The 56,068-nt window shown below is 71.2% G+C and carries 58 protein-coding genes (1 of these 58 cut by a window edge); 32 read left to right on the top strand and 26 right to left on the bottom strand.

Translation table 11 applies throughout. The features are described from left to right. Positions 1-392: PucR family transcriptional regulator (locus IE317_RS32310; protein WP_191315157.1), on the top strand; the 392-nt coding region annotated here is incomplete at its 5' end. A gap of 164 nt (positions 393-556) precedes the next feature. Further along, a complete protein-coding gene (locus IE317_RS32315; protein ID WP_191315158.1) occupies positions 557-1,474 on the top strand; it encodes a zinc metalloprotease in 918 nt (305 codons plus the stop codon). A gap of 555 nt (positions 1,475-2,029) precedes the next feature. On the opposite strand, the gene IE317_RS32320 is transcribed toward IE317_RS32315, so the two are convergent. Next, positions 2,030-2,455, bottom strand: coding sequence for a pyridoxamine 5'-phosphate oxidase family protein (locus tag IE317_RS32320; protein WP_191315159.1), 426 nt, complete (start codon positions 2,453-2,455; stop codon positions 2,030-2,032). After that, positions 2,452-3,387, bottom strand: a complete 936-nt coding sequence (locus IE317_RS32325) for a zinc-binding dehydrogenase (protein ID WP_191315160.1) — start codon at positions 3,385-3,387, stop codon at positions 2,452-2,454. Before IE317_RS32325 ends, IE317_RS32320 begins: the two co-directional genes overlap by 4 nt. A gap of 172 nt (positions 3,388-3,559) precedes the next feature. Between IE317_RS32325 and ald the strand changes: the two genes are divergently transcribed. Continuing rightward, entirely contained in the window at positions 3,560-4,675 is a 1,116-nt protein-coding gene (gene ald / locus IE317_RS32330) for an alanine dehydrogenase (RefSeq protein WP_191315161.1), read from the top strand. Between the two features lies 1 nt (position 4,676). Here the strand turns inward: ald and IE317_RS32335 are convergent, their stop codons facing one another. From IE317_RS32335 to IE317_RS32345, 3 genes are read right to left on the bottom strand one after another with little or no spacing between them, the layout of a single operon-like run. Continuing rightward, positions 4,677-5,792 carry an acyltransferase family protein gene (locus tag IE317_RS32335; RefSeq protein WP_191315162.1) on the bottom strand — a complete coding sequence of 372 codons (1,116 nt, stop codon included), beginning with the start codon at positions 5,790-5,792 and terminating at the stop codon, positions 4,677-4,679. A 45-nt stretch (positions 5,793-5,837) separates the two neighbouring features. Then, the gene (locus IE317_RS32340) at positions 5,838-7,196 is read right to left on the bottom strand and encodes a sensor histidine kinase (RefSeq protein WP_191315163.1); all 1,359 of its coding nucleotides are present in this window, start codon (positions 7,194-7,196) and stop codon (positions 5,838-5,840) included. Next, positions 7,189-7,866 (bottom strand): response regulator transcription factor, encoded by a 678-nt coding sequence (locus tag IE317_RS32345; protein ID WP_191315164.1) that lies wholly within the window; start codon positions 7,864-7,866, stop codon positions 7,189-7,191. Before IE317_RS32345 ends, IE317_RS32340 begins: the two co-directional genes overlap by 8 nt. A 480-nt stretch (positions 7,867-8,346) precedes the next feature. On the opposite strand from IE317_RS32345, the gene IE317_RS32350 reads away from it, so the two are divergent. The 5 genes from IE317_RS32350 (at position 8,347) to IE317_RS32370 (ending at position 15,438) form a co-directional block, all read left to right on the top strand. Continuing rightward, complete coding sequence (locus tag IE317_RS32350; protein WP_191315165.1) at positions 8,347-9,396, top strand: ABC transporter ATP-binding protein; 1,050 nt, start codon at positions 8,347-8,349, stop codon at positions 9,394-9,396. Further along, positions 9,396-10,277 carry an ABC transporter permease subunit gene (locus tag IE317_RS32355; protein WP_191315166.1) on the top strand — a complete coding sequence of 294 codons (882 nt, stop codon included), beginning with the start codon at positions 9,396-9,398 and terminating at the stop codon, positions 10,275-10,277. Before IE317_RS32350 ends, IE317_RS32355 begins: the two co-directional genes overlap by 1 nt. Positions 10,278-10,373: 96 nt before the next feature. Next, positions 10,374-14,120, top strand: coding sequence for an ABC transporter ATP-binding protein (locus tag IE317_RS32360; RefSeq protein WP_191315167.1), 3,747 nt, complete (start codon positions 10,374-10,376; stop codon positions 14,118-14,120). 191 nt (positions 14,121-14,311) lie between these two features. Further along, complete coding sequence (locus tag IE317_RS32365; protein ID WP_191315168.1) at positions 14,312-14,917, top strand: DUF4291 domain-containing protein; 606 nt, start codon at positions 14,312-14,314, stop codon at positions 14,915-14,917. Positions 14,918-14,976: 59 nt separating this feature from the next. Further along, the gene (locus IE317_RS32370) at positions 14,977-15,438 is read left to right on the top strand and encodes a DUF4291 family protein (protein WP_191315169.1); all 462 of its coding nucleotides are present in this window, start codon (positions 14,977-14,979) and stop codon (positions 15,436-15,438) included. Here IE317_RS32370 and IE317_RS32375 read toward each other — a convergent pair. Continuing rightward, on the bottom strand, positions 15,435-15,767 hold the full coding sequence (locus IE317_RS32375; RefSeq protein ID WP_229903034.1) for a hypothetical protein: 333 nt from the start codon (positions 15,765-15,767) through the stop codon (positions 15,435-15,437). The two genes, IE317_RS32370 and IE317_RS32375, sit on opposite strands and share 4 nt — an antisense overlap. A 198-nt stretch (positions 15,768-15,965) precedes the next feature. Between IE317_RS32375 and IE317_RS32380 the strand changes: the two genes are divergently transcribed. The 6 genes from IE317_RS32380 to IE317_RS32405 all read left to right on the top strand — a co-directional run bounded on the left by IE317_RS32380 (position 15,966) and on the right by IE317_RS32405 (position 23,195). Next, positions 15,966-19,682: a multifunctional oxoglutarate decarboxylase/oxoglutarate dehydrogenase thiamine pyrophosphate-binding subunit/dihydrolipoyllysine-residue succinyltransferase subunit gene (locus IE317_RS32380; protein ID WP_191315170.1), complete on the top strand. Its 3,717-nt coding sequence runs from the start codon at positions 15,966-15,968 to the stop codon at positions 19,680-19,682. Between the two features lie 127 nt (positions 19,683-19,809). Continuing rightward, positions 19,810-20,022, top strand: a complete 213-nt coding sequence (locus IE317_RS44775; protein ID WP_229903035.1) for a hypothetical protein — start codon at positions 19,810-19,812, stop codon at positions 20,020-20,022. Between the two features lie 42 nt (positions 20,023-20,064). Beyond that, positions 20,065-21,057: an MFS transporter gene (locus IE317_RS32390; protein ID WP_229903036.1), complete on the top strand. Its 993-nt coding sequence runs from the start codon at positions 20,065-20,067 to the stop codon at positions 21,055-21,057. Continuing rightward, the gene (locus IE317_RS32395) at positions 21,051-21,569 is read left to right on the top strand and encodes a GNAT family N-acetyltransferase (protein WP_191315171.1); all 519 of its coding nucleotides are present in this window, start codon (positions 21,051-21,053) and stop codon (positions 21,567-21,569) included. The genes IE317_RS32390 and IE317_RS32395 overlap by 7 nt, the downstream gene beginning before the upstream one ends. 13 nt (positions 21,570-21,582) lie before the next feature. Continuing rightward, positions 21,583-22,542 (top strand): LLM class flavin-dependent oxidoreductase, encoded by a 960-nt coding sequence (locus IE317_RS32400; protein WP_191315172.1) that lies wholly within the window; start codon positions 21,583-21,585, stop codon positions 22,540-22,542. Positions 22,543-22,589: 47 nt separating this feature from the next. Beyond that, complete coding sequence (locus IE317_RS32405; RefSeq protein ID WP_191315173.1) at positions 22,590-23,195, top strand: LysE family translocator; 606 nt, start codon at positions 22,590-22,592, stop codon at positions 23,193-23,195. On the opposite strand, the gene IE317_RS32410 is transcribed toward IE317_RS32405, so the two are convergent. Beyond that, complete coding sequence (locus tag IE317_RS32410) at positions 23,192-23,737, bottom strand: TetR/AcrR family transcriptional regulator (protein ID WP_229903037.1); 546 nt, start codon at positions 23,735-23,737, stop codon at positions 23,192-23,194. The two genes, IE317_RS32405 and IE317_RS32410, sit on opposite strands and share 4 nt — an antisense overlap. A gap of 74 nt (positions 23,738-23,811) precedes the next feature. Between IE317_RS32410 and IE317_RS32415 the strand changes: the two genes are divergently transcribed. Beyond that, the gene (locus IE317_RS32415; RefSeq protein ID WP_191315175.1) at positions 23,812-24,552 is read left to right on the top strand and encodes an SDR family oxidoreductase; all 741 of its coding nucleotides are present in this window, start codon (positions 23,812-23,814) and stop codon (positions 24,550-24,552) included. 3 nt (positions 24,553-24,555) lie between these two features. Further along, entirely contained in the window at positions 24,556-24,756 is a 201-nt protein-coding gene (locus tag IE317_RS32420; RefSeq protein WP_191315176.1) for a hypothetical protein, read from the top strand. 3 nt (positions 24,757-24,759) lie between these two features. Here IE317_RS32420 and IE317_RS32425 read toward each other — a convergent pair whose 3' ends face one another. The 4 genes from IE317_RS32425 to IE317_RS32440 are packed head-to-tail and all read right to left on the bottom strand — an operon-like array spanning position 24,760 to position 28,062. Further along, positions 24,760-25,635, bottom strand: coding sequence for an ABC transporter substrate-binding protein (locus IE317_RS32425; RefSeq protein WP_191315177.1), 876 nt, complete (start codon positions 25,633-25,635; stop codon positions 24,760-24,762). After that, positions 25,632-26,315: an ABC transporter permease gene (locus IE317_RS32430; RefSeq protein ID WP_191315178.1), complete on the bottom strand. Its 684-nt coding sequence runs from the start codon at positions 26,313-26,315 to the stop codon at positions 25,632-25,634. Before IE317_RS32430 ends, IE317_RS32425 begins: the two co-directional genes overlap by 4 nt. Beyond that, complete coding sequence (locus tag IE317_RS32435) at positions 26,312-26,980, bottom strand: ABC transporter permease (RefSeq protein WP_191315179.1); 669 nt, start codon at positions 26,978-26,980, stop codon at positions 26,312-26,314. The genes IE317_RS32430 and IE317_RS32435 overlap by 4 nt, the downstream gene beginning before the upstream one ends. After that, positions 26,977-28,062: an ABC transporter ATP-binding protein gene (locus IE317_RS32440; RefSeq protein ID WP_191315180.1), complete on the bottom strand. Its 1,086-nt coding sequence runs from the start codon at positions 28,060-28,062 to the stop codon at positions 26,977-26,979. Before IE317_RS32440 ends, IE317_RS32435 begins: the two co-directional genes overlap by 4 nt. Positions 28,063-28,154: 92 nt before the next feature. On the opposite strand from IE317_RS32440, the gene IE317_RS32445 reads away from it, so the two are divergent. Continuing rightward, the gene (locus IE317_RS32445) at positions 28,155-29,567 is read left to right on the top strand and encodes a bis-aminopropyl spermidine synthase family protein (protein ID WP_191315181.1); all 1,413 of its coding nucleotides are present in this window, start codon (positions 28,155-28,157) and stop codon (positions 29,565-29,567) included. A gap of 76 nt (positions 29,568-29,643) precedes the next feature. Here the strand turns inward: IE317_RS32445 and IE317_RS32450 are convergent, their stop codons facing one another. After that, positions 29,644-30,825 carry an NAD(P)-dependent malic enzyme gene (locus tag IE317_RS32450; protein WP_191315182.1) on the bottom strand — a complete coding sequence of 394 codons (1,182 nt, stop codon included), beginning with the start codon at positions 30,823-30,825 and terminating at the stop codon, positions 29,644-29,646. A gap of 356 nt (positions 30,826-31,181) precedes the next feature. On the opposite strand from IE317_RS32450, the gene IE317_RS32455 reads away from it, so the two are divergent. The 4 genes from IE317_RS32455 to IE317_RS32470 all read left to right on the top strand — a co-directional run bounded on the left by IE317_RS32455 (position 31,182) and on the right by IE317_RS32470 (position 33,416). Next, positions 31,182-31,787 (top strand): dTDP-4-dehydrorhamnose 3,5-epimerase family protein, encoded by a 606-nt coding sequence (locus IE317_RS32455; RefSeq protein WP_191315183.1) that lies wholly within the window; start codon positions 31,182-31,184, stop codon positions 31,785-31,787. A 64-nt stretch (positions 31,788-31,851) separates the two neighbouring features. Continuing rightward, positions 31,852-32,265 carry an SRPBCC family protein gene (locus IE317_RS32460; protein ID WP_229903038.1) on the top strand — a complete coding sequence of 138 codons (414 nt, stop codon included), beginning with the start codon at positions 31,852-31,854 and terminating at the stop codon, positions 32,263-32,265. Further along, positions 32,262-32,696, top strand: a complete 435-nt coding sequence (locus tag IE317_RS32465) for a MarR family winged helix-turn-helix transcriptional regulator (protein ID WP_191315184.1) — start codon at positions 32,262-32,264, stop codon at positions 32,694-32,696. Before IE317_RS32460 ends, IE317_RS32465 begins: the two co-directional genes overlap by 4 nt. Before the next feature lie 69 nt (positions 32,697-32,765). Next, on the top strand, positions 32,766-33,416 hold the full coding sequence (locus tag IE317_RS32470; protein ID WP_191315185.1) for a hypothetical protein: 651 nt from the start codon (positions 32,766-32,768) through the stop codon (positions 33,414-33,416). Here the strand turns inward: IE317_RS32470 and IE317_RS32475 are convergent. Next, complete coding sequence (locus IE317_RS32475; RefSeq protein WP_191315186.1) at positions 33,413-33,886, bottom strand: hotdog fold domain-containing protein; 474 nt, start codon at positions 33,884-33,886, stop codon at positions 33,413-33,415. The genes IE317_RS32470 and IE317_RS32475 overlap by 4 nt on opposite strands. Positions 33,887-33,969: 83 nt before the next feature. Between IE317_RS32475 and IE317_RS32480 the strand changes: the two genes are divergently transcribed. Both IE317_RS32480 and IE317_RS32485 read left to right on the top strand, forming a co-directional pair. Beyond that, positions 33,970-34,557 (top strand): acid phosphatase, encoded by a 588-nt coding sequence (locus tag IE317_RS32480; RefSeq protein WP_191315187.1) that lies wholly within the window; start codon positions 33,970-33,972, stop codon positions 34,555-34,557. A 1-nt stretch (position 34,558) separates the two neighbouring features. Continuing rightward, positions 34,559-35,041, top strand: a complete 483-nt coding sequence (locus tag IE317_RS32485) for a GNAT family N-acetyltransferase (protein WP_191315188.1) — start codon at positions 34,559-34,561, stop codon at positions 35,039-35,041. Positions 35,042-35,113: 72 nt separating this feature from the next. Here the strand turns inward: IE317_RS32485 and IE317_RS32490 are convergent, their stop codons facing one another. Continuing rightward, on the bottom strand, positions 35,114-35,584 hold the full coding sequence (locus IE317_RS32490) for a hypothetical protein (protein WP_191315189.1): 471 nt from the start codon (positions 35,582-35,584) through the stop codon (positions 35,114-35,116). Positions 35,585-35,910: 326 nt separating this feature from the next. Here IE317_RS32490 and IE317_RS32495 point away from each other — a divergent pair, with 326 nt between their 5' ends. Together IE317_RS32495 and IE317_RS32500 are read left to right on the top strand one after the other, a co-directional pair. After that, the gene (locus IE317_RS32495) at positions 35,911-36,837 is read left to right on the top strand and encodes a diacylglycerol/lipid kinase family protein (RefSeq protein WP_191315190.1); all 927 of its coding nucleotides are present in this window, start codon (positions 35,911-35,913) and stop codon (positions 36,835-36,837) included. Between the two features lie 274 nt (positions 36,838-37,111). Beyond that, entirely contained in the window at positions 37,112-37,366 is a 255-nt protein-coding gene (locus tag IE317_RS32500) for a WhiB family transcriptional regulator (protein ID WP_043777259.1), read from the top strand. Between the two features lie 515 nt (positions 37,367-37,881). On the opposite strand, the gene IE317_RS32505 is transcribed toward IE317_RS32500, so the two are convergent. After that, the gene (locus IE317_RS32505; protein WP_191315191.1) at positions 37,882-39,402 is read right to left on the bottom strand and encodes a sensor histidine kinase; all 1,521 of its coding nucleotides are present in this window, start codon (positions 39,400-39,402) and stop codon (positions 37,882-37,884) included. 69 nt (positions 39,403-39,471) lie between these two features. On the opposite strand from IE317_RS32505, the gene IE317_RS45520 reads away from it, so the two are divergent. Then, the gene (locus tag IE317_RS45520; protein WP_098515123.1) at positions 39,472-39,546 is read left to right on the top strand and encodes a 50S ribosomal protein bL37; all 75 of its coding nucleotides are present in this window, start codon (positions 39,472-39,474) and stop codon (positions 39,544-39,546) included. 65 nt (positions 39,547-39,611) lie between these two features. Here IE317_RS45520 and rsrA read toward each other — a convergent pair whose 3' ends face one another. Then, positions 39,612-39,932: a mycothiol system anti-sigma-R factor gene (gene rsrA, locus IE317_RS32510; RefSeq protein ID WP_191315192.1), complete on the bottom strand. Its 321-nt coding sequence runs from the start codon at positions 39,930-39,932 to the stop codon at positions 39,612-39,614. Continuing rightward, positions 39,929-40,552 (bottom strand): sigma-70 family RNA polymerase sigma factor, encoded by a 624-nt coding sequence (locus tag IE317_RS32515; protein ID WP_003059778.1) that lies wholly within the window; start codon positions 40,550-40,552, stop codon positions 39,929-39,931. The genes rsrA and IE317_RS32515 overlap by 4 nt, the downstream gene beginning before the upstream one ends. Before the next feature lie 192 nt (positions 40,553-40,744). Here IE317_RS32515 and ybaK point away from each other — a divergent pair, with 192 nt between their 5' ends. Next, positions 40,745-41,221 carry a Cys-tRNA(Pro) deacylase gene (ybaK, locus tag IE317_RS32520; RefSeq protein ID WP_191315193.1) on the top strand — a complete coding sequence of 159 codons (477 nt, stop codon included), beginning with the start codon at positions 40,745-40,747 and terminating at the stop codon, positions 41,219-41,221. 1 nt (position 41,222) lies between these two features. Here the strand turns inward: ybaK and IE317_RS32525 are convergent, their stop codons facing one another. Both IE317_RS32525 and IE317_RS32530 read right to left on the bottom strand, forming a co-directional pair. Next, on the bottom strand, positions 41,223-41,831 hold the full coding sequence (locus IE317_RS32525) for an alpha/beta hydrolase family protein (RefSeq protein WP_191315194.1): 609 nt from the start codon (positions 41,829-41,831) through the stop codon (positions 41,223-41,225). Further along, positions 41,828-42,586 carry an SOS response-associated peptidase gene (locus tag IE317_RS32530; RefSeq protein ID WP_191315195.1) on the bottom strand — a complete coding sequence of 253 codons (759 nt, stop codon included), beginning with the start codon at positions 42,584-42,586 and terminating at the stop codon, positions 41,828-41,830. Before IE317_RS32530 ends, IE317_RS32525 begins: the two co-directional genes overlap by 4 nt. A 107-nt stretch (positions 42,587-42,693) precedes the next feature. On the opposite strand from IE317_RS32530, the gene rsgA reads away from it, so the two are divergent. From rsgA to IE317_RS32545, 3 genes are all read left to right on the top strand, one after another. Next, entirely contained in the window at positions 42,694-43,716 is a 1,023-nt protein-coding gene (gene rsgA / locus IE317_RS32535) for a ribosome small subunit-dependent GTPase A (RefSeq protein ID WP_191315196.1), read from the top strand. A 101-nt stretch (positions 43,717-43,817) separates the two neighbouring features. Next, positions 43,818-44,702, top strand: a complete 885-nt coding sequence (locus tag IE317_RS32540; RefSeq protein WP_191315197.1) for a hypothetical protein — start codon at positions 43,818-43,820, stop codon at positions 44,700-44,702. Between the two features lie 70 nt (positions 44,703-44,772). Further along, entirely contained in the window at positions 44,773-45,519 is a 747-nt protein-coding gene (locus IE317_RS32545; RefSeq protein ID WP_191315198.1) for a hypothetical protein, read from the top strand. Positions 45,520-45,678: 159 nt separating this feature from the next. Here IE317_RS32545 and IE317_RS32550 read toward each other — a convergent pair whose 3' ends face one another. Together IE317_RS32550 and IE317_RS32555 are read right to left on the bottom strand one after the other, a co-directional pair. Beyond that, positions 45,679-46,170, bottom strand: coding sequence for a DUF6912 family protein (locus IE317_RS32550; RefSeq protein ID WP_191315199.1), 492 nt, complete (start codon positions 46,168-46,170; stop codon positions 45,679-45,681). Beyond that, entirely contained in the window at positions 46,167-47,573 is a 1,407-nt protein-coding gene (locus tag IE317_RS32555; protein ID WP_191315200.1) for a WS/DGAT/MGAT family O-acyltransferase, read from the bottom strand. The genes IE317_RS32550 and IE317_RS32555 overlap by 4 nt, the downstream gene beginning before the upstream one ends. A 34-nt stretch (positions 47,574-47,607) precedes the next feature. Between IE317_RS32555 and IE317_RS32560 the strand changes: the two genes are divergently transcribed. Further along, the gene (locus tag IE317_RS32560) at positions 47,608-48,369 is read left to right on the top strand and encodes a TrmH family RNA methyltransferase (RefSeq protein ID WP_191315201.1); all 762 of its coding nucleotides are present in this window, start codon (positions 47,608-47,610) and stop codon (positions 48,367-48,369) included. A gap of 4 nt (positions 48,370-48,373) precedes the next feature. Here the strand turns inward: IE317_RS32560 and IE317_RS32565 are convergent, their stop codons facing one another. Next, the gene (locus tag IE317_RS32565; RefSeq protein WP_191315230.1) at positions 48,374-48,748 is read right to left on the bottom strand and encodes an HAD-IA family hydrolase; all 375 of its coding nucleotides are present in this window, start codon (positions 48,746-48,748) and stop codon (positions 48,374-48,376) included. Positions 48,749-48,933: 185 nt separating this feature from the next. On the opposite strand from IE317_RS32565, the gene IE317_RS32570 reads away from it, so the two are divergent. After that, positions 48,934-49,383 (top strand): Rv3235 family protein, encoded by a 450-nt coding sequence (locus IE317_RS32570; RefSeq protein WP_191315202.1) that lies wholly within the window; start codon positions 48,934-48,936, stop codon positions 49,381-49,383. Between the two features lie 151 nt (positions 49,384-49,534). Here the strand turns inward: IE317_RS32570 and IE317_RS32575 are convergent, their stop codons facing one another. From IE317_RS32575 to IE317_RS32590, 4 genes are all read right to left on the bottom strand, one after another. Continuing rightward, positions 49,535-50,737, bottom strand: coding sequence for a cytochrome P450 (locus tag IE317_RS32575; protein ID WP_191315203.1), 1,203 nt, complete (start codon positions 50,735-50,737; stop codon positions 49,535-49,537). A gap of 70 nt (positions 50,738-50,807) precedes the next feature. Further along, positions 50,808-53,702: a preprotein translocase subunit SecA gene (secA, locus tag IE317_RS32580; protein ID WP_191315204.1), complete on the bottom strand. Its 2,895-nt coding sequence runs from the start codon at positions 53,700-53,702 to the stop codon at positions 50,808-50,810. 297 nt (positions 53,703-53,999) lie between these two features. After that, positions 54,000-54,680: a ribosome hibernation-promoting factor, HPF/YfiA family gene (gene hpf / locus IE317_RS32585; RefSeq protein ID WP_191315205.1), complete on the bottom strand. Its 681-nt coding sequence runs from the start codon at positions 54,678-54,680 to the stop codon at positions 54,000-54,002. A gap of 721 nt (positions 54,681-55,401) precedes the next feature. Beyond that, positions 55,402-56,068, bottom strand: the 3' portion of a protein-coding gene (locus IE317_RS32590; RefSeq protein WP_191315206.1) for a ComF family protein. The gene runs 71 nt beyond the window's last position; 667 of the gene's 738 nt are visible here — the last part of the coding sequence; its start codon lies beyond the right edge, outside the window; its stop codon occupies positions 55,402-55,404.

Consider the following 56,068-nt stretch of genomic DNA (forward strand, 5'->3'; position numbering starts at 1 on the left):
TCTCGGCGTCGCGCGCCCAAGCCGACGAAGCCCTCGGCCTGCTGCGCGCCGAAATCCTCACCGAGCGCGTGATCGCGTTCGACGAGGCCTGGACGGCGCTGACGCTGCACCGCGGCGCGACGGCGGCGTCCGCGGCGCGCGTCGCCGAGCTCGGCCCGCTGCGCACGCTGCGCGCGCACGACGAAACGGGCAAGGCCGGTTACGTCGAAACGCTCTATGAATGGCTGCGGCACCCGGGTGACCCGCGAGCCGCGGCGCGGGAGCTGCGGATCCACCCGAACACCCTGCGGTACCGGATGCGGAAGCTCCTGGAGCTGGTGCCGCTGGACCTCGACGACCCCGACGTCCGGCTGGCGCTGCTGACCCAGCTCGTCGCCCTGCGCTGGAGCTGATGGGCCATTCGGCTCAACACCGGACCCATGCGTTAGGCCGCATGGATCGCGCCGATGGTACGGATTGTCTTTTCCAGCCGAAAGATGGTGGATAACGAAGATCGCGTGCCGCATTTTCTCCTCACCACCCCGGGTAGCCGGGTCGTTGCCAGAGGAGTTCCTCCATGAGCAGTTCGGAGCGGTTCGGTAAGGCCATCAAGCTGGGTGCGGTGTCCGCGCTCTCCCTGGTCGCCCTGGTCGTCCCGGCCGCAGGAGCCGGAAGCGCCGTCGCGGCGCCGAGCGGCGACTGCTTCACCCCCACCCACGCCGCGGACCGCAGCAAGGACGGCCACGCCGACACGGTGTCCCCGGCCGAGGCGGCCCGCATCGAGGCGGACATGCAGAGCAAGCTGGCCGGCAAGCGCACGGCGCTGTCCGCCCAGGCGGCCGCGGTGTCGATCCCGGTGTACTTCCACGTGATCACCAGCGGCTCGGCCGGCAACCTGCCGTCGACGACGATCAGCAAGCAGATCTCGGTCCTGAACAGCGCCTACGCGTCGAGCGGCTTCAGCTTCTCGCTGGTCAGCACCGACTACACGAACAACTCGACCTGGTACAACGGCATCACCGACGGCACCTCGGCCGAGCGCAACATGAAGAACGCGCTGCGCAAGGGCGGCGCGAACGCGCTGAACATCTACACGGCCAAACTCGGCGACGACCTGCTCGGCTGGGCGACGTTCCCGTCCAACTACAAGTCGCAGCCGAAGCTGGACGGCGTGGTCATCCTCGACGAGTCCCTCCCGGGCCGCTCGGCGACGAACTACAACGAGGGCGACACGGCAACGCACGAGGTCGGCCACTGGATGGGCCTGTACCACACGTTCCAGGGCGGCTGCTCGGGTTCGGGCGACTACGTGTCGGACACCCCGGCCGAAGCCACGGCGACGTCGGGCTGCCCGGCGAGCAAGGACACCTGCTCGTCGGCGGGCGTGGACCCGGTGCACAACTTCATGGACTACAGCTACGACAGCTGCATGTACGAGTTCACCGCGGGGCAGACCTCGCGGATGAAGAGCGCGTGGTCGGCGTACCGCGCCTGAGTTCTCCGTCTTCCCGCGGCGGAACCCGTGAAGGCCTTCTCTCTCTTGAGGAGGCCTTCACGGCTTTCCGCTGCCTGCGGATTCGCTGTCGTCTTGGGGTCCGCTTCCGCTCGGTGAACCTGCTGCTTTCGGATTCCCGACCACGGCAGGGCCGCCCCAGGACGGGCCTGCCGCCGCACTCGGACCCCGACCACGCCCAGCCCGCCCCACGACGGCGATCCCCATCCACATTCCCGAGCCGAGGCCCTTCCCCATCCGCTGCACCGACCACGGCCAGCCCGCCCCGCGACCGCGATCCTCGTCCGCATTCCCGAGCCGAGGCCCTTCCTCATCCGGCTGCGCCGACCCAGCCGTCCCGGCTGTCCCGGCTGTCCCGGCGGCCCCGGCTGTTCCGGCCGCCCCGGCCGCCCCGGCTGTCCCGGCTGTCTCGGCTGTCCACAAACTCCGCCGGCTGTGGACAACCGCGGCCCCAGCCCCTCGAATCGGCAGAACTGTCGGCACCGGGCGATAGACTGAGCGGGGCTCGTCCCCCAGGGATGGGTGGGGCGCGCGATGTCAGGCCCGGCCGCCCGGAAAAGCCGCCTCGTAGCTGAGGTCCTTCATCGCCAGCCGCGAAGGCCGCAGGTGGACCCATACCGCGCCGACGTCCCCGTGCAGGTACTCGCGGAACCGCGGATCCCATCGCCGCTCGTCGGCCCCCAGGTACCGCACCAGCTTCCGCCGCCCCCGCGCCACGTCGAAGGGCCGCAGCTCCGCCTCCCCGCGAGCCAGCACCTGCACGACCTCCCCGGTGTCGAGCTCGCACACATCCACCGTCAAGGCGATCCGCGGCCGCGAAGCGAGCAGCGCCGGCAAGCGGGACCACGGGCCGCTGAGGATCCAGAACGCGCCGTCCTCCCACTGGTACCAGGTGGGCCGGACCGTCGGCCCGTCCGTGGCCACCCGCGCCGTGAGGGGCCGGGCCAGGAAGTCGTCGATCATACGACCAGCAACGTCTTCCCCACCGTCGTGCGCGACTCGATCGCCGCGTGGGCGTCCGCCGCCTTCTCCAGCGGGAAACGCTGGCCGATCACCGGCACCAGACTCCCCGAAGCCGCCGCGGCCAGCGCCGACTCCGTGAACGACCGCATCTCCGCCGGCGACCCGATCGAGCGCACCAGCGAGACTCCGCGCGCGGCAGCGTCCTCTTCGGACACTTCGGCCCACGAGCCGCCCGCCAGCCCGTACACCGCCATCCGCCCGCCCGGGCGCAGCAGCCCGAACGCCGCCGTGCCGATCGGCCCGCCCACGCCGTCGAACACGACGTCCACCGGGTCCACCGAAGCCGTCCAGTCCGGCCGCAGGTAGTCGACCACCGCGTCCGCCCCCAGCACGCGTGCCACCTTCGCCGGCCCGCCCGCCGCGCCGATCACGGTGGCTCCCGCCGCCTTCGCCAGCTGGACCAGGAGGCCGCCGACGCCACCCGCCGCCGCCTCGACCAGGACTCGATCGCCCGGGCGCACGCTGGTCGCATGCACCAAGCCGGTCGCCGTCCGGCCGTCCGCGAGGAGCGCCACCGCCGCGTCGAGCGCCAGCGCGGACGGCACCTCGAACACCGCCGCCGCGTCCACCGCGACGCGCTCGGCGTACCCGCCCGAGCCGCCCGTCGACGTGACCACCCGCTGCCCGGCCAGCCCCGGGTCCACCCCGGTGCCGACCGCGCTGATCACGCCGCCGACGCCGTTGCCGGGGATCACCGGCAGCGCCGCCCGGAACGGCCCCGGCGCCCCCGCCCGGAACTGCGTCTCGACGAACGTGGTGTTCGCGAACGCCACTTCCACCAGCACTTGCCCCGGCCCGGGCACCGGATCCGGCGCCTCTCCCGGGACGAGGACTTCCGGACCACCGAACTCTCTCAACCACACCGCTCGCATTCCGCAACGCTGCAACTTCAAGTGAAGTCGAGGTCAAGGGCCTTGTCCGCCCAGCACCACGAATACCGCTCAGAACTGTCCGTACAGCACGATGACACCGCCGTCCGGGTGGTTCACCGTGAGTGGCAACACCGCACCGATTCCGGACGCAGACCGACCCAGGAGGCCGACCGTGCGTATCGCCGTTCCCCGTGAGATCAAGAAGCACGAATACCGGGTCGCGCTGACCCCGGCCGGGGTGCACGAGCTGGCCGGCCGCGGGCACGACGTCTTCGTCGAGACCGGCGCCGGGGTGGGTTCGTCCATCACCGACGAGGAGTACGTCGCCGCCGGCGCGAAGATCCTCGCCACCGCCGACGAGACCTGGGCCGAGGGCGAACTCGTCCTCAAGGTCAAGGAACCCATCGCCGAGGAGTACGGCCGGCTCCGGCGCGACCAGGTCCTCTTCACCTACCTGCACATCGCCGCCGACCGGCCGCTGACCGACGCGCTGCTCGCCGCGGGCACCACCGCGATCGCCTACGAGACGGTGCAGACCGCGAACGGCGCCCTCCCGCTGCTCGCCCCGATGTCCGAGGTCGCGGGCCGGCTGGCCCCGCAGGTCGGCGCGTTCTCGCTGATGAAGCCCAGCGGTGGCCGCGGGGTGCTGCCCGGAGGCATCCCCGGCGTGCACCCGGCCCGCGTGGTCGTCATCGGCGGCGGGGTCGCCGGCCTCAACGCCGCCCGCGTCGCGCTCGGCCTCGGCTCCGACGTCGAGATCCTGGACACGAACGTCGACCGCCTCCGCCAGATCGACAACGACTTCGGCGGCCGCATCCGCACGGTGACGTCGAACCGGCTCTCGGTCGAGGAGTCCGTGCTGCAGGCCGACCTGGTCATCGGCGCGGTGCTCGTGCCCGGCGCGAAGGCGCCGAAGCTGGTCTCGAACGACCTGGTCGCCCGCATGAAGCCGGGCAGCGTGCTCGTCGACATCGCGATCGACCAGGGCGGCTGCTTCGCCGACTCGCGCCCGACCACGCACGACGAGCCGACCTACACCGTGCACGAGTCGGTCTTCTACTGCGTGGCGAACATGCCGGGCGCGGTGCCCCGGACGTCGACCTACGGCCTCACGAACGTCACCCTGCCGTACGCGGTCCAGCTGGCCGAGCACGGCTGGAAGGCCGCGCTGCAGGCCGACGCCGCGCTGGCCAAGGGTCTCAACACGCACGACGGCGCCCTCACGAACGGCCCGGTCGCGGTGGCCCACGACCTGCCGCACACGCCGCTGGACACCGTCCTCGCCTGAGCTATTCCGCCCGAGCGGGCTCCTGCCGCACCGCGGCAGGGGCCCGCTCCCCTTTCTCCAGCAGCCGCCGCCCGAAGGCGATCGAAGGCAGCTCCACCCATCGCCGCAGCCCGCAGGCGAAGAGCAGCGCGACGGCGGAGGTCGCGACGGCCTTGCCCAGCCCGGTCGGCAGGACCAGGCCGGTCACACCCGCCGCCCCGGTCTGAGCCAGGTAGAGCGCGTACGACCGGTCACCGACGAACTTCAGCGGACGGCTCGAGAGCACCCGCCGGACCGGACCCCGCGCGAGCACGGCCACGAGCAGCAGCGCCGAACCCGCCGCGTAGACCGGGACGACGAACGGCCAGTGCCCGCCGAAGAACTGCCCGAGCGGCTTGACCGACAGCTGCAGCACGCCGAATCCGAGCGCCACCAGCACCGCCGCGGCCGGGCTGGTCAGCGGCCGGAACACGGCGAACCCGCGCGGGTGGTGCAGCGCCAGCCCGAGCAGGCAGCCGACGACCAGCGAGCAGTAGTGCACGCTGAGCTCGGCCCACCGCTGCGACGGCGCGAGCGGCAACGCTCCGAAGAGGACACCGGTCACCACACCCCCGGCGATCAGCAGGCGCAGCGCGGTCCTGCCGGTACGGGCGAACGACGTCAGCACGAGCAGGGCGGGCCAGACGAGGTAGAACTTCTCCTCCACGCCCAGCGACCACGACGTCGGGTACGGGGTGTTGTAGTCCACGAGCTCGTTGCCGAAGACCAGGTAGAACGGCATCGCGTCGGCGAGCCGGCTGCTCCGGTACGCCCCGGCGAGCGTGACGGCCAGCGCCGTCAGGCCCAGCAGCAGGAAGTACACCGGCATGATCCGGAAGACGCGGCGGACGTAGAAGCCGCGCAGCGAAACCCGGCCGGCGGAGGCCTCTTCGCGCAGCGCCAGCGTGGTGATCAGGAAGCCGGACAGCACGAAGAACAGCTGGACGGCGATCCAGCCCTGCAGCCGGTCGACGACCGGGCCGCCGTAGTGGAAGAACACGACGGCCAGCGCGGCGAGCGCCCGCACGCCGGTCAGGCCGGGAAACCACGACGAAGCCCGGTATTCGGCGTGGTCGAGAGGTCGCCAGGAGATCTTCATGCCCGCAGCGTCGATCTTGGTCGCTGAACCGGGCCTGAAGCCGGCTTAAGACGTCTTCAGCTCCGGCAGCCGGACGACGAACCGGCTGCGGCCCTCGACCGCCGCCGTGCCGCCGTGGGCGCGGGCGATGTCGGCGACGATCGCCAGGCCCAGTCCGGAGCCGCCCTCGTCGCGGTCGCGGGCGTCGTCCAGCCGGACGAAGCGGTCGAAGACCCGCTCGCGGTCGGCTTCCGGGATGCCCGGGCCGTCGTCGTCGACCGTCAGCACCGCCTGTCCGTCCACAGCGGACACCGTGACGGCGACGCGGGAGACGGCGTGCCGCTGCGCGTTGTCGACGAGGTTGCGGACCAGCCGTTCCAGCCGCGACCGGTGGCCGCGCACCGACGGCGTCCCGGTGACCTCGACGTCGACGCCGCTGCGGCCGGCCACCACCGCACCGACCACTTCGGACAGTGCGACCGGCTTCAGCCGATCGGGGCCCGCGTGGTCGAGCTTGCCGAGCAGCACCAGGTCGGCGACGAGGTCCTGCAGCCGGGTGACGTCGAGCAGCGCGTTCTCGCAGGACTGCCGCCAGTCGAGCCGGTCGGGGTGGGCCAGGAGCACCTCGAGCTGGGTCCGCAACGACGCGAGCGGGGTGCGCAGCTCGTGCGACGCGTCGGAGGTGAACCGGCTCTGCCGGGTGACGGCCTCCTCGAGCCGGGCGAGCATGGTGTTCATCGTCCCGGCCAGCCGCGCGATCTCGTCGCCAGTGCGCGGGTCTGGGACGCGGCGGCCGAGGTCGTGTGCGCCGATCTCGGCGACCTCGCCGCGGATGGCTTCCACCGGGCGCAGCGACCGGCGGACGGCGAACCACGCGATGACGCCGATGAGCAGCGCGACCGCGGGCACACCGAAGGTGAGCGCGGTGCGGACGGAATCGACCGCCGCCAGCCCCTCCGGATCGAGCTGCACACCGGCGAACACGTCGTACTTGCTGTCGCCGCTGACGTCGTGGACGACGTGCAGGGTCAGGTCGTCGTCGAGCCCGCGCAGCTCGGGCGCACAGCCGACGGTCGCCAGTGCGGACCGGTCGTATTGGTAGGGCCGCAGGGTGACTTCGGTGTCGTAGGCGGCCAGCGTCGCTTCGCGCAGCACCGGGCAGGACGCGACCGACGCACCCTGCTTGTCTTTGACCTCGTAGATCGAGTCGCGGACGAGGAGGGCGAGGTCGGCGGGCCGGGCGCCGGTGTTCAGGAGCTGGACGATGGCGTCGGCGTGGGCGTCGGCGAGCTGGATGGCGGTGTTCTCGAGGCGGCTGCGTGCTTGGAGGACGAACCACACGGACACCGCCCCGAGCGCCACGGCCGACGCGGCGAAGGCCGTGACCGCGACGCGGAACCGGGTGGAGCGCCGGAAGTCAGGCACCCGCGGTCACCACGTGGTAACCGGCACCGCGGACGGTCCGGATGGTCTCGGCCCCGAAGGGGACGTCGATCTTGCGCCGCAGCGCGCTGACGTGCACTTCCACCAGGTTGGCGGTCGCGGTAGCGGCGAAGTCCCAGAGGTTGTCGAGCAGTTCGGCCTTGGTGACGACCTGTCCGGGCCGTTGCATGAGGTAGGCGAGGAGGGCGAATTCCTTGCCGGTGAGGGTGATGTCGGCGGTGCCGCGCCGGCAGGTCCGGCTGGCCTGGTCGAGCTCGAGGTCCCCCAGTTTGAGGACGCCCGGACGGGTGGCGCCGCCCCGCCGGATGAGCGCGCGCAGCCGGGAAAGCAGGACGCCGTAGGAGAAGGGCTTGGGCAGGAAGTCGTCGGCCCCGGTGTCGAGGGCCTCGATCTCGTCGTCCTCGCCGTCTTTGGCGGTGAGCATGAGGATGGGGGTGGTGTTCCCCTGGTCCCGCAGCCGGCGGCAGACGCGGTAGCCGTTCAGCCCGGGCAGCATGATGTCCAGCACGATGGCGGCGTAGGGCTGGTCGGAGGCGTACCAGAGAGCATCCCGCCCGTTGTGGGCAACATCAACGGCGTACCCCTCGGCACTCAGCCCGGCCCGCAGCGCCTCGGCCAGCCGCCGTTCATCTTCCACGAGCAAGATCCGCACCGCGCCACGATGCCACACCCCACCAGCCATAACCGAAACCCGACCACAACCACAACCCGAACCCCTAGCCCCAGCCGGGGACACCAGGCCGCGGCAGAGCTGGAAGCCGAGCAAGAGGCACCGTGGGGGTCCGGGGGGCTCGGCCCCCCGGGAGATACGACGAAGTCGACATGAGCGGCGAAGCCGCGATGCAGAGACGAAGGGGCGACCCGCTCAACCAGCCTGGGGGTCACTGGGAGCGGGCCGCCGATACCTAGCTTAGAGGGCTTCCGCGGACTTTGCGCCACCGGGTCGGCAAGTCGCACGAATTCTTTACCAAGTTGATCTGGCGGGCCTCGCGAATCCTCTGGTCAGCGCCCCCGGAGCCGGTACCGGCCGGTAGCGGAAAGTGACGAAGGTCGCTCTCGGGCGTTCCGTGCGCGCGAGCGCCGCCGGTAGGGCAGGATGACGCCGCATCAGCGGGGAACGTTAGGGGACGGTATGCACGACGGCAGTGGCCGGATTGTGGTGCAGAACCTGAGCAAGCAGTTCGGCGCCGTGAACGCCGTGCAGAACCTCAGCTTCACGGTCGAGCCGGGTTCGGTGACGGGCTTCCTCGGCCCGAACGGCGCCGGCAAGACGACGACATTGCGCATGTTGCTCGGGTTGGTGACCCCCACATCGGGGATGGCGACGATCAACGGACGGCCGCACTCGCAGCTGGGGAACCCGGCGCGGGTGGTGGGTTCGGTCCTGGAGAACGAGGGGTTCCACCCGGGCCGCACGGCGCGCAACCACCTCCGCGTGTACGCGGCGGCCATCGGCGTGCCGGACCGGCGCGCGGACGAGGTGCTCGGCCTGGTGGGCCTGGGCAGCGCCGCGGACCGGAAGGCGGGCGGGTTCTCGCTCGGCATGCGGCAGCGGCTGGCGCTGGCGACGGCGCTGCTGGGCGATCCGCAGGTGCTGGTGCTCGACGAGCCGACGAACGGCCTCGACCCCGAAGGCATCCTGTGGCTGCGCAACTTCCTGCGCTCCTACGCGCGGGAGCAGCGGCGGACGGTGCTGGTGTCGAGCCACCTGCTCAACGAGGTCGAGCAGCTGATCGACCAGGTCGTGATCATCAGCCAGGGCGTCACGCGCTACTACGGCCCGCTGGAGCAGCTGCGCAAGAGCCAGCAGTCCCGGGTGCTGGTGCAGCCGGCGGACCCGTCGGCGCTGGTGAAGGCGTTGCAGGACAACGGCATCACCGGGGTTTCGCCGACGCCGGACGGCCGGGTCGCGGTCGCCGGGTCGAGCGTCCAGCAGATCGGTGACATCGCGGCGAAGGCCGGGATCGCGGTCTACGGGATGCAGGAGGAGCACGCCGATCTGGAGCGGATGTTCTTCCAGCTGACGCAGGGCCAGTACACCGGCGGTGCTCCCGGGTACCCGCCGCACCAGGCCCAGTACCAGGGCCCGCCGCCCGGTTATCCGCCGCAGCAGCACTACCAGCAGGGCCCGCCATCGGGTCCGCAGCAGCAACAGCAGTACTGGGGAGGACCGCAGCAGTGATGGGCAACCTGATCAAGGCGGAGTTCCGCAAGACGCTGTCGCTGAACACGTGGTGGGTGCTGCTGATCCCGCTGGCGCTGGTGGCGTTCTGGCTGACGTTCGCATGGGGCAAGATCACGAACAACTTCGTGGACTACATCGGCAGCTCCGACGCCCGCGAGATCGCCAGGGCGGTCGGCCTGGAGGCGGGCGAGCTGCCGGTCGGGCTGCTGGCGTTCGCGCACGGCGTGAACATCGCGCAGCTGATCCCCGGTCTGTTCGGCGTGTTCGCGCTGGCCGGCGAGTACCGCAGCAAGACGATCACGACGACGTTCCTGACCGCGCCGAACCGGGTGACGGCGCTGACCGCGAAGATGCTCACCTACGTGGGCTGGGGCGCCATCTACGGCGTGGTGAGCGCCGGCGTCTCGGCGATCGCGGTGATGGCCTCGGTCGATTCCAGCCGGTGGCCCAGCGCGGGCCAGTGGCTGGCCGCGGTCGGCGGGACGATCCTGGCTTCGGTGCTGGTGACGTTGTTCGGCATCGGGTTCGGCGCGGTGCTGCGCAGCGTGCCGCTGGCGGTCGTGCTGTTCCTGGTGTGGTTCCTGATCATCGAGAACGTGCTGGTCGTCTCGCTCTGGGGACCGGCCGACATCCTGGGCGGGATCCTGCCGAACGGCACCGCCAACGGGATCGTGGGCGGGATCGCGGCGGACGCCTTCAAGATCAATTCGCTGAGCCTGCCCGGCGGGGTCGACCACTGGTCGGCGCTGGGCCTGCAGCTGGCGGCGGGCGCGCCCGGCGTGCTCTCGTGGTGGGCCTCGGCGCTGATCTTCTTCGCGTGGACGATGCTCTTCTTCGGCCTCGGCTGGGCGGGCAACCAGAAGCGCGACATCACGTAGTCCCGAATCCCGCGGAAGGCCACTTCGAGCTGCTCGAGGTGGCCTTCTCCGCATTCCGGGAAATATTTTGTCGGTGGTGGCGCTTACTGTCACAACGTGACCATCGCTCCGCCCCGCTCCCGTCAAGAGCTCCCACAGGCCGAGACCGCCGGCTGGATCCGGCGGCTGTCCGCCGCGGCGTGGGAGCACCGCGTGCTCGTCGTGCTGTCGCTGCTCGCCGCCGCGTTCGGCGTCGGGGTGCAGGCCGCGAGCCCCTTGCTGGTGCGCACGGCGGTCGACGACGCGGTGGCGGGGCAGACCGGCGGGCTGCCCGGGATCGCCGGGTTCCTGGTGGCGCTGCAGCTGGTCGCCTTCGGCACCGCGTTCGCGCGCCGCTACCTCGGCGGGAAGCTCGCCCTCGACGTGCAGCACGATCTGCGCCAGCGCGTCTTCAACGCCGTTTCGCGGCTGGACGGCGGCAAGCAGGACGCGCTGCGCACCGGCCAGGTCGCCTCGCGCGCGATCTCCGACCTGCAGCTGGTGACCGGGATCCTGATGCAGGTCCCGCTCTCGTTCGGTTCGGTGGTCTTCGCGCTGCTGTCGTTCGTCGCGATGCTGTGGCTGTCCCCGGTGCTGACGCTGATCGCGCTGGTCGTCACGCCCGCGGTCGGCATCATCGTGACCCGCAGCCGCAAGCGCCTCTTCCCGGCGACGTGGTCGGCGCAGCAGCGCGCGGCCGATGTCGCGCAGCAGGTCGAAGAGACGGTCACCGGCGTCCGCGTGGTCAAGGGCTTCGGCCAGGAGACGCGGGAAGTCTCGAAGCTGGAAGCGACCGCGCGCAAGCTGTTCGGGGAGCGGCTCCGCGCGGCGAAGCTGTCGGCGGTCCCGACGGCGACCACCGCCGCGCTGCCCGCCGCCGGCCAGGTCGCCGTGCTCGGGATCGGCGGCGTCCTCGCGCTGAACGGGTCCATCACGCTCGGCACGTTCCTGGCCTTCGCCACCTACCTCGCGACGCTGATCGGGCCGGCCCGGATGCTGTCCGGCCTGGTCGTGCAGGCCCAGCTGACCCGGGCCGGCGCCGAGCGGGTGTACGAACTGATCGACGCGCAGCCGGAGGTCGTCGACGCGCCGGACGCGCGGCCGCTGCCGGAGGGGCCGCTGGGCGTGGAACTGGACGCCGTCCGCTTCGGCTACACGCGCAGCGAACCGGTGCTCGACGGGCTGTCGGTCACCGCGAACCCGGGCGAAACCCTCGCGCTGGTCGGCACCGCGGGCTCGGGGAAGTCGACGATCTCGTTGCTGCTGCCACGGTTCTACGACGTGCACGAGGGTGCGGTGCGGGTCGGCGGCCTCGACGTCCGCGACGTCCCGCTGCGGCAGCTGCGGCAGGCGATCGGGGTGGTCTTCGAAGAGGCGTTCCTGTTCTCCTCGTCGATCCGGGACAACATCGCGTACGGCCGTCCGGACGCCACCGACGAGGAGATCGTCGCGGCGGCCAAGGCCGCGGAGGCGGACGGCTTCATCCGCGCGCTGCCGGACGGCTACGACACGCTGGTCGGCGAGCGCGGGCTGACGCTCTCGGGCGGGCAGCGGCAGCGGCTGGGGCTGGCCAGGGCGCTGATCACCGACCCGCGGATCCTCGTCCTCGACGACGCGACCTCGGCCATCGACACCGTCACCGAAGCGGCGATCCACGACACCCTGCGGTCGGTCACCGCGACCCGGACCACCCTGCTCATCGCGCACCGGCGATCCACGCTGGCCTTGGCCGACCGGATCGCGGTGCTGGACGAAGGCCGCGTCGTCGACGTCGGCACCGAAGCCGAGCTGATGGCGCGCTGCCCGCTGTTCCGCGAGCTGGTGGGGGGCCCGGGCGACGACGTCGAGGAGAAGCACCGCTGCGAGGGCCTGGACTGCGGCCAGGACGGGGTCACGCCGTCCCTGTGGCCGCGGGACGAGGGCCACGACGAAGTCGACGCACTGGCCGAAGCCGCGCGGATGCGCAGCGGCGACCCGAACAGCAGCGGCTTCGTCGGCGGGGGCGGCGGCCTCGACGTGCCGCCGACACCGGAGCTGATCGAGGGCGTGCGCAAGCTGCCGGCCGCCGTCGACGAGCCCCGGCTGCCGGGGGTGGACGTCACCGCGCCCGACCCGAGGTTCCGGCTCGCCGGGCTGCTGCGCCCGGTCCGCGGGCCCCTCTCCGTGGTGATCGCGCTGGTGGCGGCGGACGCGCTGGCGTCGATCGCGCTGCCGGGGCTGTACCAGTTCGGCGTCGACCACGGTGTCCGCGCGGGTGTCGAGTGGATGATCTGGCTGGCCGCCGGCATCGGTGCCGCGGTGATCGCGGCCGACTGGCTGGTGGTGTTCGCGCAGACGCGGCTGACGTCGCGGGTGGGCGAGACGGTGCTGTACGCGCTGCGCGTCCGCAGCTACGCGCACCTGCAGCGGCTCGGGCTCGACTACTACGAGCGGGAACTGTCCGGGAAGATCATGACCCGGATGACGACGGACGTCGACGCGCTCTCGACGTTCCTGCAGACCGGCCTCGCCACCGCGGTGGTGAGCGCGCTGACGCTGGCGGGGATCACGACCGCGCTGCTGGTCACCGACGCCGGGCTGGCGCTGTACGCGCTGGCGATGGTGCCGGTGCTGGCGGTGGCCACGGTGATCTTCCGGCGGTCGGCGTCGAAGGCGTACAACGAGGCCCGCGAGCGGGTCAGCGTCGTGAACGCGGACATGCAGGAGAACGTCAGCGGGCTGCGCGTCGCCCAGGCGTACACGCGCGAAGACCGCTCCGCGGAGGCGTTCGCTTCGCGCAGCGACGACTACCGGCGCTCGCGGCTGCGGGCCCAGCGGTACGTGGCGACGTACTTCCCGCTGGTCGCGCTGCTGTCGGACCTGGCGACGACGACGGTGCTGGTGGTGGGCGCGAACCGCGTTTCGGCGGGCACGCTGTCGGCCGGGGTGCTGCTCGCGTTCCTGCTGTACCTGCAGCAGTTCTTCTCGCCGATCCAGCAGCTGTCGGCGGTGTTCGACGGCTACCAGCAGGCGAGCGTCGGCCTGAACCGCATCGGCGACCTGCTGCGGACGCCGACGTCGGTGCCGGCGGCGGAGAACGCGGTCGCCGTCCCGTCCCGGCTGCGCGGCGAAGTGTCGTTCAAGGAGGTCGACTTCGCCTACTCCGGCGCGGAGGGCAAGGCGCTGGAGCAGTTCTCGCTGGACGTCGCGGCCGGCGAGACGATCGCGCTGGTCGGCGCGACCGGCGCGGGCAAGTCGACGGCGGTGAAGCTGGTGGCGCGCTACTACGACGTCACCGGCGGCGAGGTCCGGATCGACGGCACGGACGTCCGCGAGTACGAGCTGGCGGGGCTCCGCCGCCGGATGGGCGTGGTGCCGCAGGAGGCCCACCTGTTCTCGGGCACGGTGGCCGACAACGTCCGCTACGGCCGCCCGTCGGCCTCGGACGCCGAGGTCGAGGCGGCGGTCCGCGCGGTGGGCGCGCTGGACGGCGTCGCGGCCCTGCCGTCGGGCTTCCTGCAGCCGGTGGGCGAGCGCGGCCGCTCGCTGTCGGCGGGCCAGCGCCAGCTGGTCGCCCTGGCCCGCGCGGAGCTGGTGGATCCGGACGTCCTGCTCCTCGACGAGGCCACGGCGGCCCTGGACCCGTCGACGGAGGCCGCGGTCCTGCGCGCCACGGAGACGGTCGCCCGCCGCCGCACGACGTTCGTGGTCGCCCACCGCCTGGCCACGGCCGCCCGCGCGGACCGCATCGTGGTCCTCGACCACGGCCGAATCGTCGAAACCGGAACCCACGCCGAGCTCCTGGCCGCCAACGGCCCCTACGCCCGCCTCTGGTCCCTCGGCTGACGTGCGGAAAGGGGCATCACCCGTGATCCGGAAGGCATCACACGTGATTGAGGAGGCATCACGCCGATGCCCCTCCAATCACGCGTGATGCCCCTCCAATCACGCGTGATGCCCCTCTGGTCACGCGTGATGCCTCCTTGCGCACGAAAAGTCCGTGGCCGGGCGGGGCCGACGCTGGAAGCATGACGGGCATGTTCGAAGAGAGGCGGGTTCCCGACCGGCAGATCCGGGCCGCGCAGACCGAGACGACCGTCCGGGTCTACCAGGCCTACTCGCCCGAGATCGCCGACGCCGCGCTCGAGAAGCAAACCTTCGTCGCGCCGTTCAAGCGGGAGCGGATGACGTGGATCAAGCCCTCGTTCCGCTGGATGGCCTACCGCTGCGGCTACGGGCGCAAGCCGGGTCAGGAACGCGTCCTCGCCATCGACATCACGCGCGACGGTTTCGAGTGGGCCCTCGCCAACGCCGCGCTCAGCAAACCACGCCGCGGTCAGGACGCGGCCGCCTGGAAGCAGCAGCTCAAGACCAGCCCGGTCCGGATCCAGTGGGATCCCGAGCGAGACCTCGGCCACACCGCGCTGAACTTCCGCGCCATCCAGGTCGGCCTGAGCGGCGAGGCCGTCGATCACTACGTCGGCGAGTGGATCACCGCCATCACCGATGTCACCCCCGTCATGCGCGACATCGCCGGGCTCCTGGCCACCGACCGGCTGCACCTGGCCGTCGAGCTCGTCCCCCACGAGCCCCCGTACCGACTGAGCCCGGGCCTCGCCGAAGCCATCGACGCGACCGGCTGAGGAAGGCAGCAACGAAAGTCCGTGGCCGGGCGGCCCGGGTCGCTGGGAGCATGGCGGGCATGTTCGAAGAGAAGCGGGTTCCCGACCGGCAGGTCCGGGCGGCGCAGACCGAGACGACCGTCCGGGTCTACCGGTCCTGCCCGCCCGCCGTCGCCGATGCCGCGCTCGAGGAGCAGCGAGGCGGGGCGGGGCCGGTCACGCCGTCGTTCCGGCTCGCGGCCTACGACAGCGAGAACGGCCGCAAGCCCGGCCACGAGCGCATCCTCGCCATCGACCTCACCCGTGACGGCTTCGAACAGGCCCTCCAGGGGCACGTCGAATGGGTCCCCGAGCGAGATCTCGACCACACGCCGCTGAACTTCCAGGCGATCCGGCTCGATCACGAACTCGCCGACGAGTGGATCACCGCCATCACCGACGTCACCCCCGTGATGCGCGACATCGCCGGGCTCCTGGCCACCGACCAGCTGCACCTGGCCGTCAAGCTCGTCCCCCACGAGCCGCCGTACCCGACGTCCTAAGGCAGCGCCCGCCAGGCCAGCGACCCCAGCCCGGCCGCCTCGACGTCGGGCCGTGACGCCCACCGGACCGTCCCCGGCCGGACGTGCACCCCCGCCCCGACCAGCCAGTCCGGCTCCTCCGGCTCGACCCACGCCATCTCCTCGAAGTCGGCCAGCGTGGGCCAGACGGCGGCGCACGAGTCGCACCGGAGCACGACCGCGCCGGACTCGGTGACCAGCGGCCGCACCAGGCCCTGGTCCCAGAACGACGGACATTCGACCAGCCACATCCGCCCAGCAGAACCCGCGCCGGTGAACGTCGCCGGGACGGCGAGCGAACCCCGAACCAAGAGGCCGGGAACCCTGTACCCGGTCCAGCGCTTAAGGTTCCCTTAGCACATCTTGATCGAGTCAGTGACCGATACCCTAGTGCGCCACGCCTCACACAGGCCGGTTCCATCACATCGCGGTCACCGAGGGGGTTAGCCTGGTAGGCGCATCAGCGGATTCAAGATCGAGATCGAGACGGATAGAGGCGAGCCCCAGCCGTGTCCAGCAGCAGCCCTGCGTCACAGTTCGGCCCCAACGAGTGGCTGGTCGAAGAGATGTACGACCAGTTCCTCGCCGACCCTTCCTCAGTCGATGCCGCCTGGCACGACTTCTTCGCGGACTTCAAGCCGACGCAGAGCGCGCAGGCCAAGGCGGACACCGCCCGGCAGCAGGCCGACGCCAAGCCCGCCACCAACGGCCAGGCCGCCCAGCCGTCGGCCAAGGCCGTGCAGAACGCGGAGTCGGCGGCCAAGCAGGCCAAGCAGGCAGCGCCCGCGAAGACCGAGCAGAAGGCGGCGCCCAAGCCGGAGCCGAAGGCGGCCCCGAAGCCCGCGGCCAAGGCCGCCGAGCCCAAGGCCGAGGCGAAGAAGGAAGAGCCGGAGTCGAAGCAGCTGCGCGGCGCCGCGGCGGCCATCGCCAAGAACATGGACGCCTCGCTGAGCGTCCCCACCGCGACCAGCGTGCGCGCGGTCCCGGCGAAGCTGATGGCGGACAACCGCATCGTCATCAACAACCACCTCAAGCGCACCCGCGGCGGCAAGATCTCCTTCACGCACCTCATCGGCTACGCCATGGTGCGGGCGCTGAAGGACTACCCGAACATGAACCGGCACTACCAGCAGATCGACGGCAAGCCGTTCGCGATCACGCCGGAGCACGTCAACTTCGGGCTCGCCATCGACATGAAGGGCAAGGACGGGTCGCGCAACCTCGTCGTGGCCTCGGTCAAGAACGTCGAGGACATGACGTTCCTGCAGTTCTGGCAGGCGTACGAGGACATCGTCAAGAAGGCCCGCAACAACAAGCTGACGGCCGACGACTTCTCCGGCACCACGATCTCGCTGACCAACCCGGGCGGCATCGGCACCAACCACTCGGTCCCGCGCCTGCAGGCCGGCCAGGGCGCCATCATCGGCGTCGGCGCCATGCAGTACCCGGCCGCGTTCGAGGGCACCAGCGAGAAGACGCTGGTCGACCTCGGCATCAGCAAGATCATGACGCTGACCTCGACGTATGACCACCGCATCATCCAGGGCGCGGAGTCCGGCGAGTTCCTCAAGCGCATCCACCAGCTGCTGCTCGGCGAAGACGGCTTCTACGACGACGTCTTCACCAGCCTGCGCCTGCCGTACGAGCCGATCCGCTGGGTCGCCGACATCCCGGACGGCCCGGTCGACAAGACCGCCCGCGTGATCGAGCTGATCGACGCGTTCCGGATGCGCGGCCACCTGATGGCCGACACCGACCCGCTGAACTACCGCCAGCGCAGCCACGCCGACCTGGACGTCCTGTCCCACGGCCTGACGCTCTGGGACCTCGACCGCGAGTTCCCGGTCGGCGGCTTCGCCGGCCAGGAGCGGATGAAGCTGCGCGACATCCTGGGCGTGCTGCGCAACTCCTACTGCCGCACGGTCGGCATCGAGTACACCCACATCCTCGACCCCGAGGAGCGGCGCTGGATCCAGGAGCGCGTCGAGATCCCGCACGAGAAGCCGGACCCCGCGGTCCAGAAGTACGTGCTCTCGAAGCTGAACGCCGCCGAAGCGTTCGAGACGTTCCTGCAGACCAAGTACGTCGGCCAGAAGCGCTTCTCGCTGGAGGGCGGCGAGACGGCGATCCCGCTGCTCGACACGCTGCTGGACAAGGCCGCCGAGCACGAGCTCGACGAGGTCGTCATCGGCATGCCGCACCGCGGCCGGCTGAACGTGCTGGCCAACATCGTCGGCAAGCCGATCAGCCAGATCTTCCAGGAGTTCGAGGGCAACCTCGACCCGGGCCAGGCCCACGGTTCCGGTGACGTGAAGTACCACCTCGGCGCCGAGGGCAAGTACTTCCGGATGTTCGGCGACGGCGAGACGAAGGTGTCGCTGACGGCGAACCCGTCGCACCTGGAGACCGTGGACCCGGTGCTCGAGGGCATCGTCCGCGCGAAGCAGGACCTCCTGGACAAGGGCGGCGAGGGCTACACCGTGCTGCCGGTCCTGATGCACGGCGACGCGGCCTTCGCGGGCCAGGGCGTCGTCGCCGAGACGCTGAACCTGGCGCTGCTGCGCGGCTACCGCACCGGCGGCACCGTGCACGTCATCGTCAACAACCAGGTCGGCTTCACGACCGCGCCGGAGCACTCGCGCTCGAGCCAGTACGCCACCGACGTCGCGAAGATGATCGGCTCGCCGATCTTCCACGTCAACGGCGACGACCCGGAGGCCGCGCACTGGGTGGCCAAGCTGGCCGTCGAGTACCGGCAGGCGTTCCACAAGGACGTCGTCATCGACCTGATCTGCTACCGCCGCCGCGGGCACAACGAGGGCGACGACCCGTCGATGACCCAGCCGGCGATGTACGACATCATCGACACGAAGCGCTCGGTGCGGAAGACCTACACCGAGTCGCTGATCGGCCGCGGCGACATCTCCGTCGAGGAGGCCGAGGCCGCGCTGCGCGACTTCTCGAGCCAGCTGGAGCACGTCTTCAACGAGGTCCGCGAGCTGGAGAAGCACCCGGCGAAGGCCAGCCCGTCGGTCGAGGAGGAGCAGCAGGTCCCGGCCAAGGTCAAGACGTCGGTGAGCAACGAGGTCATCGAGCGCATCGGCGACGCGTTCGTCCAGGTGCCCGAAGGCTTCACGCCGCACCCGCGCGTCAAGCCGGTGATGGAGCGCCGCCACAAGATGTCCCGCGAAGGCGACATCGACTGGGCGTTCGGCGAGCTGCTGGCGTTCGGGTCGCTGGCGATGGAGGGCCGGCTGGTCCGGCTGTCCGGCCAGGACTCCCGCCGCGGCACGTTCACCCAGCGGCACTCGGTCTTCATCGACCGCAAGACCGGCCAGGAGTACGCGCCGCTGCAGAACCTGGCCGACGGCCAGGGCCGCGTGATGATCTACGACTCGGCGCTGTCGGAGTACGCGGCCGTCGGCTTCGAGTACGGCTACTCGGTGGCGAACTCCGAGGCGCTGGTGATGTGGGAAGCGCAGTTCGGCGACTTCGTCAACGGCGCCCAGACGGTCATCGACGAGTACATCTCCTCGGGCGAAGCCAAGTGGGGCCAGCGCTCCGACGTCGTGCTGCTGCTGCCGCACGGCCACGAGGGCCAGGGCCCGGACCACACCTCCGGCCGCATCGAGCGCTTCCTCTCGCTGTGCGCGGAGGGCTCGATGACGGTGGCCGTGCCGTCCACCCCGGCGAACTACTTCCACCTGCTGCGCCGCCACGCCCTCGACGGCATCCAGCGCCCGCTGGTCGTCTTCACGCCGAAGTCGATGCTGCGCAACAAGGCCGCGACGTCGGCGGTCGAGGACTTCACCGGTGAGAGCCGGTTCATGTCCGTCATCGACGACACCACGCCGGACCCGTCGAAGATCCGCAAGGTGCTGCTGACCTCCGGGAAGCTGTACTGGGAGCTGGTGGCGGAGCGGGCGAAGCGCGAGGCCGACGACGTCGCGATCGTGCGGATCGAGCAGTACTACCCGCTGCCGAAGAAGAAGCTGCTGGCGGCGCTGGAGCGGTACACGAACGCGTCGCAGGTCGCGTGGGTCCAGGAGGAGCCGGAAAACCAGGGTGCGTGGCCGTTCTTCGGCCTGAACCTGCCCCGGAAGTTCCCGGAGGTGCTCTCGGGCCTGCAGGTCGTCTCGCGCCGCCCGATGGCGGCCCCGTCGGCGGGTTCGTCGAAGGTGCACGAGGTCGAGCAGAAGGCGCTGATCGCGAAGGCGTTCGACTGATCATTCGCTGAAGTGGCGTGAAGGCCACCTTGCGGGCAGCACCCGCGAGGTGGCCTTCGTCGCGTCCGGACCCTCTCGGGCAATCCAAGAGACGACCCTCCCCCCGCTGCGTTTGCCAAGCTTTTCCGTGGCTCGGAAGCACTTTTTCCCCAGGACCGGGACCCAGCGACCGGAGATCGCCGACAAGGTGCGGGTGATCCCGCAGGGCGTGCGGACCGACCCGTCGCGGTACTCGCTGCGCCGCGCGCTCGGCGTCGGCCAGGACGCCAAACTGCTGCTCCTGCCCTCCGGGCTGCGGCCGGTCAAGGACCCGCTGTTCGCGATCGACTGCGCCAAGTAGCTGCACGCCGAGGACGACCGCGTCCTGCTGGTCATCGCCGGCGTGTCCTACGAAGAAGGCTTCGAGGCCATCGTGCGACGGCGGAGCGGGTCCGGCGCCGCGGTGCGTTACGTCGGCACGCTCGCCCAGGGCGTCGAGCTCGAGCGGCTGGGACGGCGTCCGCTCCTCAACCGGCTGCACGCGCTGTGGGGCGTCGGCGCGCTGACCGGGTCGCTCGGTTCGGTGGCCGCGGTCCGCGCCGGGGTGCCGCTCGCCGTGCACTTCGCCGCCATCGCGGCCGCGCTGTGCGTGCTCACGCTGGTCGCGGGGCGGCACGCGCTGCCCGACCGGTGGACCGCGTCCCGCCGCGCACCCGGCGCGCGGGCCGGCCTGTTCTCCGGGTGGACCCGCGCGGTGCTGGTGCTCGGCGGGCTCGGTGCGGCGGGTGCGTTGTGCGAGGGCACGGTGTCGAGCTGGTGCGGGGTGTTCCTGCACGAGCAGCGCGGTGCGGTGCCGGCCATCGCCTCACTGGGCTATTTCGTGTTCGTCCTGGCGCAGACCGGCACCCGGATGTTCGACGACCGGGCGCACCGCCTGCTCGGGCCGGTGGCGTTGCTGCGGTGGAGCATGGCGGCCACCGTGGCCGGGGTGCTGCTGGTGGTGCTGTCCCCGGATCCCTGGACCGGGCTGGCGGGGTTCGCCCTGCAGGGCTGCGGGCTCGCGGTGGTGATCCCGATCACCGCGGGCGCGGTCGGCCACGGGGTGGGCGGGAACACGAGCCTCGCCATCGCCCGGTACTCCACCCTGCACCAGGGCGGCGTGCTCGCCGGGCCCGCATTGTTCGGCTGGCTGGCCCAGACGCTGGGCGTCGGCACGGCGCTGGCCCTGCTCGTGCTGCCGCTGGGCCTGATCGCGGCGCTGTCGTCGGCCGTCGCCACCGCGCATCCCGGTGCCGCCGCCGAGGAGGAATCGGCGGAGCAGCCGCGCGGCGTGACGGCACGCCGCAAAACGATTTCGCCTCCGCGGCGTTCCCCGGCATGCTGGCGCCCATGCTGATCCGCCGCGAGACGCCGGCCGACCGGGCCGCGATCCACGCACTCCACAGCGCAGCCTTCCGGCGCGAAGCGGGCGTCACCCCGGTCGAGGCGCCCCTCGTGGACGAACTGCGCGCCGACGGCGACCTGCTGGCTCCCCTCTCGCTGGTGGCCGTCCGCGACGGCGTCGTCGTCGGGCACGTCTGCTGCAGCCGGGCCCGGCTCGGCGGCGATCCGGCGGCCGCGGTCGGGCTGGGCCCGCTCGGCGTGCTGCCCGCGCACCAGGCGAGCGGCGTCGGCTCCGCGTTGATGCACGCCGTGCTCGGCGCGGCGGACGCCCTCGGCCACGGCCTGGTCGTCCTGCTCGGCAACCCGGCCTACTACGCGCGGTTCGGGTTCGGCACGGCGTCGGACGTCGCGATCACCGCCCCGGACCCGCAGTGGGGGCCGCACTTCCAGGCGCGGACGCTCGCCGCGTACGAACCCACCCAGGCGGGCGCCTTCGAGTACGCGCCCGCGTTCTCCCGGATCTGAACAGGAGCCGCGCGTGTACACACCGACCTCGTCCGTGGGAGTCCGGATCAACCGCGAGCAGCCGCCGGCCAAGCTGCGCGACCTCGCGCGCCAGGCCGAAGACGCGGGCCTCGACGAGCTCTGGCTGGTCGAGGACTGCTTCTGGGCGGCCGGCATCGCCACGGTCGCGACGGCGCTGGCGGTGACGTCGACGATCAAGGTGGGCATCGGCGTGCTGCCGGCCGTGGCGCGCAACCCGGCGATCGCGGCGATGGAGATCGCGGCGCTGGCCGAGTTGCACCCGGACCGGCTCATCGCCGGGTTCGGCCACGGCGTCGCGTCGTGGATGCGGCAGATCGGCGCGTACCCGGCGTCCCCGCTGGCGGCGCTGGAGGAGACGCTCGTGGCGGTCCGGCGGCTGCTGGCGGGCGAGCGCGTGTCGATGGACGGCCGGCACGTCCACCTCGACGAGGTTGAGCTGGTGTTCCCGCCGGCGTCGCCGCCTCCGCTGCTGGCGGGCGTCCGCCGCCCGAAGTCGCTGGCGGTCGCGGGCGCGGCGGCGGACGGCACGATCCTGGCCGAGCCGGCCGCACCCGAGTACGTCCGGACGGCGCTGGAGGGCATCGCCGCGACGGGCCCGCACGCCCTGGTGACGTACAACTGGCTCGCCCTCGGCGACCGCGAGCGGGCGCGGATGACGGTGGCGGAGTCCCTGACACCCGGATCGCGGGTCCAGGTGGAAGGTCTGCCGTTCGCTTCGGAGCTGCTGGCCCTGATGGATTCGGCGTCCACAGTGGACGAGCTGGCCGCGGGCCTGCGTCCGGAGTGGATCGACCGCCTGGCGATCTGCGGCGACTTGGCCACCTGCGCGGCGGCGGTCCGCGCCCTGCACGAAGCGGGCAGCGGGTCGGTCGTGCTGCTGCCGTTGCCGGAGGAGTCCCCGGAGAAGGCCATCGAGGACGCGGCCCGCGTGGCGGCGGCCGTGCGCGGCTGACCGGAAATGGAGTTCGCGGACCCCGGCCGGCGTGCCACGATGACGCCATGCCGGTCGACCCGCACCTCCTGCTGGCCTTCCTCGCCACCACCGCCGTCGCGATGGTGATGCCGGGGCCGGACATGCTCTTCATCCTCGGCTGCGGCATGCGCGGCGGCCCGAAGGCCGGTCTGCTCGCCACCGCCGGGGTCGCCACCAGCGAAGCCATCCACGTCGCCGTGGCCGCGGCCGGGCTGGCCGCGCTCTTCGCCGCCGTGCCCGTCGCCTTCACCGTGGTTCGCGTCGCCGGGGCCGCCTACCTCATCTACCTGGGTGTGCAGGCCATCCGGAACCGCAAGCCGCTCGTCGCGCGGAAGCCGGACCGCGCCTTCCTGTCCGGCCTGCTCACCAACCTGCTCAACCCCAAGATGGTCACCTTCACCATCGCCTTCCTCCCGCAGTTCGTCGATCCCGGCCGAGGGCACGTCTGGCTGCAGTTCGCCGTCCTCGGGGCGATCATGATCGTGTTCGAGTTCCTCGTCGACGGCACCGTCGGCGTCCTCGCCGGCCGCGTCGGCGGGTGGGTCCGGCAGAAGAAGAACCAACGGCGGATCGAGGTCGCCACCGGCGGCATCTTCATCGGCCTCGGCCTCAAGCTGGCCGCCGACCGCTAGGCGCGCAGGCCGTCGACGATCACCGCCACGATCCGGGGCGCGCGCTGGTCCCAGTCGGCTTCGGGGATCCGCGACAGCGCCCCGAGGAGCAGGATGACGTCGGCGGCGTCGACGCGGTCGCGGATTTCCCCGGCGGCCTTTCCCCGGTCCAGCAGCGTTTCGAGCGCGTCGTCGAGCCGGTGGTGCTGGCCGGCGTACAGGTCCTGCCACGCCGGCACCGCGATCCCCGCCATGACACCGCGTTTGACGCGCGCGTACTCGATCAGCCGGTCCAGCCAGCGCGACAGCGCCTCCAGCGGGGAGTGTTCGGCCAGCAGGGGCGCCACGGTGGCGACGAGCTGGGTCAGCTCGGCCCGGTACACCTCCGCCAGCAGGTGCTCGCGGGTCGGGAAGTGCCGGTAGAGCGTGCCCTGCCCGACGCCCGCGGCTTTGGCGACCCGGTGCAGCTTCAGTTCCTCGGGCGCGCCGTTGGACTCGCTCAGCTCCGCCCGTGCGGCCTCGACGATCCGGTCGCGGTTGGCGACGGCGTCCGAACGCGGCACGACCACCTCCTCGCATAAATGGACAAGTGTCCGCTACGCTTAAGCGGACAGTTGTCAGTTTAGCGGGAGGTGCCATGACGAACGGACTGGACAAGGTGGTCGCGATCACCGGCGCGAGCAGCGGGATCGGCGAGGCGACGGCGGTGGAGCTGGCGAGCCGGGGCGCGGCCGTCGTGCTGGGCGCCCGGCGCACCGACCGGCTGGAAGCGCTGGCCCGGAAGATCCGCGACGACGGCGGCCGCGCGGACCTGCTGGACGTCGACGTCACCCGCCGGGCCGATCTCGAGCGGCTCGTCGCCCTCGCCGTCGATCGCTTCGGCCGCCTCGACGTCCTGGTGGCCAACGCCGGCGTCGCCCGGATCGCGCCGGTGAGCGCGCTCGACGTCGACGACTGGGACGCGATGATCGACGTCAACCTCCGCGGCGTGCTGCACGGCATCGCCGCCGCGCTGCCGGTGTTCCGCGCGCAGGGCCGCGGGCACTTCGTCACGACCGTCTCGACGTCGGGGCTGAAGATCGTCCCGACACAGGCGGTCTACGCGGGGACCAAGAACGCCGTGCGCACGCTGCTGGAGGCGCTCCGGCAGGAGTCGACCGACGGCGTCCTGCGCACGACGTCGATCTCGCCGGGGTACGTGCGCACCGAGCTGGTCGACTACGTCCAGGACCCCGCGCAGCGCGCGCAGGCCCAGGAGGCGATGGCGGCGCTCGGCATCGGTCCCGAGGCCGTGGCGCGGGCGATCGCGTTCGCCATCGAGCAGCCCGACGACGTCGAGATCGGCGACCTCACCATCCGGCCCACCCGGCAGGGCTGAGTGGTGAGCACCGGCGAGCGTGATTGGCGGGTGCTACTGGACGACCTCGTTCTCGCCGTGCAGCGGATGACCACCCCCGCGCAGCAACCGCTGGTGCACTACTGGGACACCCATCCGGACGCCAGTAGCCTGCTCGCCGCGCGACCGTGGGCCACCACGCTGAGCAGGCTGTGTGCCCTGCTGGACGAGCCGGCGCGGGAGTGAGCGCTAAGCCCGCGTGAGGAAGTCCTCGGCGATGTCGAGCGGGTTCCGCTTCTCCTCGGTGAACTCGACGTTGAGCCGCGTCAGCTGTTCGGTCGTCAGCGCCGCCGAGACGCGGTTCAACGCGGCCACCTCGGCGGGCGACAGCGTCCCCTTCGCCACCAGCGGCACGATGTTCTGCGCCGGGAACATGTTTTTGTCGTCGACCAGCGGCACGAACCCGTTCGCCGCGATCGTCGACGACGTGCTGAACAGGTCCGCCACCTGGACGTCACCGGACTTCAGGGCCGCCACCGTCACCGGGCCGCCGGTGTCCGTCGTGCGGATCTCCTTGAACTCGCAGCCGTACAACGCCTTGATCTTGTCCTTCCAGCGGCTGCTCCACTGGCCCGGGCCGCCGAACACCAGCTCGCCGCAGCGCTTCCCGAGGTCGGAGAACGTCTTGATACCCGAAGAAGCCAGTTGTGGTCCGACGACGAGCAGGTCCTTGTCCTCCGCCGGCGCCTGGTCCAGCACCTCGAACCCGGGCGGGAGCTTCTGCCGCAACTGCGCGTAGACGTCCTGGGACGTCGTCGCGGCGGCGTCCTTGTCGAAGTAGCGCAACAGGTTCCCGCTGTAGTCCGGCACAACCGTGAGCGACTTGTCCTGCAGGGCCTTGACGACGACCTCGCGGCTGCCGACCGGCGGCCGCACGGTCACGTTCTCCGCCCCCGCCTCGCGCAGCGCTCCGGCGTAGATCTGGGCCAGCAGCAGGCTTTCGCCGACGTCCGACGCCCCGATGATGATGTCGCCCGAAGTGCCCCCTTCACCGCCACCCGCCAGCGGGTTCCCGCAGCCCGCGGCCAAGAACAGGACCGCGACGAAAGAGAGCAGCCGCTTCACGCCGTCACCTTCTTCACCGCCGCCGCGAGCCGGACACCCCGGGGCACCAGGGCCCGGTTCAGCAGCGCGAAGAGGAGATCCAGGACGATGGCCAGCAATGTCGTCAGCAGCGCGCCCGCGATCACCTCGGAATAGTCCAAAATGGCCAGTCCGTCGAGCAGGAACCGGCCCAGGCCACCGAGTCCGACGTAGGCGGCCACCGCGGCGGTCGCCACCAGCTGGAGCACGGCGTTGCGGATGCCGCCGAGCACGAGCGGCAGGGAGATCGGCACCTCCACCTTCCACAGCCGCTGCCAGCCGGTCATCCCGACGCCCTCGGCGGCGTCGACCACGCCGTGGTCGGTGGCCTGCAGCCCGGCGTACGTACCGGCCAGGATCGGCGGCACGGCCAGCACCACGAGCCCGATGATCGTCGAGGTGACGCTCTCGGTGAAGAGCAGGAACAGGAACGTGACCAGACCCAGCGTCGGCAGCGCGCGGATGGCGTTGCCGACGCTCACCAGCGCGACGCCGCCGCGGCCGGTGTGGCCGACGAACAGGCCCAGCGGCACCGCGATAACCAGCGCGATCACCAGCGACAACGCCGTGTAGCCCAGGTGTTCCAGCAGCCGCTGCGGGACGCCGTCGGGCCCCGACCAGTGCGCCGGGTCGCCGAACCAGTGGAGGAGGTCGGTGATCACGGCGCTCCCACCCGGGTCCACGGCGTCAGCACGTTTCGCGCGCCCACCAGCACCAGGTCGACGACCAGGGCCAGCAGCAGCGTCAGCGCGATGCCGACCACGATCGGCGAGAAGTACTCGCGCTGGAAGCCGTCGGTGAACAGCACGCCGAGGCCGCCGGTGCCGATCAGCGCGCCGACGCTGACCAGGCTGATGTTGCTGACCGACGCGACCCGCACGCCGGCCGCCAGCACCGGGACCGACAGCGGGAGTTCGACGGCGAAGAACCGCCGCACCGGCTTGTACCCGACGGCGGTCGCGGCGGCGACCACCGGCGGCGGCACCGCGTCGAGGGCGTCGAGCACCGGGCGGACGAGCAGCGCCGCGGTGTAGATCGTCAGCGCGACGACGACGTTGACGCTGTCCAGGATCTTCGTCCCGATCAGGCCGGGGATGACGACGAACAGCGCCAGCGACGGGATCGTGTAGAGCAGGTTCGCGACCACCATCAGCACCTGCCGCGCGGGTGCCCAGCGATGGCCGAGCCAGCCCGCCGCGACCGCCAGCACGATGCCGAGCACCAGCGGGAGCAGCGCGAGGTACACGTGATCACCCAGGTCACCGAGGATCTGCACGCGGTTGTTCGCGCTGCCCAGGTAGCGCCCGAGCTCGTCGAAGAAGCTCATGACGCCTGGGGCGTGCCCTCGATGACGTCCAGGACCTGCCGCGCGACCACGGCGCCGAGGACCCGGTGCTCTTCGTCGACGACCACGCCGAGGCTGGCCGGTGACGACAGCGCCGCGTCGAGCGCGCCGCGAATGGGCGTCCCCCGCACCCACAGCGATCCGCCGGCCACGAGGTCGTCCTCGGTCAGTTGCCCGTCCACAGTGGAGTTCGGCGGCAGCCAGCCGCGGGGCTGCTTCTCGGTGTCGACCGCGAGCCGCCAGCCGTCGCTCGCCGGCACGCTGGACCCGATTTCGACCAGCTCCAGCTCCTTGACCTCGACGCCTTCGGCGGAGAGGAACGACAGGCCGCGGTAGCCGCGATCCCGGCCGACGAAGGACGCGACGAAGTCGTCCACCGGGTGCCGGAGGACGTCGGCGGGCGTGCCGTACTGGGCCAGCTTGCCGCCGACGCGCATCACCGCCACCTTGTCGCCGAGCCGGACGGCCTCGTCGATGTCGTGCGTGACGAACACGATCGTCTTGCCCAGCTGCGACTGCAGCCGCAGCAGCTCGTTCTGCAGGTCCTCGCGCACGATCGGGTCGACCGCGGAGAACGGCTCGTCCATCAGCAGCACCGGCGAGTCCGCGGCGAGCGCGCGGGCGACGCCGACGCGCTGCTGCTGGCCGCCCGAGAGCTGGGCCGGGTACCGCTTGCCGAGCTCGACCGGCAGGCCGATGATCTCCAGCAGCTCGGCGGCCCGCTTGCGCGCTTTCGCCTTGTCCCAGCCCGAAAGCAGCGGCACGGTGGCGATGTTGTCCAGCACCGTCCGATGTGGAAAGAGGCCGGCGTGCTGGATGACGTAGCCGATGCCGCGGCGCAACAGCGCCGGGTCGCCCTCGGCGACGTCCTTGCCGTCCAGCAGCACCTGGCCGGCGGTCGGCTCGACCATCCGGTTGATCATCCGCAGTGACGTGGTCTTGCCGCAGCCGGACGGGCCGACGAACACGGTGATCGTGCCGTCTTCGACCGTCAGGTTCAGCTTGTCGACGGCGACCGTCCCATCCGGATACTGCTTGGTCACGTCGCGGAATTCGATGGTCACTGCCACTCCCCATGTCCCGGTGCGTTCGACCGTAGCCGAGTACGCGGTGGTTGGCACGCTGTTCCGAGGGCTGGTGACTAGGCTCAGAGTCCGTGAACGCCCTCGACGACGTCCTCGCCGCGCACGGCGTCGGCGTCCGCCCGCTGTACCGCGTCCTCGACCTGCTGCGCACCGGCGACCACGACCTCGGCGAGCTGGTCCGGCTGTCGACCGCCCCGCGGCGCAGCGTGGAAGCCGTCCTCACCGCCCTCGGCGACGACCTGGACCGCAGCGGCGACCGCCTGCGCATCGCCCCCGGCGTCGCGGCGTCGTACCTGCAGTACCGCGCGCCCCGCTACGCCGACCCGCTCGACGAAGCCGTCGCGACGCACGAGCTGCTGCCGAAGGTCGCCGAGTGGGTGGCCGAGGTGCCCTCGCCGCTGGCCGCGCTCGACCACGTGCAGGCCACGCCGGAGACCGTGCTGCGCCGCGCACTCTGGCTGGACGCCCAGTACGACCTCGCGTCGGCCCGCCTGCTGTTCCTCGGCGACCACGACCTGACGTCGCCGGCGGTGCGGGCGGTCTGCCCGTCGGCGACCCTGACGGTCGTCGACCTGGACGAGCGGGTGCTCGCCTACCTGGACGACCGCGGCGGCCGGGAGATCCGGACCGTGCATGCGGACCTGCGGGTCGGCCTGCCCCCGTCGCTTTCCGGCGGATTCGACCTCGTGTTCAGCGATCCGCCGTACACGCCCGAAGGAATGGGTTTGTTCGCGGCACGCGGGGTGCAGGCGTTGCGCGAGCCGAGCGAGGGACGGCTGCTGCTGGCGTACGGCTACAGCCCGCGTCACCCGGCGCTGGGCGCGCAGGTGCAGCGGTCGCTGGCCACGCTCGGGCTGACGTTCGAGGCGATCCTGCCGGGCTTCAACCGGTACTTCGGGGCGCAGGCGATCGGCAGCGCGGCGGACCTGTACGTCTGCCAGCCGACGGCGAAGGCCAAGAAGATGCGCAGCGGCAAGGCGATCTACACGCACGGGCCGCAGTCGGTCGAAGCGGCCGGGACGAAACCGGCGCTGCTGGAGAAGCTGAAGGAAATCGCGGGCGCGGGCGGGCTCGCGCTGGAGTCGCGGCCGGTGGACTGGTCGATCTCCGGTCCCGAGGGCGACGCCGTCGCGATGGACCTCTCGGCCGACCCGGGACCGTGGCTGCTGCGGACACTGCTGGGCACGAACGCCCGGCGCCTGGCGCTGCTGGTCCCCAACGCCCACCCCGACCTGGGCGATCAGGCGGCCCAGGAGGCGCTCGCGTCACTCGTCCGGGGCAAGTACGCGCTGCGATACCTGCGGAGCACGCCGGACAACCGGCACGCGGTCGTGGTCGCCGAGGCAGTGGAGCACCAGGACGAGGTCCTCACGCGCGCCCACGCCCGCCTGGCGAACGTCGCCCTCGACGTCCCCGAAGACCTGGTGGACCTGCGCCTGGTCGACGTCCCCCGCCACCGCCTCCCCGACCTCCTCGGTTCCTGAGTCTGCCGCGGCCCTCGTGAGTGAGAAACAGGGTTAGAACACTGTTTCTCACTCACGATGAGCCGCGGCAGAGCACTCAGTCCGTGACGCCGTCGGCTTCCGCGGCCTTCGCGACCGCGGCCGCGACCTCGGGGGCCACGCGCGGGTCGAGCGGTGACGGAACGATCCGGTCCGGGCCCAGGTCGTCCATCGCCACCGACACGATCGCTTCGGCGGCCGCCAGCTTCATGTTCTCCGTGATCGCCCGCGCGCCCGAGTCGAGCGCGCCGCGGAAGACGCCCGGGAACGCCAGCACGTTGTTGATCTGGTTCGGGAAGTCGCTCCGGCCGGTGGCCACGATCGACGCGTACCGCGCGGCCGCCACCGGGTGCACTTCCGGGTCCGGATTGGACAGCGCGAACACGATGCCGCCCCCCGCCATGCGGCCCAGCAGCGACTCGTCGATCGTCGCGCCCGACAGGCCGAGGAAGACGTCCGCGCCTTCGAGGGCTTCCGCCAGCCCGCCGCGCAGGCCCGCCTTGTTCGTCGTCGCGGCCAGGCGTTCCTTGACCGGGTTCAGGCCGTCGCGGCCGGCGTGGATGATGCCGCGGGAGTCGAGCACCGTGACGTCGCCGATGCCGGCTTCCTGGAGGATCTTCGCGCAGGCCACACCCGCCGCGCCGGCGCCGGAGACGACGACGCGCTGGTCGGCGATCGCCCGGTCGAGGACCAGGTTGGCGCCCCGCAGCGCGGCCAGCGTCACGATCGCCGTGCCGTGCTGGTCGTCGTGCATGACCGGGCAGTCCAGGGCTTCCTTGAGCTTGTCCTCCAGCTCGAAGCACCGCGGCGCGGAAACGTCCTCCAGGTTGACGGCCCCGAACGACGGCCGCAGCCGGACCAGCGTCTCGACGATCTCGTCGACGTCGGTCGTGTCCAGCACCAGCGGGATCGAGTCGAGGCCGCCGAAAGTCTTGAAGAGCACCGACTTGCCCTCCATCACCGGCAGCGACGCGCTCGCGCCGATGTCGCCGAGGCCGAGCACCGCCGTCCCGTCGCTCACCACGACGACCAGCCGGTCCGCCCACGTGTAGTGCTTGGCCTTGGCGGCGTCCTCGGCGATCGCGCGGCTCACCTTCGCCACCCCCGGGGTGTACGCGATCGAAAGGTCACGCGGGCTGGAAATCGGGCGGGTGGCCGCCACCGAGAGCTTGCCGCCCTCGTGCCCGGTGAAGATCTCTTCGTCGGTGACCGGCGCGACGGCGCCGGTGGGGTCGGTCATGGGGTTTCCTGTCGTCGTTTCCGTCATTCCCCCAGTGGGAATGACGGAACTCGCGGTTCGGACTCGGGTCACTGGAATTTCTCCTGGGCATGCGGGCTGGGACCACGGTCGGCAGGGGAAACCGTGGGGGATCCCGGCACGGCAGCCCAGCGCGGTAGCGCCGGCCTGTCGGCGAGGCGTCACGTCGGCCATCGGTGCCGTGGGTCTGGCGATGGCCGCGGACGCGGCGGTTCGTTCATTGTGACAGGTCCTCCGCCGCCGGTGACCCCTCGGTGCGGTTGATGTCACATCGGACGCCATTCCGGCAATTGCCAAGACGTCCGTTCGGTTTTTTAGCCGCCCGATAAGGTGATGCCATGGAATTCCGCCGGCTGAGCGTCCCGGACGCCTTCGAGTTCTCCCCCCGGGCGTTCCCCGACACGCGGGGCCTGTTCGTCGCCCCCTTCCAGGAGGAGGTCCTGCGCGAGGCGACCGGCCACCCGCTGCGGCTCGCGCAGGCGAACCACAGCGTGTCCCGGCGGGGCGCGATCCGCGGCATCCACTTCGCCGACACGCCTCCCGGGCAGGCGAAATACGTCTACTGCGCGCGCGGCTCGCTGCTCGACGTCGTCGTCGACATCCGCGTCGGCTCGCCGACCTTCGGCCACTGGGACGCCGTCCGGCTCGACTCGGCCCGGTACAACGCCGCCTACCTCGCCGAGGGCCTCGGGCACGGCTTCATCGCGCTCGAGGACGACACGGTGATGGCCTACCTGTGCTCCGAGCCGTACAACCCCAAGGGCGAGCACGGCATCACCCCGCTCGACCCCGCGCTCGGCCTGCCCTGGCCCGCGGACATCGAGCCGATCCTGTCGGAGAAGGACCGCGCCGCCCCCACCCTGGCCGAGGCGCTCGAGCAGGGCCTGCTGCCGTCCTACCAGGACTGCGTCGCCTACTACGACAAGCTGCGCTCGGCGAACTGACCAGCACCGCCCGGCTCGGCGAAGCCGCTTGCGCTTTTAGTAAGCGCGCATATAGTCTGCTCGCATGGCACTTTACGAGTACGAGCACAGCGAGACGTCCACCGCCCCCGCCGCCGCGATCTGGCCGCTCTGGGCCGACACGGACCGCTGGCCGGAGTGGGACGCCGGCGTCCGGTCGGTGGTCCTCGGCGGCCCGTTCGCCGCCGGGACGAGCGGCACGATGACGATGGACGGCATGCCGCCGATCCCGTTCACCCTCACCGAGGTCACCGAGGGCCGGAGCTTCACCGACGAGACGCGGCTGCCGGACGCGCACCTGCGGTTCGAGCACGTGCTGACCGACGTCGACGGCGGCACGCGGATCACCTACCGCGTCACCATCGACGGCCCCGAGGGGTTCGGCGAGCAGGTCACTTCGGACACTCCCGACGCGATGCGCGCGCTGGCCCGGCTCGCCGAGGCAAGCTTGCGCGTATGAGCCTCCCCGAGTCCCGCCTGCCCGGCCCCGAGCGCAGCCCCGGCTTCCTGCTGTGGCGCGTGACGCTGGCCTGGCAGCGGGCGATGCGTGCCGCGCTGGCCCCGCACGACCTCACGCACGTCCAGTTCGTGCTGCTGACGACGACGTGGTGGCTCACCCGGGCGGGCGAGCCACCGACCCAGCGGCAACTCGCCGACCAGGCGGGCACCGACACGATGATGACCAGCCAGGTCGTCCGCAAGCTCGCCGACCGCGGTCTGCTGGCCCGCGCCGACGACCCGGCCGACGCCCGCGCGAAGCGCCTGGAAGTCACCCCGGCCGGCCTCGAACTGGTCGCGAAGGCGCTGAAGGACGTCGAGGCCGCGGACGCCGAGTTCTTCGCGACCGCCGACGACGGCTTCGTCGACGCATTGGCCCGGCTCGGCCCCTGACGAATCCCGGGGCTTCCCTGGGGACGATCCCGGATGTCCCGGCGTCACCACGCGGGCAGGCTCAGCGCCATGAAACTTCTCGCACTGGGGGCGGCCGTGGCCGCACTGGCCTTGCTGCCGGGCACCGCGTCCGCGGACGAACTCCCGACGTTCGACTTCACCGGCTGCCCGGCGCCGCCCGCGGACGCCGACCCGGGCACGTGGCGCTGTGAAGCCTTTGTCTCGCAAGGAAAGCTGTCGATCGGCACCCAGGAGATCCCGCTGGGCGAAATGCGGCTGACGTTCAGCGAAGGCAAGGTGAACGGCCAGTACGCGCAGGTGTTCGGCGCGCTGCGGCACGAGCCGGTGCGCGTGCCCGGCCTGGCCGGCACGACACTCCAGTTGCGCTACGGCGGATATTCGGACTTCCAGGGCAACGACACCCGCCGCGGCGAGCTCGACGTCTACGCGATGCTGCGGCACCCGTTGCTGCGCAAGGAATGCAGCATCGGCACGGCGGCCGCGCCGCTGCACACGGTCGTCCACGACGACCCGGCGATGCCGCCGACGGTGCTGTCCAAGAACCCGCCGACGTTCCACTTCGGCGTCGTCGACCCGGCCCTGGCGCTCCCGGCGACGCAGGGCTGCGGCCCGCTCGGCAAGCTCGTCGACCGGAAGCTGGGGCTGCCGTCGTCGTCGGAGTTCCACCAGACGACGTACGTGCAGTACAAGCAGCTCTAACGCTTCTTCGGCGTCACCCAGATGGTGATCGTCCCGGTGACCACCGGCCGGCCCTTCGCGTCCGAAATGGTCACCGGGACCTCGAGGTCGAAGCCTTCGTCGCCGAACTCCGGCAGCCCGGGCAGCGCCGCGACCGCGCGCAGGCCGGTTTCGGCCTTCGCGACGTACTGGACGTTCATGCCCTTCGGCAGCCACCGGTGCGTGGTGGGGACGGTCGCCTCGGCGAGCATGCCCATCGCGATCTCGGCCAGGTTGCAGGCGGCGATCGCGTGGAACGTGCCGATGTGGTTGTGCACACCCCACCACTTCGGCGCGGTCACCTCGCAGTGGCCGGGACGCAGCTCGCGCACCGAGGGCAGCACCGTGCGGAAGTACGGCACGCGCAGGCACATCGCGGCGCTGAACAGCTGTTTCCCGCCCGGCTTCCCGGCCAGCTTGTGCCACATCGCGAACGTCGGCGTCAGGGCCATGGGCGTCTCCTCGTACTAAGCTACCGTTCAGTAGCTAAGCAGACGGCCTGCTGCCGCGCAAACGGCCGGGTATGTTCGGCCGGGTGACCAACCGTCTCTTCCTCCTCCGGCACGGGCAGACCGAATGGTCGCTGAACGGGCGGCACACCGGCCGCACGGACATCCCGCTGACCCCGGCGGGCGAAGGCCAGGCACGCGCCGCGGGCGGCACCCTCCGGAGCCTGGTGGGCGGCCCGTCGCTGGTGCTGTCGAGCCCGCGTGCCCGGGCGCTGCGCACCGCCGCGCTGGCCGGGCTGCGCGTCGACGAAGTCACCGAGGACCTCGCCGAGTGGGACTACGGCGACTACGAAGGCGTCACCACGCCGCAGATCCGGGAGACCGTGCCGGGCTGGACGGTCTGGACCCACCCGAGCCCCGGCGGCGAAAGCGCTTCGGACGTCTCCGCCCGCGCGGACCGCGTGCTGGAGCGCGCACGGCAAGCCTGCGAAGCCGGCGACGTGATCCTGGTGGGCCACGGGCACTTCAGCCGCGTGCTGGTGGCCCGCTGGCTCGGCCTGCCCGCCACCGCCGGCGTCCACTTCGGACTCGACGCGGCCGGCATCGCGGTGCTCGGCGACGAGCGCGGCGAACCCCAGATCGAACACCTCAACCTGCTGCCCGCGGAGGACTGACGTGCCCGACGACCGCATCCGCCGGATCCGCCCTTCGGACGTCGAAGCGGCGGTCGGCCTCGCCCACGAGCTGGCGGACTACGAGCGCGCGCCCGACGAGTGCCACCTCACGCCGGCGCAGCTGCACGAGGCGCTGTTCGGCGAATCGCCGAAGCTGTTCGGGCACGTGGCCGAAGTGGACGGCGAGGTCGTCGGCTTCGCCGTCTGGTTCCTGAACTACTCGACCTGGCGCGGCGTGCACGGGATCTACCTGGAGGACCTGTACGTCCGGGAGTCCCAGCGCGGTTCGGGCCTGGGCAAGGCCCTGCTGGCGGCACTGGCGGCCGAGTGCGTCGCGAACGGCTACGCGCGGCTCGAGTGGTCGGTGCTGGACTGGAACCCGGCGACGGAGTTCTACAAGGCGTTGGGCGCGGTCGCGATGGACGACTGGACGGTCAACCGCCTCACCGACGAGCCGCTGAAGGCGCTGGCCGCCCAGGCTTGAACGTCTTGAATGACTCATTCCTGACCTCCGACGCCAGGAATGAGTCATTCATGACGTCCGGGCGGCTGCGGGTCAGTCCTCTTCGTGGCCCTCGCGCTCGGCGCGGCGGCCCGCCAGCCCGCCGCGTTCGGCGGCCTCCGTTTCCGTCTCGCCTTCGCGCAGCCCCAGCGCCCAGGCCCGCGACGGCCGCCGGAACAGCAGGGCCAGGGCCACGATGCCGAGCAGGGCGATCGGCACGCCCCACAGCGGCTCGCCGGACGGGCCGAGCAGGTACCAGCCGAGCCCGATCACGATCAGCGCGATCACCACGCCCGGCGAGCGCGCCCACGTCTGGCCGAGGACCAGCCCGGCCGACGCGGCCAGGAACGCCAGCGCCACCACGATGAACGTGCCCGACTCGACGAAGACGTTGTTGCCCGGCTGCGCGGGCGAGCCCAGTCCGTTCACCAGCACGACCACCCCGAACACCAGCAGGGCGAGCGACGGCACCGCGGTGACCACGCCGGCCAGCCGGACCTCACGGGGAGCGGGCGAGAGCTTCACTGCGGCGGCCTTCCGGTCTTCGGCGAACACAGGTTTTCGCGAGAAGCACAGTGGACCCGGCCAGGGCGAGTCACCGTGCGTGAGCTCTTTCGATCGTATGCCACCCGGTCGGCCGTTTTCGCGAGACCGCCCCGGCGTCGAAAATCAAGATGTCGTCGATGAGCGGGCGGTCGGCCCGGGTGCACTTGTCACGACGAGCGGACACTCGCACGTGAAGGAGGACCGCCCGGCACAGGGTCTCGAAGGTGCTGTCTCCCGGGGTTGCGCCCGTCACCATGCGGCGCCGGAAGGTTCTCGGGCCGCCGGAAGTCACTTACTCTGCGGTAATGCGCGCAATCCTCGTGGTGAACCCCCAGGCCACCTCGACCACCGCGGGTGGCCGGGACGTCCTGGCGCACGCGCTCGCCAGCCAGGTCAAGCTGGACGTGGTCGAGACGGACTACCGCGGCCACGCGATGGCCGTCGCGCGCTCGGCGGCGCGGGACGGCATCGACCTGGTCGTGGCGCACGGCGGCGACGGCACGGTCAACGAGGTCGTCAACGGCCTGCTGGCGGATGTTGACGGCGACCCCGCCGCAATAGGCCACGTCCCCGCTCTGGGTGTCGTGCCCGGCGGCTCGGCCAACGTCTTCGCGCGCGCCCTCGGCATCTCCGCCGACTCCTTCGAGGCCACCCACCAGCTGCTCAACGCGCTGGAGAACGACCGCTCGCGCCGGGTCGGGCTCGGGCTGGCCGACGGACACTGGTTCACCTTCAACTCCGGCCTCGGCTGGGACGCCGACGTCGTCGGCCGGGTCGCCAAGCGCCGCGGCAAGCAGACGACCGCCGGCCTGTACCTGCGGGCCGCCGTCCGCTCCTACTTCCGCCCGCCGCTGGGCCGGCCGGCCCTGACCATCCGCGTTCCCGGCGAGGACCCGGTCGAGGCGTTGACCGCTTTCGTGTCGAACACCGATCCGTGGAGCTACCTGGGTGAGCGTGCCGTCCACCTCAACCCGGGTTGCTCGTTCGAGACGGGATTGGGCCTGTTCGCGCTGAGCGGTCTGGGGTTGCCCACCGTGTTCAAGCATGTACGCCAAGCTTTGGTTACGAAGAGCAACCAGCGGGGACGGCGTCTCGTGCGTCACGATGACCTGCCGATGGTCCGCATCGACGCAGCTGAACCGGTAAACTTCCAGGTGGACGGCGACCTCGTCGGCCAGCGGACTCGCGTGGAATTCTTCAGTGTCCCGAATGCACTCACGGTAATCGTGTGACGACGGGACCGCTGATCGCCTGCGGATAAGTACCAGGTGCCGTTCGTCGACGGAGAAGCTCCACTCAGCGCATCAGCCTTCCCTTCGGACGGCTGTCTCAGAGAGAAACCGCAGGTCAGAGGGGTCGCTTGACCGGGTGACCTGACTCACCGATCTTCCCGAAACCCTTGTCGAAAGCGGTGCTTCGTGAAAGCATTCACAAGCACCCAAGAACACGACCGCCATTGACGACTGTGGCGCGGCCCTCCCGCGCCATATGAAGGAGCTCACGAACATGGACTGGCGCCACGACGCGGCCTGCCGAGACGAGGACCCCGAGCTGTTCTTCCCGGTGGGAACCAGCGGTCCTGCTCTGTCGCAGGTTGCTCAGGCGAAGGCCGTGTGCCACCGCTGCCCCTCCGCTTCCGACTGCTTGGCCTGGGCTCTGGCCAGCGGCCAGGACGCCGGCGTGTGGGGCGGCATGAGCGAGGACGAGCGACGCGCGCTCAAGCGCCGCCGTACGCACATCGGCACGCGTACCAACGCCTGAGTTTCTCGAGATCCACCCAGGCCAGGCAGGAATTTCACCCGGCGGGCATTTGTCGTGCCCACGCCGTCTGGGGTGATACCTACCCGGCTTGAGCTTAACAACCGAGGCGAAACCACCTGGCAACGGGTGCGCTGAAACCTCACCGGGACTTCAAGTCCTCCGCAAGCGCTGAACGGCCCGGCACCACGCACCTGGTGCCGGGCCTTCACGCGTTGATGCCCCTCCAATCACACGCGATACCCCTCCAATCACGAGTGATGCCTCCCCAATCACGCGAGATTCGCCCCCAATCACGCGAGTCCCGCGCCGGATCACGCGAGATCCGCCTTCGCCGGACGAACCGACCCTCCAGGTACGCAGGCCGACCCTCTGGGTACGCAAGCCGACCCTCGGAGTACGCAGGCCGACCCTCGGAGTACGCAAGCCGACCCTCGGAGTACGCAGGCCGACCCCCAGGGTACGCAAGCCGTCCGTCCAGGTACGCGAGTCCTCCGGCTGGGGACAGCCGGAGATCGTCAGAGGCGGCGGGACAGCGGGATGCGCAGCGCGGCTTCCGTCCCCGTCACCCGGGTCGACGACGCCTCCGTCCGCACCTTCCGCAGCGACAGCGAGCCTCGCAGCTCCGACTCCACCAGTGTCCGCACGATCTGCAGCCCCAGCCCGTCCGACCGCTCCAGTGAGAACCCCGACGGCAGGCCACGCCCGTTGTCGCGGATCACGACGTCCAGCCAGCGGGCCGAACGCTCCACGATCAGCTCGACCTTGCCCGACCGGCCGGCCGGGAACGCGTGCTCGATGGCGTTCTGCACCAGCTCGGCCAGCACCATCACCAGCGGCGTCGCGATCTCCGCGACCACCACCCCGAACGAGCCCTTCCGCGACAGCCCGACCTGCGACTCCGCCGTGGCGACCTCGCCGACCATCGGCAGCACGTTGTCCAGCAGCTTGTCGAGGTCGACGCGCTCGTCCACGGAAATCGACAGCGCCTCGTGCACCAGCGCGATCGATGTCACCCGGCGGACCGACTCCGCCAGGGCGAGCCGCGCCTCTTCCGACGTCGTCCGCCGGGACTGCAGCCGCAGCAGCGCGGCCACCGTCTGGAGGTTGTTCTTCACCCGATGGTGGATCTCACGGATCGTCGCATCCTTCGACAGCAGCGCCCGATCCCGCCGCTTCACCTCGGTGACGTCGCGGACCAGCACCAGCGCGCCCGCGGCCTGGCCGGCCGGCCGCAGCGGCAGCGCGCGGAACAGCACCACCGCGCCGCGTCGCGAGTCCGCCTCCGTGCGGCTCGACGGCTTCCCGTCGAGGGCCTCGATGATCCGGTGGGACACCTCGGTCGCGTCGAAGGGATCGCGGATCAGCGACCGCGTCAACGGCGCCAGCCGCGTCCCCACCAGGTCGGACTCGTGCCCCATCCGGTGGTACGCGGACAACCCGTTCGGGCTCGCGAACACGACCGTGCCGCTCGAGTCCAGGCGGATCAGCCCGTCCCCGACGCGCGGCGACGTGTGCGTGTCCGTCGCATTCGTGCCGTTCGGCGGGAACGTGCCGTCGACGATCATCTGGCACAGGTCGCCGGCGCTGCCCAGGTACGCGATCTCCAACGGCGACGGCACCCGCGGCGCGGCCAGGTTCGTCTCGCGGCTCATCACGGCGATGACCTCGTCGTGGAACCGCACCGGGATGGCCTCGCGCCGCATCGGCAGGTCGCGGTACCAGTGCGGGTCCTCCTCGCGGCAGATCCGCACCTCGCGCATGGCCTTCGCCAGCTGCGGGTGCTCCTGCACGGTGAACCGCGTGCCGACGACGTCCTCGGGGTGCGCGGTCGGCGCCGTCGTCGGCCGGGCGTGCGCGACGCAGACGAAGTCGCCGCCGTCCGGCTGCAGTTCCTCGGTCACCGGGACCCAGAGCAGGAAGTCCGCGAAGGACAGGTCGGCCAGCAGCTGCCACTCGGCGACCACGGTCTGCAGGTGGTCCGCGGCCTCCCCGGGGAGGCCGGTGTTGTCGGCGAGCAGTTCGGCGAGCGTGGACACGCACCCCATCCAACCAGAGCAGGCCGCCATGACACACTTGACCAGCAACCTTGACGACGAGGAGTGAACATGTCGAAGCGCGCCCGCAAGCGTCGCGACCGGAAGAAGAACGGCGCGAACCACGGCAAGAAGCCCAACGCCTGATTCCCGGCGTCGGCATGACGAAGGCCCCCACGCACCGGCGTGGGGGCCTTCGTCGTGCTCGGGCGCTACTCGGAGCGCTGCTCGAGGGTGATCTCGGTGCGTTCCACGGTGACACCGCCGCGGGTGGCGACGGTCTGGCGGATCGACGCGCGCAGCCGGCTCTTCAGCTCGGCCGGGGCCAGGTCGCCGCCGCACTTGCGGGCCAGCAGCTGCTTGATGTGCTCGTCGATGCCGTACTCCTCGAGGCACGGCGGGCAGTCCTCGATGTGCGCGCGCAAGGCGGCGTCACGCTCGAGGCTGCACTCGCGGTCGAGCAGCAGGTAGATGTCGGCGAGCGCCTCTTCGCAGCGGACCTTGTCGGACGCGCCCTCGCACATGTCGTTCATCGCCCCGCCACCTCCTCCTTGGCACCCCGGATGAAGCCGCGCTCGCGCGCCACGTCGGCGAGCAGGTCGCGCAGCTGGGCGCGGCCGCGGTGCAGACGGGACATCACGGTGCCGATGGGCGTGTCCATGATCTCGGCGATCTCCTTGTACGCGAAGCCCTCGACATCGGCCAGGTAGACGGCCAGCCGGAACTCCTCGGGCAGCTTCTGCAGGGCGGCCTTGACGTCGGTGTCGGGCAGGTTGTCCATCGCCTCGACCTCGGCCGAGCGCAGCCCGCTGGAGGTGTGGCTCTCCGCCTTGGCGATCTGCCAGTCGGTGATCTCCTCGGTGGGCGCCTGCACCGGCTGCCGCTGGCGCTTGCGGTAGCCGTTGATGTAGGTGTTGGTCAGGATGCGGTACATCCAGGCCTTGAGGTTCGTGCCGGCCTTGAAGGACGCGAAGGCGGCGTACGCCTTCAGGTAGGTCTCCTGGACCAGGTCCTCGGCATCGGCGGGGTTGCGCGTCATCCGCATCGCGGCCGAGTACAGCTGGTCGAGCAGCGGCATCGCGTCCCGCTCGAAGCGCTCGGCGCGCTCGGCCTCGGTCGCTTCTTCCGGCGCTGAGTTCTGCGTGCTCGGCAAACCGTTCCCTTCCCGCTCGGCGTCGATGCGCGTGCGCGCATACGGCGGACCCGAGTTTACGCGGGGACCGGGCACGCCGCGGTTCGCCGGTGCCTCGGGACGGCGACGGCTGCGTGAGCGTGTGGTGGCGAGCGTTGTGGTCACGTCCCGTACAACCGATCGGGGTGAGCGGGCATTCCCTAGACTTCCGCCATGGCTGGCAAGGGCACCCCGGCGACGGCGTTGCTGTCGAAGCAAAAAGTGGCGCACACGCTGCACGCCTACGACCACGACCCGCGGGCGGAGTCGTACGGGCTGGAGGCGGTGGAAGCGCTGGGCCTGGACCGGGCGCGCGTGTTCAAGACGCTGGTGGCGGAGGTGGACGGCCGGCTCGTGGTGGGTGTGGTGCCGGTCACCGGCCAGCTGGACCTGAAGGCCTTGGCGGCCGCGGCGGGCGGCAAGAAGGCGAAGATGGCGGACCCGGCGGCGGCCCAGCGGGCGACGGGGTACGTGCTGGGCGGGATCTCGCCGCTGGGCCACCGGAGCCGGCTGCCGGTGGTGATCGACGCAACGGCTCCGACATTCGAGACGGTGTTCTGCTCGGCCGGGCGACGGGGGCTGGAAGTGGAACTGGCCCCGGACGAGCTGATCCGGCTGACCGGCGCGGTGGTGGCGCCGATCGGGGCCTGAGTCAGGCCAGCGGCCGCAGCACCCGCGACAGCCACTCGGCCGCCGCCCGGGAGATCGTCTCCAGGTCCTTGCCCAGGGTGTGGTCGCCGTCGACCAGGACCAGCTCCTGGTGCGGTCCCGGCTTCGGCCGCCCGAAGGGATCCCGCTCGCCTTGGATCACCAGCGTCGGGACCTCGACCGCGTCGAACTCCGGCTGGCGCGTCTTCTCCGGCTTGCCCGGCGGGTGCTCCGGGAACGCCAGGCACAGCACCGCCACCGCCTGCCCGGCCGACGCCGTCCGGCAGGCCACCCGCGCCCCGGACGAGCGCCCGCCGAACACGAACGGCAGGCCGTCGAAGCGTGCCGACAGGTCGTCCGCCACCGTCAGCCACGCCGTGTCCAGCTGGTTCGCCGGAGCCGGCGCGCGGCGGCCCGCCACCCGGTACGGCTGCTCCACCAGGGCCACGTGCACCCCCGCCGCCTGCGCCGCGCGCGTCACCGCCACCAGGTCCTTCGCCCCGAGGCCGCCGCCCGCGCCGTGGCCGAGCATGAGCACCGCTTCGCCCTCCTCGGCGCAGTGCAGGTACACCCGCGCCGGGCCGTAGGCGGTCTCGATCGGGATGGCCGTCATGACTTCGGCGCGTCGAACAGGGCGCCCTCCTGCGCCGGATCGACCCGCTCCAGCAGCTCGGGCCCGTTGTTGCGGACGTTGTTCACCTTGCTCGAGATCGGCCGCAGCTCCAGCGAAGCCACGATGTCCTCGGGCGTCGGCACCAGCAGGTCGGTGACGTCTTCGCGGTCCGGGTCCAGCCAGCCGTCCCAGTGCGACTTCGGCACGATCAGCGGCATCCGGTGGTGGACGTCGGTGAGCTGGCCCGCCGCGTCGGTCGTGATGATCGAGAACGTGATCAGCGGCGAGGCCTTGTCGTCGTCCTTCGGCCGCCAGCTCTCCCAGATCCCGCCGAACGCGATCGAGGAATCGTCGGGCGCCGTCATGTAGAACGGCTCCTTCTCCTTGCCCGTGCGGCGCCACTCGTACCAGCCGTCGGCGGGCACCAGGCAGCGGCGCGACACCAGCGCGCGGCGGAACGCGGGCTTCTCGGCGGCCGTTTCGGCGCGCGTGTTGATCATCCGCGAGCCGACCGACGGGTCCTTGGCCCAGAACGGCACCAGGCCCCACTTCATCATCCGCAGCGAACGTTCGGCGGGCTCGTCCTCGAGCACCTGGCCGTCTTCGTCACGCGGGTGCCGCTGCACGACCGTGACCACGTTCTTCGTCGGCGCCACGTTGTGGTCGGCGCGCGCGTGGCCCTCGGTGAGGTCGATCGCGTCGAACTCCTCGATCAGCTTCGCCGGGTCCTTCGTGGCGGCGTAGCGCCCGCACATGACCAACCTCCTCCTCCGGAAAGAGTCATCGTTACACGCAGGCCAGGGCCCTGGCGAGCGGCGTGGGATCATTCGGGTGGGCACCGGCACACGAGAGGACGACGGGTTTGGCGCGCAACGACTGGAGCAGGCTGGACGAATCCGACGTCCGCGTGCGTCCGGGCAAGGGCAGCCGGCCCCGCAGCAAGCGCCGTCCGGAGCACGCCGACGCCGTCACGGCCATGGTCATCGGCAAGGACCGCGGGCGCTGGACCTGCGCGATCGACGCCGATCCGGCCCGCGTGGTCACCGCGATGCGGGCCCGCGAGCTGGGCCGGACCCCGGTGGTCGTCGGTGACCGGGTCGGCATCGTCGGGGACGTCTCCGGCAAGCCGGACACGCTCGCGCGGATCGTCCGGGTCGACGACCGCACCAGCTCCCTGCTGCGCACGGCCGACGACACCGACCCGTACGAGCGGCTGGTCGTGGCGAACGCCGAGCGCCTGCTGATCGTCACCGCCCTGGCCGACCCGCCACCGCGCACCGGCTTCATCGACCGCTGCCTCGTGGCCTGCTACGCGGGCGGCGTCGAACCGGTCCTGTGCCTCACGAAGGCCGATCTGGCCAGCCCGGACGAGCTCCTGTCGGGCTACGCAGGCCTCGACGTCCCGGCGATCGTGACCCGCTTCGACGAGGAGCCCGAAGGCCTCGCCGACATGCTGAAGGACCGCGTGACGGCCCTGGTCGGCCACTCCGGTGTCGGCAAGTCGACATTGGTCAACCGGCTGGTCCCGGACGCCGAACTGGCCACCGGCGTGGTGAGCGCGGTCGGCAAGGGGCGGCACACGTCCGTCGCGGCCGTGGCACTGCCGCTGCCGGACGGCGGCTGGGTGATCGACACGCCCGGCGTGCGGTCGTTCGGGCTGGCCCACGTCACCGCGGACGACATCGTGGACGCCTTCGAGGAGTTCGCCGAGGCCGCCGAAGAGTGCCCCTCCGGCTGCGGGCACCTGGGCGCGCCCGAGGACCCGGACTGCGCGCTCGACGACGTCGTCACCGAAGGGAAGGCGAGCCCCGAGCGGCTGGCGTCGCTGCGGCGCCTGCTGGCGTCGCGAGGCGGCCACGATGTGACTCGCCCCACCGAGTCCTGAGGCAACCGGGAACCAATCGCCGATCGTCACCGTCACATCGGTAACCATTCGCCCGTTCGGGCGATATGCCGAGCGGAAGATCCGATCCTGAGGGGAACTCGATGCGCAAGACCACCCTGATCGCCGCGGGCGCCGCGCTGGTGCTCACGCTGACCGCGTGCAGCGGCAACTCCGCCACCGGCACCGCCGAACCGGCCGCCGCGGGCGGCCAGAGCCAGACCGACGGCCTCGCTTCGCCTTTCACCGACGCGATCAAGCTGGCGTCGGAGGCCAAGCAGGGCACCGAGAAGTCCAAGTCGGCGAAGTTCACCATGGAGGGCTCCGCCGCCGGCCAGACCATGACCGCTTCCGGCGCCATGGCCTTCGACGGCGCGGACACGAAGTTCTCGATGACGAGCACCGCGGCCGGCCAGACCACCGAGATGCGCATGGTCGACAAGGTCATGTACATCAAGCTGCCCGCCGAAGAGCAGAAGCAGATGGGCACGGACAAGCCGTGGGCCAAGATCTCGGCGGATGGCACCGACCCGTTCTCGCAGGCGATCGGCGGCGCGCTGTCCAAGTCGGCCGAGCAGAGTGACCCGAGCAAGATGCTCGAGCAGATCTCGAAGACGGGCCGGATCATCTCGTCCGACCAGACCGAGCTGAACGGCCAGAAGGTCAACCACTACAAGGTGGAGCTCGACGTCGCCAAGGCGCTCGACCAGTTCACCGACCAGGTCCCGGCCGCGTCGCGTGACCAGCTCACCGAGAAGCTCAAGGGCAAGGACCTCAAGCTCCCGGCGGAGCTGTGGCTCGACAAGAACAACCTGCCGGTGCAGGTCACCATGGACCAGGGCCCGATGATGCAGGCGCTGGGCGCGCCGGCCGGCGACGCCAAGTTCACGATGAAGTACAGCGACTGGGGCACCCAGGTCGACGTGGCGGCCCCGCCCGCCGACCAGGTCGTCGACTTCGGCGAGCTGATGAAGAAGGCCGGTCGCTGACCGGACGACGGTGAGTAGCGGCGGCTCCCCCGAACGAGATCGGGGGAGCCGCTGTGTTTTTGTGGGCGCCATGCGCAAAGCCGCCGTGGTGCTGCTGTTCGCCCTGCTCGCCGGTGCGTGCTCCGACCCGCCCCGCCGTCCGGCGTTCGAAGACGCGCGAGCACTGGCCGACGCCGCAACGGCCGCCACGACGAGCGGCGGCTCGGCGAAGTTCGGCACGGACGTCGCGGTGGGTTCGGTCCGCTCGAAGGGGCAGGGCCACTCCCGCTTCGGCGCCGGCGGGACGGCCCAGGTGATGACGACGGACCTGCTCGGCGAGCCGCTGGAGCTGCGGCAGGTGGCGGGCAAGCTGTACGCGAAGGTGCCGGAAGGCTCCCGCGACGAGGGGGGCAAGCCGTGGGTGGTGGTCGCGGCGGACGGAACGGACCCGTTTTCCCAGATCGCCGGAGGCAGCTTGACCCAGCTGGCGGCCCAGAACGACCCGGCGCACACACTGGGCGAGATCCGAACGGCCGGGACGATCGTGGCGGCCGAGCGAGGGCTGCTGGACGGCGCGGCGGCGGAGCACTACCGCGTCGAGCTCGACCTGGCGCGGCTGGGCACGGACCTGCCGGCGGGGCTGCCCGCGGACGCGGCGGGTCAGGTGGGTGGGAAGTTCCCGGTGGAGTTGTGGCTCGATGAGGCGCATCGGCCGGTGCAGATCGTGCTGGACCTGTCGCCGATCCTGCCGGGGTCGGAGGCGCGGATCACGACGCGGTATTCGGACTGGGGCAGCCCGGTGGACATTCAGCCACCGCCTGCCGGCGAGGTGGGCTAGCGCGGACGCCTCGTTCGGGGGTTGCCGCCGGATGGTCGGGCCCCGGCAAACTTCCCCCGCCCTCCCAGGGGGGCGTCCCCAAGTCCAGTCTACCGGCCATCCCCGACAAAACCCCTGCTCAGCGCCGGTTGTCCACAGGCGCAAGCTTTTGGGGACAACTCAGAGCAGCTCCAGCAGGAACGGCAGCTCCTGCGGCGCATACCAAGCCAGCTCATGATCCTCGGCATCCCCCAACGTGAACTCCGCGTCCGGGTCACCCAGGTCGGCCGCGTCGATCACCGCCGCCGCCGCGGCCACTGCCTCCGCCGCCTCCGGGGCGTCCACGTGGATCGCCGCCACCGCCGACAGCGGAATCGGGCCGCCGATGCGGACCACCGGGGCGTCCAAGTCCGGCCGGAGGGTCACGCCCGAAACGTCCGCCGACACCACCACCCGGCGCGGCTCGCCCTTCTCCTCCGCCGCGATCAAGCGCAACGAAGCCCGGGCCGCGTCCAGCAGCGCCGCGTACTCCAGCTCCTCGTCCGACCCGCTCACGTACGCCTCGCGCAACGCCGGCGTCAGCGCGAACGCCGTTCCGCTGCGGGCGCGGAACTCCCCCGATGTCTCGAGGTCGCGAAGCATCGCGATGGTCGCAGGCAGATAGACCCTCACCAGTGCGCACCCTTCAGCTCTTCCAGGGACTCTTCGATCATCCCGGCCACCAGATCCACGTCGAACGCGGCCTTGCGGTCGCCGTTCAGTCCGAAGTAGACGCCGCCGTGGTAGGACGTCACCCCGATCGCCAGCGCCTGGGTGCGCATCAGCGGCATCACCGGGAACATCTCGACCAGTCTGGCCTCTCCCGCGTACATCGGCACCTGGGGACCCGGTGAATTGGTCACCATGACGTTGAAGATGCGCCCGGACAGCGACCCCGCCGCTCGCGCGCCGAGCGAGTGGAGCGTAGCCGGGGCGAAGCCGCCGACCTTGAGCAGGCCGCGCGCCGCCACCGAACGGCCCGAATCGAGGTGCTCGGCCATCGCGTGGCCGATGTGCTGGAGCCGCAGGACCGGGTTCGGCTCGCCGACCGGCAGGTCCACCAGGTACGCCGCCACCTGGTTGCCGACCAGGCCCGGCGTCGAGTACCCGGGCGTCTCGGCGTCGCGGACCGCCAGCGGCACCAGCGCGCGGATCGTCGTGTTCGGCGTCAGCTGCACCTCGCGCGAAAGCAGCCATTCGCGCAGCGCCCCCGCGATGGCCGCGAGGACGACGTCGTTCACCGTGCCGCCGTGCGCCGCGCGGATCTTGCGGAAGTCCTCCAGCCGCGTGCGCACGACCGCGAACACGCGGCCACCCGAGACCCGGACGTTCAGCGGTCCGGACGGCGCCGGGCTCACCAGCGTGCGCAGCGTCGACGCCACCCCGCCGACCGTCTCGGCGAACTTGCCCGCCGCCGCGACCGCGTCGTTCGCCGCCGACCGTACGTTCTCCACCACCTCGCCCGGCCGCTGGACGCCCTCGCTGATCGCGTCCAGCACCAGCTGGGTGCGGCTCGGCTCGCGGCGCGGCGTCCAGATGTCCTCGAACGGCTCAGGCTCGGCCGGCACCGGGTCGAGGATGAGCTGGCCGAGGTCGATCGTGCCGACACCGTCCACAACGGACTGGTGGGTCTTGGTCACCAGCGCCACCCGGTCGCCGGCCAGCCCCTCGATGAAGTACGCCTCCCAGAGCGGCCGCTCCGGCGCCAACCGCCGCGACATCAGGCGCGCGACCAGGTCGAACAGCTGGTCGTCGCTGCCCGGCTGGGGCAGCGCCGAGCGCCGGACGTGGTAGTTCAGGTCGAAGTCGACGTCGTCCACCCACACCGGCCGCGCCAGGTGGCCCGGCACCTCCAGCACGCGCTGCCGGTACCGCGGCAGGTACGCCAGCCGCCCGCCGATGAGGTCGACCAGCTGTGCGTAGCCGAACCCGGAGCGCGGCCGCTCGAAGATCGCCACGCCGCCGACGTGCATCGGGGTCGCGTGGTCCTCGACGTACAGGAACGAGGCGTCCAGCGCGGAAAGGCGGTCGGGCATGGGCCGATCCTTACACAATGCGAGACTGCGGGGTGTGGGTGATGAGTCGACTATCTCGCCGAAGGACCGCTTCCTGACCGTGTACGGGCGGAAGCCGGTGCTCGAGGCACTGGCGGACGACGGCCTGCGCGTGGACAAGGTGATTCTCGCCGACACCGCCCGCGGTCCCGGCGCGGCCGAGATCACGCGCGCGGCGAAGGCCGCCGGCGTGCCGGTGCAGCGCGCCAGCGCCCACCGCGTCAAGGTGCTCGCCGGCAACGGCAAGCAGGACCAGGGCGTGCTCGCCGACGTCGTCGCGCCGCGGATGCGAGCGCTTTCCGCGGCGCTGGCCGACCGGCGGCCGCCGTCGCGGGTGCTGCTGCTGGACGGCATCACCACACCCGCGAACGTCGGCATGATCCTGCGGACGGCGACCGCGGCGGGCCTGGACGGCGTGATCGTGCCCCGGCGGGGTGTCGCGGCGCTGGACCCGCTGGTGGTCAAGGCCTCGGCCGGGGTGGCGTTCCGCGCGCCGGTGCTGCGCTGCGGCTCGGCGGGCGAGGCCGCGGAGATGCTCGCCGAAGCCGGCTACGGGCTCTACGCGCTGGGCGCGTCGGCTCGCACGACGGTGTTCGACGTCGACCTGCCCCAGCGCGCGGCGTTCGTGCTCGGCGGCGAGACGGCCGGGGTCGGGCCGGAGGTCGGCGAGCTCGTCACGGAGTGGCTGTCGATCCCGATGCCCGGTGACGTCGAGTCGCTGAACGTCTCGGCCGCGGCCGCGGTGCTGTCGTTCGAGCTGGTCCGCCGCGCGCGCTGACTGTTCACCCGGCGGCGAACAGCACCGCGAGTTCGTCCAGCGTCTCGCTGACCGACCGGTGGTGCACCCCGACCATGCCCGCCTCGACGGCGCCGCGGATGTTCGCCGCGGAGTCGTCGACGACCGCGCAGCGCGCGGCGGGCAGCCCGAGCCGGTCGGCCGCGATCAGGTAGACCGCCGGATCCGGCTTGGCCACGCCGACCTCCCCGGAGAACACCAGAGCGTCGAAATAGTCGGACATCGTGTCCTTGACCTCGTCCGACGCCCCCGGGGCGTTGGACAGCAGCGCGGTGCGGACGCCGCGCTCGCGTGCGGCCGCCAAGTAGTCGTAGAACCGGCCGGCGTCGGGATCGGTGAGAACCCCCGCGAAATCGACCAATAGCCCTTTCAGCACCCGGCACACCATAGCTGTGGCGACCAACCGTGTCTCGCAGTGCGGGCGGTTTACCGCATCGGTCGTGCAGAATCCACGGCTTCGGCAGTTCTCCCCCGGATCGTGCGATTCCGGTGTCCTTTTCCCCCGTTTCCGCCTCTAAGCGAATGCCGAGTCAGGGAGGGCAGGAAATGATCGAGGAACATCGGTTGCGACGGCTGATGCACTGCGAGGTGCCGGGCCGGGCGGAGGGGGCGACGTCGAGGGAGCACCACCGCGGCGACCCGCGGTGCCCGGCGCCGCCGCAGCTCGAAGCGGGCGAAGTGGGTCACCTGCTGAACATGCTGCTGGAGGCCTACGACGGCCGCCGGCCGGCGGCGCAGGTCCGCGCCTTGGTCGCTCCGGAGGTGTACGCCGGTCTCACCGGGCCGCGACGGCCGCGGCCACGGCACCGGACGCAGACGATCCACACGTGCACCCCGGCACCGGAGGTCGTCGAGGCGTGCGCCCGCGTGGAGGCGGACGGCCGGTCGTTCGCGCTGGCGGCAAGATTCGTCCGCACCCCGGCGGGCTGGCGGTGCGAGCGGTTCGCCCTGTTGAAACCGCAGCAGCCGGCCCACCCGCTCCGGTGGGCGGCATGAGATCGGACGGCGAGGGTCGCTCACCACCGCAGCCGACCCCGAGCGCCCCAAGGTGGCCTTGGTTGCGTCTGACGCACCGAAGGCCACCTTGGGGCGCTGCCCGACCTCGGACCCGCGGGACCGGCCAGGCGGGAACGCCTGCTCGCCGGAACTAGCCGCTCGTCACCGGGAGGGCCGCCAAGCCGCGCAGCGTCGTCGTCGGGCTCCACTCCGGGTTTCCCGCCGAGGTCAGCTCCGGGCGGCGGCGGGCCAGCTCGCGGAAGGCGATCCGGGCCTCCAGCCGCGCCAACGGGGCTCCCAGGCAGAAGTGGATGCCCTGGCCGAACGCCAGGTGCCGGCCCGGCTCCCGCGCTGGGTCGAAGGATTCGGGGTCCGAGCCCGTTGCCGGGTCGCGGTTGGCCGCGCCGATCACGACCACCACCTGACTGCCCTCCGGCACGGCCAGCTCGCCCAGCGCCGTGTCGCGCAGGGCCGTGCGGGCCGTCAGCTGGACGGGTGAGTCGTAGCGCAGCACCTCCTCCACCACGCGCGCCGCGTTCTCGCCCTCCGTGCCCAGCGGCTTGAGGCCGTCCTGGCCGTGCAGCAGCGCCCAGACGCCGTTGCCGATCAGGTTCGTCGTCGTCTCGTGGCCGGCGATCAGCAGCAGCGTGAGCGTGACCAGCAGCTCGCCCTCGCTGAGCACGTCTCCCGCGTCCGACACCGCGACCAGCGCGGACAGCAGGTCGTCCCCCGGCTCGCGGCGCCGCTGCTCCGCCAGCTCGCGGAAGTAGCCCACGAACGACTGCCGCGCCCTGACCGCCGGTTCGAACGTCTCCGGGCGCTGCAGGAACGGCGGGTCCAGCGCCCGCGCCATCGCGTGCGACCACTCCGCGAAGCGCTCGCGATCGTCCAGCGGCACGCCGAGGAGCTCGGCGATCACCTCGACCGGCAACGGCTTCGCGAGCGCCGTCATCAGGTCGAACTCGGCCGGGGCGCGGTCGATGAGCGCGGCCGCGATCTCCTCGATGCGCGGCGCCAGCTGCTCGACCATGCGCGGGGTGAACGCCTTCGCCACCAGCCGCCGCAGGCGCGTGTGGTCGGGCGGGTTCAGCGACAGGAACGCCCGGACCACGCGTCCCGATGCGTCGACCGGCTGGTCCGGGAGGCGGTCCGCCGGGTCCAGGTACTCGGGTTCGGGGTGCCCGAACGCCGGGTCGCGCAGCACCCGCGTGGCCTCGGCGAAGCCGCTGACCACGAACATCCGCTCGTCGAGGGCCGCGACCGGCCACCGCTCGCGCCACCGCCGGTACGCCGGGTATGGGTCCGGCCGCCGCTCGGCGGCGAACAACGCGAAGAACTCCTGCGGATCCGCCAACTGCTTCCCCCTCACGAAAAGAACCGGGGTGCGCGCGGACCACCGCACGCACCCCGGCACTCCGGCTACATCAGCGACGCGGGCCCTTCTTGCCCTTCTTCTGGGCGTCACGCTGGGCGGCGCGACGGTCCCGGCGGGTACCGCCGGCGCCACCGCCCGCGGCCTGCGCCCCGCCCTCGACGTGGGACTCGACCTCGCCGTCCTCGCCCGGGCCGGACAGCATCATGCCCGACGGCTGGCCACCGCCGCCGAGCCCCTTGCCGCGCAGCGCGGCCGGGACGGACTCGGTGTCGGTCGTCGGCGGCTGCGGCGGCGCCGGCCGCGCGTGCCGGCCCTCCGAGGGCGCGGCTGCCTGGCCGTTGCCGGTCGGGACGCCCGTCGGCAGCGCCGCGGCCTGCTCGGCCGGCGGGGCCTCGGCGCGCTCGACCTGCAGGTTGAACAGGAAGCCGACGGCCTCCTCCTTCAGCGAGTCGAGCATCGCGCGGAACATGTCGAAGCCCTCGCGCTGGTACTCGATCAGCGGGTCGCGCTGCGCCAGCGCCCGCATGCCGATGCCCTGCTTGAGGTAGTCCATCTCGTAGAGGTGCTCGCGCCACTTGCGGTCGAGCACCGTCAGCATCACCTGGTGCTCCAGGGTCCGCATGCCCTCCGGGCCGACGAGCGCGTTGATCTCCGCTTCCCGCTTGTCGTAGGCGTTGCGGGCGTCCTGGATCAGGGCTTCGCGCAGGGTGCTCTCGTCGAGGTCGCCGTCCTCCATGAGGTCGTCCCACTCGATGCTCACCGGGTACAGCGTCTTCAGCGCCGTCCACAGCTTCTCGTGGTCCCAGTCCTCGGCGTAGCCGTTGGCCGTCGCACCGTCCACATAGGCGTTGACGACGTCGACGAGCATGCCCTCGATCTGGTCGCGCAGGTTCTCGCCGGCCAGCACGCGGTGGCGCTCGGCGTAGATCACCTTGCGCTGCTCGTTCATGACCTCGTCGTACTTGAGGACGTCCTTGCGCTGCTCCATGTTGATCTGCTCGACCTGGGTCTGCGCGCTCTTGATGGCCTTGGAGACCATCTTGTGCTCGATCGGCACGTCGTCGGGCAGCCGCATGGTCGTCATGACGCGCTCGACCATGGTCGCGTTGAAGCGGCGCATCAGCTCGTCACCGAGCGACAGGTAGAAGCGGGACTCGCCCGGGTCGCCCTGACGGCCGGACCGGCCGCGGAGCTGGTTGTCGATGCGGCGCGACTCGTGGCGCTCGGTGCCCAGGACGTAGAGCCCGCCTGCCTCGCGGACCTCTTCGGCCTCGGCCTTCGACTCCGCCTTGACCTGCTCGAGGACCTCGGGCCAGGCGGCCTCGTACTCCTCGGAGTGCTCGACCGGGTCCAGGCCGCGCTCGCGCAGCACCTGGTCGGCGATGAGGTCCGGGTTGCCGCCCAGCACGATGTCGGTACCGCGGCCCGCCATGTTCGTGGCGACCGTGACGGCGCCCTTCTGGCCGGCGCGCGCGACGATCAGCGCCTCGCGGTCGTGGTGCTTCGCGTTCAGCACCTCGTGCGGGACGCTCAGCTTCACCAGCAGCTTCGACAGGTGCTCGGACTTCTCGACGCTCGTCGTGCCGACCAGCACCGGCTGGCCCTTTTCGTGCCGCTCGGCGATGTCCTCGGCGACGGCCTCGAACTTGGCCTGCTCGGTCTTGTAGATCAGGTCCGCCTGGTCGACGCGGATCATCGGCCGGTTCGTCGGGATCGGCACCACACCCAGCTTGTAGGTCTGGTGGAACTCCGCGGCCTCGGTCTCGGCCGTACCGGTCATCCCGGCCAGCTTGTCGTAGAGCCGGAAGTAGTTCTGCAGCGTGATCGTGGCGAGGGTCTGGTTCTCGGCCTTGATCTCGACCTTTTCCTTGGCCTCGATCGCCTGGTGCATGCCCTCGTTGTAGCGGCGGCCGTGCAGGATGCGCCCGGTGAACTCGTCGACGATCATGACTTCGCCGTTGCGGACGATGTAGTCCTTGTCGCGGTGGAAGAGTTCCTTCACCTTGAGCGCGTTGTTCAGGTACCCGACCAGCGGGGTGTTCGCGGCCTCGTAGAGGTTCTCGATGCCGAGCTGGTCCTCGACGAACCGGACGCCCTTCTCGGTGACGGCCACGGTGCGCTTCCGGACGTCGACCTCGTAGTGGTACTTCGAGTTGATCAGGTTCGTCTTCTCGACGCGCTCGCGCGACCCCATGGTGGTCGTGTCGATGCCCTGCATCAGCGGGGCCAGACGCGCGAACTCGACGTACCAGCGCGAGGACTGGTCGGCCGGGCCGGAGATGATCAGCGGCGTGCGGGCCTCGTCGATGAGGATCGAGTCGACCTCGTCGACGATGGCGAAGTTGTGCCCGCGCTGCACGCAGTCGTCGAGGCTCCACGCCATGTTGTCGCGCAGGTAGTCGAAGCCGAACTCGTTGTTCGTGCCGTAGGTGATGTCGGCGTTGTACTGGGAGCGCCGCACCTCCGGCTGCTGCTCCGAGAGGATGACGCCGACCTCGAGGCCGAGGAAGCGGTGGATGCGGCCCATCCACTCCGAGTCGCGCTTGGCCAGGTAGTCGTTCGTCGTGACGACGTGGACGCCCTTGCCGGGGATGGCGTTGAGGTAGGCGGGGAGGACGCAGGTCAGCGTCTTGCCCTCGCCGGTCTTCATCTCGGCGACCTGGCCGAGGTGCAGCGCCGCGCCGCCCATCAGCTGGACGTCGAAGTGGCGCTGGCCCAGCACCCGCTTGGCCGCTTCCCGGACGACCGCGAAGGCCTCCGGCAGCAGCTCGTCGAGGGATTCGCCGTCGCCGTTCCGCTTGCGGAACTCCTCGGTCTTGGCCCGCAGCTCGGCGTCGGTCAGGTCCTTGACGTCGTCTTCGAGGGTGTTGATGTGATCGGCGATGTTGCGCAGCCGCTTCACCATCTTGCCCTCACCCGCGCGGAGCAGGCGGTTCAGCACCATCCGGTCGACCTCACTAGCTGAATATGAGCGCGCCCAGGCCGGTCCCGGGCAGGTTCTCCCGCGGTGGCGGCCGTGTTCGGCGCCACCTTCCCACCCCCATCGTAGGGAACGGTGGCCGTGGTGTGCACACGCCGTACGTCCTGAGAACCTTATTCAGCCGTCGGCCGGCGCGAATGTCACCGTAGGCGGACGACCTGCGGCCCGTAGCGCCGGCCTCACCAGAATAAGGTTCAGACATGCGGAGGACCCGCACGCGAGCACGTGCGGGCCCTCCTGCCGACCTCCTTCGAGCCCGGCTCAGCCGAGCCGGATCACGCCGTAGTCGAAGCCTTTCCGCCGGTAGACCACGCTGGGCCGGCCCGCTTCGGAGTCGTTGAAGAGGTAGAAGTCGTGGCCGACCAGCTCCATCTCGTAGAGAGCCTGGTCCACCGTCATCGGTTCCGCGGTGTGCTGCTTCTCGCGAACGACGCGGCCGGGCTGGTGACCCAGGTCGTCGTCGGCCCAGCTCTGCTGCTGCGGCAGGCGGATCTCGTCGGCACTCGCGAAGCCGTTCGCCTGCGGCTCGGGTGCGTCCAACACCGCGGTACGCGCGGCGGGACTGGCTGCGGCCGGGGATCCACCACCCGGCAGCGCCGAGGTCGCTTCGGCGACCGATTCCGGGCGGCTGCGGCCGTAGTGCACGCGCCTCCGGTCGTGTGTCCTCCGCAGCCGGTTTTCCAGCTTGGTGACTGCGGAATCGAGCGCCGCGTAGAAGTCGGCGGCACACGCTTCGGCGCGTACGGCCGGGCCTCGCCCCTTTCCGGTGATTTCGACGCGCTGGCAGCTCTTGGCCTGGCGCCGGTTGGGTTCGTGGAACAGTTCCACGTCGTACCGGATGACTTTCCTGTCGTAGCGCTCGAGGCGGGCCAGCTTTTCGCTGACGAGTGCCCGATAGTGGTCGGGCACCTCCACGTTGCGGCCCTTAACGACGATGTCCATACACGACCTCCCTCGCTGAGATGACTGCGAGCTGTTGTGTTCACACACGGCGCCGGTATTGCGGGGACGTAAGCCCGGATCGCGGGCTGAGAAGGAACTCGGAAACGGTGGACGACGTCTCGTTCCGGTGACCGAGCGCGGACTCAGCGCACCTCCGGCGCCAGGGACATGGGCTCGTCACCTCCCTGCCTGCGGGGATTGCTGATTGCGGAGCACGTTAGCTTCCTCACGCCCGTTACAACAGCCCCCGAGCCGGGGGATGTCAGGGGTTGGGACTCGGTCACCCCGCGCAGTGATCGCGAAGTGGGCACCGCAAAACACCCGCTGGTCGGACGCGGCGCGCGTGCCGTGCTTTCACACGGACGGCGCACCGGTGCCTGCCGGTGGACGCCGAGGGTGACGGCCCCGTCCCGCACAGCCGCCACCCCGGTGGAGTGGTGTGGCGGCCGAGTGATCGTGATCGACACCCTCATGCCCGGACAACGGGCGCCGATCCGTTCGCGTTCCCGGTTGCCGTCACTCATGTAGGTGACGGCAGGTTCACCCGGGGGCGAGAAGCGGTTTTTCGGGTGGTTTTTGTGGGTTGAACTGGGACGGGATGGCTCGGGACGGTGGTGGATCGCGGTGAGGCGCGGAACCGGTACCACGGAATTCGCCAGCGTTCTGCGCGCTTCGCGGGGAAGGTCCACAGTGGTTCGCATGGGTTGTCCGTTCGCTCGTTTCAGCCGGCGGCCAGGAGGGTCAGGACGGCGGACACCGTGAATCCCGCCGCAGTCAGCGCCCGGGTGCAGGCCGCCGCGGTGGCGCCGGTGGTGATCACGTCGTCGAGGACCACGATGGCGGCTCCCGGAGGCGGACGGCCGGCCTCCCGGAATTTCAATCGGCCGGCCAAATTGGCTTGGCGTTGCTCGCGGGTCAGGCCGACGGCGTCGCGGGCTGCGCCGGCCAGTTCCAATGCCGGGGCGACCGTGGCCTTGATGCCGTGGGCGGCCAGGGTGGTTACGGCCGCGTGGGCGAGGCGCTCGACGTGCGGGCCGCCTCGGACCCGTGCCGCGGAAGGACGGCTTGGGGCCGGGACGAGGCAGATCGGTCGCGCTGAGGGGGCTGCCGGGATCGTGGGTGCAGCCTCCACCACCGGCAGCACCGCCAACGCCTCCGCGAGCGCCCGCCCCAGCGACGGCGCCAGGTCCCGGCGACCGCGCTCCTTGTACGCGATCAGCAACCTCCGCCCCACCCCGCGGTACCGGGCCAGTGCGAACACCCGCACCAACCCCGCCGTCGGCCCGCGCACCACCTCCCGGGCCGCACCCCACACCGCCGCACACCGGGCACAACACGGCTCGCCCCGGGCTCCGCACGCGGCGCAGCGGCTGGGGATCAGCAGATCG

Source organism: Amycolatopsis bullii (assembly GCF_014654205.1).
Lineage (GTDB): Bacteria > Actinomycetota > Actinomycetes > Mycobacteriales > Pseudonocardiaceae > Amycolatopsis > Amycolatopsis plumensis.

Excerpts from the sequence above, each read along its gene's own strand:
- IE317_RS32315 (WP_191315158.1), top strand. The coding sequence starts at position 557 with ATGAGCAGTTCGGAGCGGTTCGGTAAGGCCATCAAGCTGGGTGCGGTG.
- IE317_RS32320 (WP_191315159.1), bottom strand. The coding sequence starts at position 2,455 with ATGATCGACGACTTCCTGGCCCGGCCCCTCACGGCGCGGGTGGCCACG.
- IE317_RS32325 (WP_191315160.1), bottom strand. The coding sequence starts at position 3,387 with ATGCGAGCGGTGTGGTTGAGAGAGTTCGGTGGTCCGGAAGTCCTCGTC.
- IE317_RS32335 (WP_191315162.1), bottom strand. The coding sequence starts at position 5,792 with ATGAAGATCTCCTGGCGACCTCTCGACCACGCCGAATACCGGGCTTCG.
- IE317_RS32350 (WP_191315165.1), top strand. The coding sequence starts at position 8,347 with ATGCACGACGGCAGTGGCCGGATTGTGGTGCAGAACCTGAGCAAGCAG.
- IE317_RS32355 (WP_191315166.1), top strand. The coding sequence starts at position 9,396 with ATGGGCAACCTGATCAAGGCGGAGTTCCGCAAGACGCTGTCGCTGAAC.
- IE317_RS32365 (WP_191315168.1), top strand. The coding sequence starts at position 14,312 with ATGTTCGAAGAGAGGCGGGTTCCCGACCGGCAGATCCGGGCCGCGCAG.
- IE317_RS32370 (WP_191315169.1), top strand. The coding sequence starts at position 14,977 with ATGTTCGAAGAGAAGCGGGTTCCCGACCGGCAGGTCCGGGCGGCGCAG.
- IE317_RS32395 (WP_191315171.1), top strand. The coding sequence starts at position 21,051 with ATGCTGATCCGCCGCGAGACGCCGGCCGACCGGGCCGCGATCCACGCA.
- IE317_RS32405 (WP_191315173.1), top strand. The coding sequence starts at position 22,590 with ATGCCGGTCGACCCGCACCTCCTGCTGGCCTTCCTCGCCACCACCGCC.
- IE317_RS32415 (WP_191315175.1), top strand. The coding sequence starts at position 23,812 with ATGACGAACGGACTGGACAAGGTGGTCGCGATCACCGGCGCGAGCAGC.
- IE317_RS32435 (WP_191315179.1), bottom strand. The coding sequence starts at position 26,980 with ATGAGCTTCTTCGACGAGCTCGGGCGCTACCTGGGCAGCGCGAACAAC.
- IE317_RS32450 (WP_191315182.1), bottom strand. The coding sequence starts at position 30,825 with ATGACCGACCCCACCGGCGCCGTCGCGCCGGTCACCGACGAAGAGATC.
- IE317_RS32455 (WP_191315183.1), top strand. The coding sequence starts at position 31,182 with ATGGAATTCCGCCGGCTGAGCGTCCCGGACGCCTTCGAGTTCTCCCCC.
- IE317_RS32460 (WP_229903038.1), top strand. The coding sequence starts at position 31,852 with ATGGCACTTTACGAGTACGAGCACAGCGAGACGTCCACCGCCCCCGCC.
- IE317_RS32465 (WP_191315184.1), top strand. The coding sequence starts at position 32,262 with ATGAGCCTCCCCGAGTCCCGCCTGCCCGGCCCCGAGCGCAGCCCCGGC.
- IE317_RS32470 (WP_191315185.1), top strand. The coding sequence starts at position 32,766 with ATGAAACTTCTCGCACTGGGGGCGGCCGTGGCCGCACTGGCCTTGCTG.
- IE317_RS32475 (WP_191315186.1), bottom strand. The coding sequence starts at position 33,886 with ATGGCCCTGACGCCGACGTTCGCGATGTGGCACAAGCTGGCCGGGAAG.
- IE317_RS32495 (WP_191315190.1), top strand. The coding sequence starts at position 35,911 with ATGCGCGCAATCCTCGTGGTGAACCCCCAGGCCACCTCGACCACCGCG.
- IE317_RS32500 (WP_043777259.1), top strand. The coding sequence starts at position 37,112 with ATGGACTGGCGCCACGACGCGGCCTGCCGAGACGAGGACCCCGAGCTG.
- rsrA (WP_191315192.1), bottom strand. The coding sequence starts at position 39,932 with ATGAACGACATGTGCGAGGGCGCGTCCGACAAGGTCCGCTGCGAAGAG.
- ybaK (WP_191315193.1), top strand. The coding sequence starts at position 40,745 with ATGGCTGGCAAGGGCACCCCGGCGACGGCGTTGCTGTCGAAGCAAAAA.
- IE317_RS32525 (WP_191315194.1), bottom strand. The coding sequence starts at position 41,831 with ATGACGGCCATCCCGATCGAGACCGCCTACGGCCCGGCGCGGGTGTAC.
- IE317_RS32530 (WP_191315195.1), bottom strand. The coding sequence starts at position 42,586 with ATGTGCGGGCGCTACGCCGCCACGAAGGACCCGGCGAAGCTGATCGAG.
- IE317_RS32540 (WP_191315197.1), top strand. The coding sequence starts at position 43,818 with ATGCGCAAGACCACCCTGATCGCCGCGGGCGCCGCGCTGGTGCTCACG.
- IE317_RS32545 (WP_191315198.1), top strand. The coding sequence starts at position 44,773 with ATGCGCAAAGCCGCCGTGGTGCTGCTGTTCGCCCTGCTCGCCGGTGCG.
- IE317_RS32555 (WP_191315200.1), bottom strand. The coding sequence starts at position 47,573 with ATGCCCGACCGCCTTTCCGCGCTGGACGCCTCGTTCCTGTACGTCGAG.
- IE317_RS32570 (WP_191315202.1), top strand. The coding sequence starts at position 48,934 with ATGATCGAGGAACATCGGTTGCGACGGCTGATGCACTGCGAGGTGCCG.
- secA (WP_191315204.1), bottom strand. The coding sequence starts at position 53,702 with ATGGTGCTGAACCGCCTGCTCCGCGCGGGTGAGGGCAAGATGGTGAAG.
- hpf (WP_191315205.1), bottom strand. The coding sequence starts at position 54,680 with ATGGACATCGTCGTTAAGGGCCGCAACGTGGAGGTGCCCGACCACTAT.